This is a genomic window from Mesorhizobium sp. 131-2-1 (assembly GCF_016756535.1).
GTDB lineage: Bacteria > Pseudomonadota > Alphaproteobacteria > Rhizobiales > Rhizobiaceae > Mesorhizobium.
Genome location: NZ_AP023247.1, coordinates 4,494,765 through 4,548,610 on the forward strand (window position 1 = coordinate 4,494,765; position 53,846 = coordinate 4,548,610).

The 53,846-nt window shown below is 64.2% G+C and carries 58 protein-coding genes (2 of these 58 cut by a window edge); 30 read left to right on the plus strand and 28 right to left on the minus strand.

Annotated elements, in window-relative coordinates; all coding sequences use genetic code 11:
• Both JG743_RS21850 and JG743_RS21855 read right to left on the minus strand, forming a co-directional pair.
• Positions 1 to 11: the start of a lipocalin-like domain-containing protein gene (locus JG743_RS21850; protein WP_202292821.1), read on the minus strand. Its footprint begins 382 nt before the window's first position; the window shows 11 of its 393 coding nt (coding positions 1-11); the start codon lies at positions 9 to 11; its stop codon lies off the left edge, out of view.
• 218 nt (positions 12 to 229) lie between these two features.
• A complete protein-coding gene (locus JG743_RS21855; RefSeq protein WP_202292822.1) occupies positions 230 to 850 on the minus strand; it encodes a hypothetical protein in 621 nt (206 codons plus the stop codon).
• Between the two features lie 156 nt (positions 851 to 1,006).
• Here JG743_RS21855 and JG743_RS21860 point away from each other — a divergent pair, with 156 nt between their 5' ends.
• From JG743_RS21860 to JG743_RS21880, 5 genes are all read left to right on the plus strand, one after another.
• A complete protein-coding gene (locus tag JG743_RS21860) occupies positions 1,007 to 1,210 on the plus strand; it encodes a hypothetical protein (protein WP_202292823.1) in 204 nt (67 codons plus the stop codon).
• A 111-nt stretch (positions 1,211 to 1,321) separates the two neighbouring features.
• On the plus strand, positions 1,322 to 2,053 hold the full coding sequence (locus tag JG743_RS21865; RefSeq protein ID WP_244672854.1) for a DUF2270 domain-containing protein: 732 nt from the start codon (positions 1,322 to 1,324) through the stop codon (positions 2,051 to 2,053).
• Positions 2,054 to 2,251: 198 nt separating this feature from the next.
• Positions 2,252 to 4,471 carry a sensor domain-containing diguanylate cyclase gene (locus JG743_RS21870; RefSeq protein WP_202292824.1) on the plus strand — a complete coding sequence of 740 codons (2,220 nt, stop codon included), beginning with the start codon at positions 2,252 to 2,254 and terminating at the stop codon, positions 4,469 to 4,471.
• Between the two features lie 59 nt (positions 4,472 to 4,530).
• Positions 4,531 to 5,175, plus strand: a complete 645-nt coding sequence (locus JG743_RS21875; RefSeq protein ID WP_202292825.1) for a cation transporter — start codon at positions 4,531 to 4,533, stop codon at positions 5,173 to 5,175.
• Positions 5,176 to 5,311: 136 nt separating this feature from the next.
• Positions 5,312 to 5,500, plus strand: a complete 189-nt coding sequence (locus JG743_RS21880) for a DUF1059 domain-containing protein (protein WP_202292826.1) — start codon at positions 5,312 to 5,314, stop codon at positions 5,498 to 5,500.
• Here JG743_RS21880 and JG743_RS21885 read toward each other — a convergent pair.
• Positions 5,497 to 6,747, minus strand: a complete 1,251-nt coding sequence (locus JG743_RS21885; protein WP_202292827.1) for an MFS transporter — start codon at positions 6,745 to 6,747, stop codon at positions 5,497 to 5,499. The genes JG743_RS21880 and JG743_RS21885 overlap by 4 nt on opposite strands.
• Before the next feature lie 3 nt (positions 6,748 to 6,750).
• Complete coding sequence (locus JG743_RS21890; protein WP_202292828.1) at positions 6,751 to 7,491, minus strand: MBL fold metallo-hydrolase; 741 nt, start codon at positions 7,489 to 7,491, stop codon at positions 6,751 to 6,753.
• Between the two features lie 71 nt (positions 7,492 to 7,562).
• On the opposite strand from JG743_RS21890, the gene JG743_RS21895 reads away from it, so the two are divergent.
• The 3 genes from JG743_RS21895 (at position 7,563) to JG743_RS21900 (ending at position 9,087) form a co-directional block, all read left to right on the plus strand.
• Positions 7,563 to 8,231, plus strand: a complete 669-nt coding sequence (locus JG743_RS21895) for an ArsR/SmtB family transcription factor (RefSeq protein ID WP_202292829.1) — start codon at positions 7,563 to 7,565, stop codon at positions 8,229 to 8,231.
• A 24-nt stretch (positions 8,232 to 8,255) separates the two neighbouring features.
• Positions 8,256 to 8,471, plus strand: coding sequence for a GDCCVxC domain-containing (seleno)protein (locus tag JG743_RS34185; protein WP_244672855.1), 216 nt, complete (start codon positions 8,256 to 8,258; stop codon positions 8,469 to 8,471).
• Between the two features lie 193 nt (positions 8,472 to 8,664).
• Entirely contained in the window at positions 8,665 to 9,087 is a 423-nt protein-coding gene (locus JG743_RS21900; RefSeq protein WP_202292830.1) for a hypothetical protein, read from the plus strand.
• A 33-nt stretch (positions 9,088 to 9,120) separates the two neighbouring features.
• Here the strand turns inward: JG743_RS21900 and JG743_RS21905 are convergent, their stop codons facing one another.
• The 8 genes from JG743_RS21905 to JG743_RS21940 form a co-directional block, all read right to left on the minus strand.
• Positions 9,121 to 9,729 carry an ATP-dependent DNA ligase gene (locus JG743_RS21905; protein ID WP_202292831.1) on the minus strand — a complete coding sequence of 203 codons (609 nt, stop codon included), beginning with the start codon at positions 9,727 to 9,729 and terminating at the stop codon, positions 9,121 to 9,123.
• Between the two features lie 344 nt (positions 9,730 to 10,073).
• Positions 10,074 to 10,412, minus strand: a complete 339-nt coding sequence (locus JG743_RS21910; RefSeq protein WP_202292832.1) for a slr1659 superfamily regulator — start codon at positions 10,410 to 10,412, stop codon at positions 10,074 to 10,076.
• Positions 10,413 to 10,430: 18 nt separating this feature from the next.
• Complete coding sequence (locus JG743_RS21915) at positions 10,431 to 10,991, minus strand: slr1658 superfamily regulator (protein ID WP_202292833.1); 561 nt, start codon at positions 10,989 to 10,991, stop codon at positions 10,431 to 10,433.
• A gap of 3 nt (positions 10,992 to 10,994) precedes the next feature.
• The gene (locus JG743_RS21920; RefSeq protein WP_202302820.1) at positions 10,995 to 13,361 is read right to left on the minus strand and encodes a SpoIIE family protein phosphatase; all 2,367 of its coding nucleotides are present in this window, start codon (positions 13,359 to 13,361) and stop codon (positions 10,995 to 10,997) included.
• Complete coding sequence (locus tag JG743_RS21925) at positions 13,358 to 14,536, minus strand: class I SAM-dependent methyltransferase (RefSeq protein WP_202292834.1); 1,179 nt, start codon at positions 14,534 to 14,536, stop codon at positions 13,358 to 13,360. Before JG743_RS21925 ends, JG743_RS21920 begins: the two co-directional genes overlap by 4 nt.
• Complete coding sequence (locus JG743_RS21930) at positions 14,533 to 15,054, minus strand: ubiquinone biosynthesis methyltransferase UbiE (RefSeq protein ID WP_202292835.1); 522 nt, start codon at positions 15,052 to 15,054, stop codon at positions 14,533 to 14,535. Before JG743_RS21930 ends, JG743_RS21925 begins: the two co-directional genes overlap by 4 nt.
• A 160-nt stretch (positions 15,055 to 15,214) precedes the next feature.
• Positions 15,215 to 16,930 carry a putative bifunctional diguanylate cyclase/phosphodiesterase gene (locus tag JG743_RS21935; RefSeq protein WP_244672856.1) on the minus strand — a complete coding sequence of 572 codons (1,716 nt, stop codon included), beginning with the start codon at positions 16,928 to 16,930 and terminating at the stop codon, positions 15,215 to 15,217.
• A gap of 396 nt (positions 16,931 to 17,326) precedes the next feature.
• On the minus strand, positions 17,327 to 18,469 hold the full coding sequence (locus JG743_RS21940; RefSeq protein WP_202292836.1) for a helix-turn-helix domain-containing protein: 1,143 nt from the start codon (positions 18,467 to 18,469) through the stop codon (positions 17,327 to 17,329).
• Positions 18,470 to 18,704: 235 nt separating this feature from the next.
• On the opposite strand from JG743_RS21940, the gene JG743_RS21945 reads away from it, so the two are divergent.
• Both JG743_RS21945 and JG743_RS21950 read left to right on the plus strand, forming a co-directional pair.
• On the plus strand, positions 18,705 to 19,007 hold the full coding sequence (locus tag JG743_RS21945) for a hypothetical protein (RefSeq protein ID WP_127391386.1): 303 nt from the start codon (positions 18,705 to 18,707) through the stop codon (positions 19,005 to 19,007).
• 113 nt (positions 19,008 to 19,120) lie between these two features.
• Complete coding sequence (locus JG743_RS21950) at positions 19,121 to 19,351, plus strand: hypothetical protein (protein WP_202292837.1); 231 nt, start codon at positions 19,121 to 19,123, stop codon at positions 19,349 to 19,351.
• Between the two features lie 78 nt (positions 19,352 to 19,429).
• Here JG743_RS21950 and JG743_RS21955 read toward each other — a convergent pair whose 3' ends face one another.
• Both JG743_RS21955 and JG743_RS21960 read right to left on the minus strand, forming a co-directional pair.
• On the minus strand, positions 19,430 to 20,032 hold the full coding sequence (locus JG743_RS21955; RefSeq protein WP_202292838.1) for a sulfotransferase family protein: 603 nt from the start codon (positions 20,030 to 20,032) through the stop codon (positions 19,430 to 19,432).
• 31 nt (positions 20,033 to 20,063) lie between these two features.
• Positions 20,064 to 20,963, minus strand: a complete 900-nt coding sequence (locus JG743_RS21960) for a VOC family protein (protein WP_202292839.1) — start codon at positions 20,961 to 20,963, stop codon at positions 20,064 to 20,066.
• A gap of 277 nt (positions 20,964 to 21,240) precedes the next feature.
• Between JG743_RS21960 and JG743_RS21965 the strand changes: the two genes are divergently transcribed.
• Positions 21,241 to 21,534 carry a hypothetical protein gene (locus JG743_RS21965; protein WP_202292840.1) on the plus strand — a complete coding sequence of 98 codons (294 nt, stop codon included), beginning with the start codon at positions 21,241 to 21,243 and terminating at the stop codon, positions 21,532 to 21,534.
• Positions 21,535 to 21,574: 40 nt separating this feature from the next.
• Here the strand turns inward: JG743_RS21965 and JG743_RS21970 are convergent, their stop codons facing one another.
• From JG743_RS21970 to JG743_RS21990, 5 genes are all read right to left on the minus strand, one after another.
• Positions 21,575 to 21,889: a MocE family 2Fe-2S type ferredoxin gene (locus JG743_RS21970; protein ID WP_202292841.1), complete on the minus strand. Its 315-nt coding sequence runs from the start codon at positions 21,887 to 21,889 to the stop codon at positions 21,575 to 21,577.
• 74 nt (positions 21,890 to 21,963) lie between these two features.
• Positions 21,964 to 22,911 (minus strand): substrate-binding domain-containing protein, encoded by a 948-nt coding sequence (locus JG743_RS21975; RefSeq protein ID WP_202292842.1) that lies wholly within the window; start codon positions 22,909 to 22,911, stop codon positions 21,964 to 21,966.
• 115 nt (positions 22,912 to 23,026) lie between these two features.
• Positions 23,027 to 24,034, minus strand: a complete 1,008-nt coding sequence (locus JG743_RS21980) for a sterol desaturase family protein (protein WP_202292843.1) — start codon at positions 24,032 to 24,034, stop codon at positions 23,027 to 23,029.
• A gap of 8 nt (positions 24,035 to 24,042) precedes the next feature.
• A complete protein-coding gene (locus JG743_RS21985) occupies positions 24,043 to 24,822 on the minus strand; it encodes a 3-methyl-2-oxobutanoate hydroxymethyltransferase (protein ID WP_244672857.1) in 780 nt (259 codons plus the stop codon).
• Between the two features lie 85 nt (positions 24,823 to 24,907).
• Complete coding sequence (locus tag JG743_RS21990) at positions 24,908 to 25,912, minus strand: LacI family DNA-binding transcriptional regulator (protein ID WP_202302824.1); 1,005 nt, start codon at positions 25,910 to 25,912, stop codon at positions 24,908 to 24,910.
• A gap of 182 nt (positions 25,913 to 26,094) precedes the next feature.
• Between JG743_RS21990 and JG743_RS21995 the strand changes: the two genes are divergently transcribed.
• The 3 genes from JG743_RS21995 (at position 26,095) to JG743_RS22005 (ending at position 27,702) form a co-directional block, all read left to right on the plus strand.
• The gene (locus JG743_RS21995; protein WP_202292845.1) at positions 26,095 to 26,367 is read left to right on the plus strand and encodes a hypothetical protein; all 273 of its coding nucleotides are present in this window, start codon (positions 26,095 to 26,097) and stop codon (positions 26,365 to 26,367) included.
• Positions 26,368 to 26,535: 168 nt separating this feature from the next.
• Entirely contained in the window at positions 26,536 to 27,348 is an 813-nt protein-coding gene (locus JG743_RS22000) for a class I SAM-dependent methyltransferase (RefSeq protein WP_202292846.1), read from the plus strand.
• A gap of 144 nt (positions 27,349 to 27,492) precedes the next feature.
• Positions 27,493 to 27,702 (plus strand): hypothetical protein, encoded by a 210-nt coding sequence (locus JG743_RS22005; protein WP_202292847.1) that lies wholly within the window; start codon positions 27,493 to 27,495, stop codon positions 27,700 to 27,702.
• 20 nt (positions 27,703 to 27,722) lie between these two features.
• Here JG743_RS22005 and JG743_RS22010 read toward each other — a convergent pair whose 3' ends face one another.
• Entirely contained in the window at positions 27,723 to 28,358 is a 636-nt protein-coding gene (locus tag JG743_RS22010; RefSeq protein ID WP_202302826.1) for a TetR/AcrR family transcriptional regulator, read from the minus strand.
• A gap of 269 nt (positions 28,359 to 28,627) precedes the next feature.
• Between JG743_RS22010 and JG743_RS22015 the strand changes: the two genes are divergently transcribed.
• Genes JG743_RS22015 through JG743_RS22025 form a run of 3 tightly spaced genes read left to right on the plus strand, consistent with a single transcriptional unit; the run spans position 28,628 to position 32,399 of the window.
• A complete protein-coding gene (locus tag JG743_RS22015; RefSeq protein WP_202292848.1) occupies positions 28,628 to 29,128 on the plus strand; it encodes a (2Fe-2S)-binding protein in 501 nt (166 codons plus the stop codon).
• Entirely contained in the window at positions 29,125 to 30,108 is a 984-nt protein-coding gene (locus JG743_RS22020; protein ID WP_202292849.1) for an FAD binding domain-containing protein, read from the plus strand. The genes JG743_RS22015 and JG743_RS22020 overlap by 4 nt, the downstream gene beginning before the upstream one ends.
• Positions 30,105 to 32,399, plus strand: a complete 2,295-nt coding sequence (locus JG743_RS22025; protein ID WP_202292850.1) for a xanthine dehydrogenase family protein molybdopterin-binding subunit — start codon at positions 30,105 to 30,107, stop codon at positions 32,397 to 32,399. The genes JG743_RS22020 and JG743_RS22025 overlap by 4 nt, the downstream gene beginning before the upstream one ends.
• Positions 32,400 to 32,489: 90 nt before the next feature.
• Here JG743_RS22025 and JG743_RS22030 read toward each other — a convergent pair whose 3' ends face one another.
• The gene (locus tag JG743_RS22030; RefSeq protein WP_244672858.1) at positions 32,490 to 32,978 is read right to left on the minus strand and encodes a YybH family protein; all 489 of its coding nucleotides are present in this window, start codon (positions 32,976 to 32,978) and stop codon (positions 32,490 to 32,492) included.
• A 186-nt stretch (positions 32,979 to 33,164) separates the two neighbouring features.
• On the opposite strand from JG743_RS22030, the gene JG743_RS22035 reads away from it, so the two are divergent.
• Positions 33,165 to 33,854 carry a gamma-glutamylcyclotransferase gene (locus JG743_RS22035; protein WP_244672859.1) on the plus strand — a complete coding sequence of 230 codons (690 nt, stop codon included), beginning with the start codon at positions 33,165 to 33,167 and terminating at the stop codon, positions 33,852 to 33,854.
• A 109-nt stretch (positions 33,855 to 33,963) separates the two neighbouring features.
• Here the strand turns inward: JG743_RS22035 and JG743_RS22040 are convergent, their stop codons facing one another.
• Positions 33,964 to 34,974: a zinc-dependent alcohol dehydrogenase family protein gene (locus JG743_RS22040; RefSeq protein WP_202292852.1), complete on the minus strand. Its 1,011-nt coding sequence runs from the start codon at positions 34,972 to 34,974 to the stop codon at positions 33,964 to 33,966.
• Between the two features lie 97 nt (positions 34,975 to 35,071).
• Here JG743_RS22040 and JG743_RS22045 point away from each other — a divergent pair, with 97 nt between their 5' ends.
• Entirely contained in the window at positions 35,072 to 36,001 is a 930-nt protein-coding gene (locus JG743_RS22045) for a LysR family transcriptional regulator (RefSeq protein WP_202292853.1), read from the plus strand.
• Positions 36,002 to 36,061: 60 nt separating this feature from the next.
• Here the strand turns inward: JG743_RS22045 and JG743_RS22050 are convergent, their stop codons facing one another.
• Positions 36,062 to 37,189, minus strand: a complete 1,128-nt coding sequence (locus tag JG743_RS22050; protein WP_202292854.1) for a hypothetical protein — start codon at positions 37,187 to 37,189, stop codon at positions 36,062 to 36,064.
• A 399-nt stretch (positions 37,190 to 37,588) separates the two neighbouring features.
• Between JG743_RS22050 and JG743_RS22055 the strand changes: the two genes are divergently transcribed.
• Complete coding sequence (locus tag JG743_RS22055; protein ID WP_244672860.1) at positions 37,589 to 38,278, plus strand: gamma-glutamylcyclotransferase; 690 nt, start codon at positions 37,589 to 37,591, stop codon at positions 38,276 to 38,278.
• Positions 38,279 to 38,465: 187 nt separating this feature from the next.
• On the opposite strand, the gene JG743_RS22060 is transcribed toward JG743_RS22055, so the two are convergent.
• Positions 38,466 to 39,224 (minus strand): slipin family protein, encoded by a 759-nt coding sequence (locus tag JG743_RS22060; RefSeq protein WP_202292856.1) that lies wholly within the window; start codon positions 39,222 to 39,224, stop codon positions 38,466 to 38,468.
• Positions 39,221 to 40,597 (minus strand): NfeD family protein, encoded by a 1,377-nt coding sequence (locus JG743_RS22065; protein ID WP_202292857.1) that lies wholly within the window; start codon positions 40,595 to 40,597, stop codon positions 39,221 to 39,223. Before JG743_RS22065 ends, JG743_RS22060 begins: the two co-directional genes overlap by 4 nt.
• A 196-nt stretch (positions 40,598 to 40,793) precedes the next feature.
• Here JG743_RS22065 and JG743_RS22070 point away from each other — a divergent pair, with 196 nt between their 5' ends.
• From JG743_RS22070 to JG743_RS22095, 6 genes are all read left to right on the plus strand, one after another.
• Entirely contained in the window at positions 40,794 to 41,030 is a 237-nt protein-coding gene (locus JG743_RS22070; protein WP_202292858.1) for a hypothetical protein, read from the plus strand.
• Positions 41,031 to 41,299: 269 nt separating this feature from the next.
• Positions 41,300 to 41,878 carry an OsmC family protein gene (locus tag JG743_RS22075; RefSeq protein WP_244672861.1) on the plus strand — a complete coding sequence of 193 codons (579 nt, stop codon included), beginning with the start codon at positions 41,300 to 41,302 and terminating at the stop codon, positions 41,876 to 41,878.
• A 74-nt stretch (positions 41,879 to 41,952) separates the two neighbouring features.
• Positions 41,953 to 43,182, plus strand: a complete 1,230-nt coding sequence (locus tag JG743_RS22080) for a flavin-containing monooxygenase (protein WP_202292860.1) — start codon at positions 41,953 to 41,955, stop codon at positions 43,180 to 43,182.
• 9 nt (positions 43,183 to 43,191) lie between these two features.
• Positions 43,192 to 44,481, plus strand: coding sequence for an NAD(P)/FAD-dependent oxidoreductase (locus JG743_RS22085; protein ID WP_202292861.1), 1,290 nt, complete (start codon positions 43,192 to 43,194; stop codon positions 44,479 to 44,481).
• A gap of 2 nt (positions 44,482 to 44,483) precedes the next feature.
• Entirely contained in the window at positions 44,484 to 44,951 is a 468-nt protein-coding gene (locus JG743_RS22090) for a MaoC family dehydratase (protein ID WP_244672862.1), read from the plus strand.
• Positions 44,948 to 46,192, plus strand: a complete 1,245-nt coding sequence (locus tag JG743_RS22095) for an MFS transporter (RefSeq protein WP_202292862.1) — start codon at positions 44,948 to 44,950, stop codon at positions 46,190 to 46,192. Before JG743_RS22090 ends, JG743_RS22095 begins: the two co-directional genes overlap by 4 nt.
• Before the next feature lie 44 nt (positions 46,193 to 46,236).
• Here JG743_RS22095 and JG743_RS34190 read toward each other — a convergent pair whose 3' ends face one another.
• A complete protein-coding gene (locus JG743_RS34190; RefSeq protein ID WP_244672863.1) occupies positions 46,237 to 47,802 on the minus strand; it encodes an alpha/beta hydrolase in 1,566 nt (521 codons plus the stop codon).
• A gap of 287 nt (positions 47,803 to 48,089) precedes the next feature.
• On the opposite strand from JG743_RS34190, the gene JG743_RS22105 reads away from it, so the two are divergent.
• Positions 48,090 to 48,575, plus strand: a complete 486-nt coding sequence (locus JG743_RS22105) for a hypothetical protein (RefSeq protein ID WP_244672864.1) — start codon at positions 48,090 to 48,092, stop codon at positions 48,573 to 48,575.
• 248 nt (positions 48,576 to 48,823) lie between these two features.
• Entirely contained in the window at positions 48,824 to 49,117 is a 294-nt protein-coding gene (locus JG743_RS22110) for a hypothetical protein (protein WP_202292863.1), read from the plus strand.
• A 43-nt stretch (positions 49,118 to 49,160) separates the two neighbouring features.
• Here the strand turns inward: JG743_RS22110 and JG743_RS22115 are convergent, their stop codons facing one another.
• Both JG743_RS22115 and JG743_RS22120 read right to left on the minus strand, forming a co-directional pair.
• Positions 49,161 to 50,699 (minus strand): winged helix-turn-helix domain-containing tetratricopeptide repeat protein, encoded by a 1,539-nt coding sequence (locus JG743_RS22115; RefSeq protein WP_202292864.1) that lies wholly within the window; start codon positions 50,697 to 50,699, stop codon positions 49,161 to 49,163.
• A gap of 101 nt (positions 50,700 to 50,800) precedes the next feature.
• Entirely contained in the window at positions 50,801 to 51,538 is a 738-nt protein-coding gene (locus JG743_RS22120) for a class I SAM-dependent methyltransferase (protein WP_202292865.1), read from the minus strand.
• 1,073 nt (positions 51,539 to 52,611) lie between these two features.
• On the opposite strand from JG743_RS22120, the gene JG743_RS22125 reads away from it, so the two are divergent.
• Together JG743_RS22125 and JG743_RS22130 are read left to right on the plus strand one after the other, a co-directional pair.
• Complete coding sequence (locus tag JG743_RS22125; RefSeq protein ID WP_202292866.1) at positions 52,612 to 53,217, plus strand: CDP-alcohol phosphatidyltransferase family protein; 606 nt, start codon at positions 52,612 to 52,614, stop codon at positions 53,215 to 53,217.
• Positions 53,214 to 53,846, plus strand: the 5' end (the start) of a protein-coding gene (locus tag JG743_RS22130; RefSeq protein ID WP_202292867.1) for a bifunctional alpha/beta hydrolase/class I SAM-dependent methyltransferase. It continues 1,179 nt past the right edge of the window; only the first 633 of its 1,812 coding nucleotides appear in the window; the start codon lies at positions 53,214 to 53,216; its stop codon lies off the right edge, out of view. The genes JG743_RS22125 and JG743_RS22130 overlap by 4 nt, the downstream gene beginning before the upstream one ends.

Consider the following 53,846-nt stretch of genomic DNA (forward strand, 5'->3'; position numbering starts at 1 on the left):
TCTCTCGTCATCCAGGACGTCATCCTCCAGCTTCCAAGAAGCAGATCGCGGTCAAGCGGTCTGACTGGCGTATCTTGAGCCAACGTCTACCCTCCCCTGTTTCCTGGCAGCGCTCCTTATGCAGCCCGCGTGGCCCTGGCTTCGGCGCGGCTGCGCCCATTTTGTCGCAAGGGCCATCCATTGCCCAGAGGGTTTGCGACACGCCAGCGGCCATTGCAGGGCGTCATTTTCAGTGACTGCGCGAAGCGGTGGTCCCCAAGCCTTCAGGCGCCGGCGCCACTATCCTGTCGACCACCCAGCGGTGCCTGCCGATCTGGCGGGCGCGGCGAAAACCCTGCTTTTCGAACATCGCCAGCGTGCCATTGTGCAGGAAGGCGCCGGCGACCTTCCGGCCCTCGGCATCCTCGGGATAGCTTTCCACCGTCCCGCCGCCAAGGCGGGCGATTTCGCCGAGCGCACCCGCGAGCGCGGCGGCGGCGACCCCTTCGCCGCGACGCGCCTTGTCGATGAAGAAGCAGGTGATGCGCCAGTCCGGAAGGGTCGTCAGCCCGTCTTCATAGGCGCGCCGGTGCTTGATGCGCGGCAGTTCGCCGGTCGGCCCGAACTGGCACCAGCCGACACAGGCCGCGCCGTCGAAGACGAGCGCGGCATGCGTGCTGCCTTCCCGAACCCGCGCCTCTTTGGCCGCGCGATTGCCGCCGGCGCCGCTGCCCTTGGCATGGAAGGCCATGCACCAACAGCCGCCCCAGACGCCATTGTGGCGCTCGACCAGCGCGGCGAAATCCGGCCAGGTGGTTTCGTCCAGGGGTTTTGCGATGAAGCCCATCGTCACCTCGTCGGCGGCGAACATAACCGATTTGAAGCGAGGCGTCACAACCGCCAATTGCCCCTTGCGGGAAGATCGCCGTTTCCGCGACAATTCGATTCAAATGCGGCTGTGGATGTTTGCTTTCGGGTAAAGCGACTCGAGCATCTTCGCGGCACGGCGGGCAATAAGGAGAAGCTAATGAAAAGCGACTTTGCCGCCGCTCGCCTGCACCTCGAGCGGGCCGGCCACTATCTGCGCGGCGATGACGAAACCAGCCAAACGACGATTACGGCGCTCGATCTCTTGATAGAGGCAATCGCGGTGGCCCAGTACAGCCGACATTCGGCGGATGTGGTGGAGTTCCCGATGCCCACCAGGAGAAAGATCTCCTATCAGGCCTGAATACGGGCTTTTCGACACAGAGGCGCGGGAACGTTTCGGTCCGCCGCGCATTGTTGTCATCGGGGTGATGGCCGGCCGTTTCGGCCGGCCATTGCATTTGGATGGCAGGGGATGTCCAAGGTCGAGACCGTGAAGCCCGTCGAGGCGGCGGCAGCGCCGCGGGCCTCCGATGCGTTCGCGTTGAAGCTCACCTCCTCCGAACTCGCAACGACCATGTCGCATTTCCACCGTGCCGAGATCGCGCGCATGGCCGGCTGGCGCGACCGGCTCGACCGGACCAGCAACTGGGCGATCACCGTCGCCGCCGCGATGCTTTCGGTCTCGCTGTCGACGCCGAGTTCGCATCATGGCGTGCTGCTGTTTGCCATGCTTTTGATCACGCTGCTCTTGTGGATCGAGGCGCGGCGCTACCGCTTCTTCGACGTTTACCGGGCGCGGGTGCGCCAGTTCGAGCGCTATTATTTCGCGCAGATCTTCTCGCCGCAGCCCGACTTCGCGTCCAACTGGCTGGCGATCGTCGGCGAAGGACTGCGCTCGCCGCGCTTCCTTATCTCGCAGCGCGCGGCGCTGGTCCGCCGGCTGCGCCGCAACTACATCTTCATGTACACGATCCTGATGCTGGCCTGGGTGCTCAAGATCACGACGCCCAGCCTGCAGCGCGAAGGCTCGCCGATCGGCTTCGGCGCCTCGTTCCTCGACGCGATGCGCGTGGCCGCGCTAGGCCCGGTGCCCGGCATCGTCGTCGCGTCCATTGTGGCGCTGTTCTATGTCGGCCTGCTCGCCGCCGCCTTCCTGGTCAGCAGCGAGGAAGGCGAGCTTTCGCATGGCACCGTGCATGTCTGAACGGGCGCAGGCCGCAATTTGATGGAAATTCAGCCGCTGCTTTCGAAGAAAGCAGAAACCCGTCCGTTGCCCCGGCGGGACAACCTCCGGGCGGGCCACCGTTAGCACGTTGATAAGCTATTGGTAATAAAAGGTCATGGATGAGAGACTGGCCTCAATCCGCGAACAGACTAGCGCCATCGCCGGCGAGGTCCTTCCATGCGCATTAGGAGCCTGATCATCGTCAGCATGGTCGGCGCCGCGGCGCTGATCGGACTGGTTGGTGGCGTCGCGGTCTTCACGCAGATGGCGGCGACCAAATATCTGGGGCTGACCGAAGCGACCAATGTCGCGCGCGAGCTCGCCGACACCATCGTCTTCAAACCATCCGCGGGGGCGCCTTCGCTGCTCGAGCAGACCGAGTCGCTCAAGCAGTTCCTGGAACTGCAGTACCGGCGCTCGCAGCGGGATTTCATCGTCGTCGACCGCAACAAGCTTGTCGTTGCCCATGCCGCCGACGAGGAGCACAAGGCCGGCGAAAAATTCGACCACGACCCCGGCAACGAGGTCGGCCAGACCCTGGAGGACGGCGTCCCGCGCAGGTTCGTCGACCCTGGGGAAGCGAACGCCATCCTGGCCGTTCCGATCGAGCAGGGCGAGGACACGATCGTCGGCGCCGTGCTGCTGGAATATGATCCGGTGCTGAACGCCGCCGCACTGCGGACCAATGGCCTGCTCTGGCTGGTTGGTCTCAGCGCGGCGGCCGCCATGCTGGTGGCGGCGGGTTTCGCCTGGCTGCTGCTCAGCCGTTTCGGCTCCGGCCTCAGGGATATGATGCGCGGCATGCAGGCGCTGGCGCAGGGCGACGCCATGATGCGTATCCGCCACGACCGCAAGGACGAGTTCGGACGACTGGCCGACGGCTTCAACACGATGGCCGACCAGCTCGCCTCGGCGCGGGCGCATATCGAAGATATCGTCGAGACGGTGGCAGAGGGCATCGCGGTGCTCGACGGCGACGGCCGCATCGCCAGCGTCAATCCCGCCGCGACGACAATGATCGGCCGGCGGGCCGACAAGATCGTCGGGCTGCAATGGGACGCTGCGCTGAAGCTCCATGACCCGAGAGGCGGCGATTTCGCCGGCGGCACGTCGCCCGTCGAGATGGCCCTGGCCACCGGCCGCCAGCACCAGGGCGAAGTGCGCCTGACCAGACCGGACGGCTCGCAAATGCCTGTCATCGCCAGCTGCAGCCCGCTGAGCCGCTCCGAGGGCGGCCTGGTGCTGACGCTCAACGACATCAGCGAGCTGCGCCGCGCCGAAGGGGTCGTCAACGAGCGCGCCGACCAGCTGGCGGTCCTCAATCGCGAGCTGCACGAGAAGTCGGAGACCACGACGCGGTTGGTCAGGCTCGGCGAATTGCTGCAGGCCTGCGTGACGTTCCCCGAGGCCTTCTCGGTGGTCGGCACAGCGATGACCGAGTTCCTCGGCGGCTTGAGCGGCAGCGTGCATCTGACCAGCGCCTCGCGCAACCTGGTGGAGGAGATGGCGCATTGGGGCGATGTCCGCTCGAGCGTCAACCAGTTCGCGCCAGAGGACTGCTGGGCGCTGCGGCGCGGCCAGGAGCATGTCGCCGGCCCGGGCATGCTGACGCCGCGCTGCGCGCACATCACCGAGAACGGCAAGAAGGGCTATGTCTGCATGCCGCTGGCGGCGCAGGGCGAGACGCTGGGCATCCTGCATCTGTGCGAGCCGAATGCGGCCGAGAAGCCGCAATGGCTGGCCGAGCGGCAGCAGATCCTGCGCGGCGTCGTCGACACGCTGGCGCTGGCGCTGGCCAATCTGCGCCTGCGCGAGACACTGCGGCAGCAATCGATCCGCGATCCGAACACCGGCCTGTTCAACCGCCGCTATCTGGAGGAAACCAGCAGCCGCGAGCTCAGGCGCATGGAGCGCTCGAGCCAGCCGCTGGCGATCATCATGCTCGACGTCGACCACTTCAAGCAGTTCAACGACACGTTCGGCCACGAAGCCGGCGACCTGGTGCTGAAGCAGGTCGCCGCGACCCTGATCGAGCATGCGCGCGACAGCGATGTCGTGTCTCGCTATGGCGGCGAGGAATTCGCCCTGGTCATGCCGGGCTGCTCGCTCGAGGAGGGAGCCGCCCGCGCTGAAACGCTGCGCCAGGCGATCAAGCAGCTGCATCTGGCGCATCGCGGCCGAACGCTCGGCACCGTGACCGCCTCATTCGGCGTCGCCGCCTACCCCGAGCATGGCGCGGGCTGGGCCGAGCTCACCAACGCCGCCGACCACGCGCAATACGATGCCAAGGCGGAAGGGCGCGACCGCGTCGTCGTCGCCAGGAACAATCCGCCGGGCGAGCGTCCGGCGATCCAGTTGGTGCCGGTCACGAAAGCAGGTGCGGAGGCCAAGGGTTAATATGCTTTCACACATCGGCCGACCACCTGTATGCTTAGCGGAAAGCATGGGAGATGGTGATGGGCGCACAATGCTGCGGGGCCGATCACGATAGGCACCCGACCAAGCGGGAAGACGCATCATACAGGCGTGTTCTTTGGGCAGTTCTGGGTATCAACTCAGCAATGTTTGCGGTCGAGATCGGCGCTGGCGTTGCGTCTGGCTCTGCCTCGTTGCAGGCCGATGCCCTCGATTTCCTTGGTGACGCCGGCAACTACGCGATCAGTCTCTTTGTGGTCGGCATGGCGCTTCGCTATCGCGCTCTCGCAGCGCTCGTCAAGGGCGCGACCATGGGACTGTTCGCAGCCTGGGTCATCGGGATAGCGGTTTGGAACACGGTTTACGGGACGCTGCCGGGAGCCTTTACAATTGGTGCAGTCGGCTTTGCGGCCCTGCTTTCGAACGCTGCTTCATTTGGTCTGTTGTGGGCCTACAGGAGCGGCGACGCGAATATGCGCTCTACGTGGATTTGCACCCGCAACGACGTACTCGGCAACCTTGCTGTCCTGGTTGCCGCCGCCGGCGTCTTTGGAACCGGCTCCGGCTGGCCTGACGCAGCTGTCGCTGGCATCATGGCAGCGCTGGCTATTCAAGGTGCAGTCGTTGTCACCAGCCAGTCGCTCGCCGAGTTGAGCAGCCCTCGCCCTATGTCGCCAGCTGAATAGGAACGCTAGCCGAACTTAACGGCCAGACGCGCGGCTGAGATCGTGCGCGCGGCACTTCCTGCCATTCGAAAACTGTGAGTTGACAAGCGCGCCGCTTCCCTTGCCTGCTTACTGGGCAAACTAGGGAGGTGCAGATATGGCCTACTCATATCGGTGCAAGGATTACCCTGGAATGGAAGCCTGTCCAGGATCGTTTACGGCTGAGACTGAGACCGAACTGTGGAAACACATCGAGCTTCACGCCACCATAGCTCATCAGGAGAAGCCTGAGCAGTGGTCGCCGGAAGACCGGCAACAGGTGAAAAAGATCATTCAGGCTGGCTAGCCCTTGGCGGTCTCCTGCATCACGATGGCGACTATCGCGCCGGAGAGAAACGTCAACGCAGCGATCGACGTGATCGCCCATGAGAGCCCGAACCGGTCGGCGATGAGGCCCGCGGAGAGCGCGCCGATTGCGTAGCCGAGGTCGCGCCAGAACCGATAAACGCTGAGCGAGCGGGCGCGCCAGCTTGGATGCGAGGCGTCGGAAACCGCCGCGATCAGACTTGGATAAACCATCGCTGTTCCAAGCCCTAGCAGAAGACTGCCGACGAGCCACCATTCGAACCGGCTTGTGGCCGCGGTGAGAAACAAGCCGCAGGCCTGGATCCACATTCCGGCGACGATCAGGCCTTTGCGGCCCCAACGATCGCTCAACGGGCCGGTGACGATCTGCAGGATTCCCCAGGTCGCGGGATAGATCGCCTTCAGGATGCCGATGCGCTCGATACCAAGTCCGAAGGACGCGAAGAACAGTGGGAAAATACCCCAGCTCATGCCGTCGTTGAGGTTGTTGACGAGGCCGGCTTGCGATGCCGCGAACAGATTGCGATCCTTAAACGAGGTCAGCGCAAAAACCTCGCGGAAGCTGATCGGCGCGGACTGCTGTGCGTGGGCGACTGTTTCCAGCCGAAGGTGGTCGCGCGTGTCGCGGACGAGCAGCACCGACAACACCGTGCCGAAGACGGCATAGCCGATCCCGAGATAGATCGGCACCGGCCGCAATCCGTATTGAGAAGCAAAATAGCCGGTGAGGAACGCCGTCGCGCCGACGGCGAGGTAGCCGGCAAATTCATTGAGGCCGACGGCGAGGCCGCGCGATTTCGGGCCGACGAGATCGACCTTCATGATGACCGTCATCGACCAGGCGAGCCCCTGATTGATGCCGAGCAGCGCATTGGCAGCAATCACCCATCCCCAGCTCGGGGCCCAGATGATCATGAACGGAACCGGCAAGCCGATGAGCCAGCCGAGGACGAGAACGCGCTTGCGCCCCCAGCTGTCCGCCAGTTGGCCCGAGACCAGATTGGCAAGCGCCTTGACCACGCCGAAGCTGACGATGAAGGAGACGACGAGTGTCGTCGAGGTGATGCCGAACTCTTCCGATCCGATGAGCGGCACGACCGTTCGTTCGACCCCGACCATGCCGCCGACAAAGGCATTCACCAGCATGAGCAGGGCAAACTGGCGCCAGTTTTCCTTGAGTCCAAGCCTGACAGTCGAGCCTGCCGAAACTGATGCCCCTTCGTTCATTGCTCAGGCCGCGGCGGCGGCCAGACCGGCATTGGCGGCGCGGTTGCGCGCCGCATCCGGCGGCGGCGGCGGTATGTCTGCTATCATCGTGGCGACGAAAGTGTCCTCGTCATCGATGCGGAACGCCTTGTTGAAGCGCTTCTCGAAGCCAATCGTCGATGTCGGCTTGCCGCTGAGCGAGCGCCCGCAGACCGAGCCGGAGTAGGCGCCGGGCAGCACTTCGACGTGGTCCGGCAGCTGCTTGAGGCGGCGCACGCTCGAAAACAGTGTCCGCGCGCCGTCCTCGGCGCTGGTTGCCAGTTCGGTTCGTCCGAGATCGCCAACCATGAGAGTGTGGCCCGTCAGCACGAACCATGGCTCGGCCGCGCGGGTCCTGTCCGTGACCAGGAGCGAGATGTGCTCCGGCGTATGCCCGGGCGTGTGCATGACGGCCATGGTCACGTTGCCGAGCTCGAGCACGTCGCCGTCCTTGGCGCGCCGAAACGGGAAACCGGCTTCCGCGCCTTCGAAGAGCACGTATTCCGCGCCGGAAGCTGCGGCGAGCGTCCGCCCGGCGGAGATGTGGTCGGCGTGGATGTGCGTATCGACCACGTAGAGGATGCGCATGCCGGTCGCCTCGGCAACGCCAAGATAGGGTGCTATGTCGCCGACCGGATCGACGACGGCGGCGGCCGACTTGCCACCGCATCCGAACAGGTAGGATGCGGCAACGGGATCGGAATGGAGGAATTGGCGGAGGATCATGACTTGCACTCCCTGCCTCGCTCGCGATAACATTCAATCATTCTGCTGAATGTTCTGCCGAGAAAAATCGCATGTCAAGCGTCGGACCGAAACAGGCGATTTTCGCCAGCCTTGCCGAAGTAGCTCAAGCTCTCGGGCATGCGCACAGGCTGGAATTGCTGGAGCACCTCGCCCAGGGTGAACGGAGCGTCGAGGGACTTGCAGCACGGGCGGGCCTCAACTTTGCCAACGCCTCGCGCCACCTTCAGATCCTCCGACGCGCGCGACTTGTCGAGGCGCGGCGGCGCGGCAAGCATGTGCTTTATCGTCTTGCCGGGGATGCCCAGGTGGTTGAATTGATGAAGGCCCTGGGACGCGTCGGCGAGCGGAACGTCGCCGAGGTCAATCGCGTCATGGCCGACTACTTCCACGCACGCGACGCGCTGGAGGCTGTGACGCGCGAAGACCTCGTCTCGAGACTGCATGACGGCCTTGTCACGGTTCTCGACGTCCGGTCGGAGGAAGAGTTTGTGCTCGGACATCTTCCGGGCGCGCTCAACATCCCGCTCGCTGAACTCGAACGCCGGCTGGCGGAGCTTCCCGCCAACAGGGAGGTCATCGCTTATTGCCGTGGTCCGTATTGCGTTCTGTCCTTCGAGGCCGTCGCGTCACTGCGGGCGCGAGGGTATGTCGTTCACCGGCTCGAGGACGGCTACCCGGAATGGAAGGCTGCAGGGCTGCCAATTGAAACGGCAACCTGAATTGACACAGCTGGTGCGATCCCAATGACCCAACTCACAACCACACTTACCTGTCCCCATTGCGGGCATCGGGCTACCGAAACGATGCCGGTCGATGTCTGCCAGTTCTTCTATGAGTGCAAGGGCTGCGGGACCATGCTTCGGCCGAAGGCGGGGGACTGCTGCGTCTTCTGCTCCTATGGCGATGTGCCGTGTCCGCCGGTCCAGGAGGCGGGTGGACGGGCCGGCTCCCTGCGGTAGTGGGGATTGTCACTGGTGACGAAATCGCGCCAGACCAAGCCAAACGGCCTCGCGGCTGCGCTTTGAAGAGCGAAACAGACCGTTGTCGCGGCGCCGGCTTGCGCTTCCGGAATCCCCTGCAGTCTATTTGCGGTTGTGCTAATATACGCTGATCACGCACGTTCGTGCGTGGCCAACATATTGGGAGGATGCGATGAAAACCATGAATCGCAGGTCTGCAATTGCTCTCGGTGTGACGGCCGCCGCGGTATCGCCTTTGTTCACCCTGGCGGCATCTGCAAAGACCAAGAAATACGGCCCGAAGGAAGGCAAGGAGATTGCGCCCGGCGTCAGAGTGGTTGAGGTCGGTACAGGCAATTCCGACATTCCCGCCTACAAGAGCATTTCGATTGTCGACGTGGTCTTTCAGCCTGGAGCACACGCGCCTCAGACCATGATGGACAACGACATGGTATGCACGATTACGTCCGGCGCATTCACCATCAAAAAAGCGGACAAGGAATTCAAGCTCAAGGTGGGCGACATGTACACCTGCTCCAAGGGCAAGACAGACGAGGCGACCAACACCAGCAAGGAGGTCGGTGTGCATCGCATCGCCGTCCTGGTACCTGCCTAGGAAACTGATTGGCACAGGCCTCCTCCGGAACGGCTACGCCGAGACGGGCGCGGAATATTTGGCCTTCAGCCATGTGTTCGACGGTCCGCTGCTGTAGCGGCTGTCGGCGCGCTTCGAGATGATGCCTTCGAGCCCCATCTTGTCGATGGCGCGGATGATTGCTGGCGCGCTGCCTTCGAAATGCTCGCTGTACTTAATCTTGCCGAGGCCGGGCTCGACCAGCTGCCACAGCGCCTGCTTGCGCTGCAGCAGGGGCAAGGAGGCCAGATTGCGACCGTCGAGATGGAGGATGTCGAAAGCGACGAACACCAGCCGGCTCGGCTCGTTCCAGATCGCGGCTTCCAGCGCAGGGCAATCGGGAGCGCCCTGCTCGCCTGGCACAATGACCTCGCCGTCGATAATGGCAGCCCGGCATGGCAGCTCGACTTCCAGCGCGATTGGCCAGTATTTCGTGGTCCAGTCACGACCGTTCTTGCTGTAAAGGCGCACGCCGCCCTTATCTACGATGATCTGCGTCCGGTAGCCGTCGAGATTGACCTCGTGAACCCATCCCTCATCGTCAGGCGGCTGCTCGACCCGAGTCGGGATCTGCGGCGGAATGAACTCCAGCCGGCCGCTGTTGACCTTGGCTCGCTTACTCAATGACGCCACCTTTGACCGCCAAGCGGCGGCTGATCGGCACAGGCAGCCGGACATCCCCCCAACTGGAACGCCTTGCCGCCTGTGCCGAGCCCCCGCTGAGCCACTGTGGCCGAGCCCCCGCTAAGCCATCTCGAACATCTACGAACGGGGCCGGGTTGTCGTTACCTTGGCATCCTAATACTTATCCTGGCGTACATATCTTGCTCGGGTGCAGCGCTCCCGCGCCGTCCCGACTGGCCTGTGCCATCTGGGATTGCCGCTGGCCCAGGCAGTCCCTCGGCTAGTTTCGGGCGACCTGGTTAAGGTGTGCTGGTCTTCCGGTGATGCCGGCCTGACCTGAAGACCTAGTCCATTAAAAGCACCAGGGCCGGATGCAGCTTCTTCAGGTTCGGCAATGATTTCGATTGCCAGGGTATGTCGGGCGTTCCACGCACGACGAGTCGAACATCGGGATGCTTGCGCACCTCGATGGTAAATTTCGCCAGCAGGTTGATGCCGGAAGAGTTGAGGAAGTGAAGGTCCTTCAAATTGAGCGTGATGGAAGCGGGATTTGCGGCAAGGACACTGGTCGCCAAAGCCGTGATGGGCGCACCGGCCTCGGAACTGGCAAGCCGCATTGAACCGTCGAAAAAAATATCGCTTCCTTCAATCCACACGCGGTAGTCGTCGGTCTTGATTTCCATAGCCTGGCTTCGTTTCATCTAGTTGTGAGTCTGCGAGATCGGTATGGAGGCATATGTCTCCAGGCAAATCCGATCGCTTTCGTCGGCGGCGCTGAATATCCAGGCCAGGCGTGCGCCATAATCGCTCATCAACGTCAGCAATCCGAGCCCGGAGCCGCCCACATCGGGGTTCGCAGCATTCGCTTCAATCCGCTGTATCAGCAGGTCTTTGGGGTCGCCAACCGTAATGTCCGCCAGTAGGCTTTGGAACTCGGACACGTTTTGGCCATCGACGTCATTCGACACCTTGAGCTTGAAGCATTCCGAATCCATCGACGCCTCGATCACGATCTCACCAGGTGCGCGGAACTTGACAGCATTTTCGATGAGCTCGTTGACCAGATATCCGATGCTATGGCGCACTTCCATGTAGTCATTGCGAGACGACTGAAAGCGCAAAGCGAAAAGATCAGCGATGAAATCCGATGTCGTAGCGCAATGACGCCAACTCAGGTCGAGAGGTCCGTCGAACAGCCGCACACGACTGACATTCTCCCTCATCCCGATTGCAATGTCAGGAGTACCGAACAGCGCTGTCATTTCCTAGGTGTGCCTTATGATCACGAGGGTGATGTCGTCGTGGATCTTCTGGATTCCGATATGGGCCATCAGATCGTCGATGATGCCGGTCTTGATTTCCTCGGCGCTGCTGCCGTGACGTCTTTGCACGCTCTGGGAGAGGCGCTCGAACCCGAAAAGTCTTTTGTTTTGGTCTTCCGCCTCGGTCACACCGTCGGTGTGCAGCACGATCACGTCGCCGCTCCCGAACCGGATGTCACGCGTGTCTATGAACTGCGAGATGTCACTCTCCAGACCAACCGGCAGACCCAGATCAAGCGTATCGATACGTTCGACTTCCCCATCCGCGCGCACGACGAGAACGTCCTCGTGCTGGCCGGATAGCGTTACCCGCTCATCCTCAAAGTCAAGAAAGGCCAGCGACAGATGCTTGTCGGTGTTCGTCCGCTCGATGTTCTTGTAGATCGCTCTGTTCAGCCGATTCAAAAACTGGTGCGGATCCGCTTCGTTGGTCTCCTGCAGCGCGCGTGCAACGGATTGGACCATCAGCATCAGTACGCCGCTTTCGAGACCATGGCCGGTCACGTCGCCGATGCCGATCTTGACCCGCGATCCGTTGCGCAGGACGTCGTAATAGTCTCCGCCGACCTCGTCGGCCGGCCGCATGTAGGCTGCGATCTCCAGCCCCGGAATCGCTTCGAGTTCGAACGGTTTCGGCAAGACCATCATCTGGATATGCCTGGCAACCGCGAGCTCGGCACCGAGGCGGACGTTCTCGTCCCGCAGCTTTTCGTTGAGTGCGGAAATCTCCAGATTTGCGTCGCCGAGCTCCCTGGTTCGTTCGTCGACGAGTTGCTCGAGGTTTTCCGTGTGGAAGCTGATCTCCTCAGCCATGCGGTTGAAGGCAACCCCGGCCGCTCCAACCTCGTCGCGCGTTGGGATGCTCACGCGCACTGAATAGTCCTTGGACTGGAGCCGCTGGGCGGCGCTGGCAAGCGACCTGAGGCCGGCGGTGATCCGCTTCGAAATCCCCAGCACGGCAGCAAAGACAATCAGAAGCGAAACGACGATCGCGGCGACCTGGAAGAGCAGGATACGATTGGTTGCGCGCGAAATACTCTGTTGCGCAGCGACGAGGGACGCATAGATCTCGCGTTCGGGAACGACGATCCCGACCGACATCGTTTCGGACTTGATCGGTCCCGAACTCCACAGATTGGTCGGCTTCAATCTTTTGAGGACGACAATATAGGGGACGCGTTCGCCCTTGTTGTCGAGCATGATGTGCTGGATGACACCGTCATTGTTCTGGTCGAGAGGCAGCGACGCGATGGCGGGCTGCGTGCTGCCGCGCAGCGACCTCTCCAGGCCGGTGACGCCCTGCGTGCCCGCATCGCTTGATGAAGTCAGGCCGATGATCGCCTGGCCCGACGGATTGATCGCCACCACGTTGCCGGTCGACATTGTGAGGAAGCCGAACCCGGTTTCGGCGATCTTCACACGTTCGACGACTTCCGCGAGCTGATCGAGCGTGATGTCCGCCCCCGCGGTGCCGGCGATACCGGTGCGATCGTGAGTCCACAGCGGGTGGAAAAAGCTGACGATCAGCTTTCCCGTGATTGCATCGGTGTAAGGCGCGGTCTGGGTGATGTCGTCGGGGACCGGACGTGAGGCTGGATCCGTGGCCCATTGCTGCCATGACCCATAGATACCCGGAAAGAAGAACTCCCAGAACTCCGCCTTGTTGTGGCCTGGATAGAGCTTGTCGAAGGTCTGTGCCTGGTCGGTATAGGGCACCGTCCTGAAGATCGGCCGTTCCTTTGGACCAATATAGTACATCTGCAGTTTGGACGCCCCGCTGGCCATGAGGGTCGGCGCGACGAGATCGATCACGGTACTGTCTTCTATTTCCTTCTGGACGCCCGGCAGCGGACTGTGGTCGGCGCCCAATAGGTAGCCCCAGACGCTTACCACGGATGGCGAGCCTGGCAGATTCTGCGCCCAATCGCCCTTAGTGTCGTAGACGATCTTCACGGAGCCCGGCGCCTGATGCGACAGCGTCGCTCCGACCTGCTGCTGCCTCGTCGGGTCGTCGATCTGGGCCTGCAGCACGCCGGCCAGCGCTTTGACGTCCCCATGAACGCGATCGAGCAGCAGGTCGACACTCAACGCCGTCGACTCGGCATAGGAGCGAATGTATTCCTGGTTTGCGGTGGTCAGGCCCTCACCGACTTCCGATGTGGCATCGCGCGACAGCTTTTGAACGTTCCAAAGCGCCAGGCCACCGCTCATCAGGAGGTCGAACAGCACCGCGCCGCCAACGACCAATACGAATTTCGCTCGAAAGGAGCGCAGACCGAAGCGCGGTGTAGGTTCAGCGTCGGCCTTCATTGCGGTCGCCGCCCCGATGCGACCCAGATCGGCCAACCCGCATAACCCTTGGGGTGCAACGCCGCGAAAATGTGGTCCTGGAAGCCCTGCCGGAACCGTGCAACGAACTCCGGTCCGTCGCCGCGCCTGGTCGCCATCTCGCCTGCATAGACATCCGCCCAGGCTACAATGACATCGGCGAAGTCCTGTGGATCGCCGTCCAGGTTGGTGACCATGAAGGTCTCGACACGGATGTCTTCGAATCCGGTTTCGATCAGGTATCGCCTACTTTTGGGCCCAAGCTCGACATCCATCTCGAAATGCCCGAACAGCTTCGCCACCTCGTTGTAGGTCCAACGGATGCTTTCGGCGCGTGGCTCGCCGAGGCAATGCGAATTCTTCTCGTTGGTAATGTAGACCCGCCCGCCTGGCTTGCAAATGCGGTAGAGCTCCTTGAGGATAAGTTCAGGTCGATTGAAGATTTGAAGGGAATGTCGGCAGGTGACCAGGTCGAACTGCGCTTCGTCGAGCAGCATTTCCGACGCATCGCCATAGGTATATTCGATGCCCCGGATATCGAATTCCTGCATCACTTGCCGGGCATAGTTCAGGCTTGATATGGAGTGGTCGAGGGCGACGATCCGCGATGGCTGGAACTCCTTCTGCACGAGCACAGCGAAATCACCGATCCCGCAACAGATGTCGGCCATGACGATCCCGGGCCTCATGCCGTGTCGCGGCAAGATTGCGCGCTCGTGGCGCCAGGTCATCTTTGTCTGTGTGCGCAGGATTGGAACAAACCCGCCTTCCTCAAGGAAGCCCTGCCCCGGATAGAATTGGCTGTCATACTCCTCGACCGTGATGTTCGGTTCGATTTTGCTCAAGCGGCCGAATTTTCGCGAGGTCCATCCGACGACGCTTGACGTGACGACGACGAATTTGAGATCGGGTCGAGCGCGGCAGGCGTCAATGATGATCCTCGCAAAGGCGTAAAATGCAGCGTTGTTCATCTGCGTCAGGCGTCTGACATTGACATAGAAAACGCCGCGCACGCGACCGATCGCATCACGAAGCATTGCCAAGCTCGGCCCAAGCTCATCGATCGCCTGAGGCCGGACCACCCCCGATATGGAGAACTCCTGGTTGTTGGCGTCGTATTGCGCCTTGAAGCGCGGGAGAAGGTTGTAAGGGCTCAATGTTGCAGGCCCTCAAGCGGAAGATCCACGATAAGTGTGATCGCATCGCCGTCGGCTTCCTCGACCCTGAGTGTCGCGTTGTAGTCGACAGCCAATTCCAGCAGGACCACCTCCCGGCTGGGCGCGAGATCCCCAGAAACCGAATTGAGGTATCGCTCCCTGGCCTCGAAGCCAGCGACTTGCGACACCGCTTCCTCGTAGAATTGGCGTTCCTCTGGCACGCAGGGAAATGTCAGCTCGATCCTGTCCGTCGCGCCATGGCGAGACACCCTGCACGCCAGTTCGCCGTCGGCATGGCGCGTACGAAAGGCGATTTCCAGCAATTCGTTGAAGGCTGAGGAAAAGAGATTTGAATGGCGGACCGAGTCTGATCGATTCTGACTGATCATGCGGGCCATATATGTCGAGACGTAGTCGCAGTGTCTCCAGGCGGAGACAAATGTTCTGATTTCCATATCGATCTGGATCATCGGCTCAAAACTCGGCTCGCCAGCCAAGTCATGATGAACAGGTCCCATCGGCGTCCTCCTTATTCCATCCGTATTTGAGCCCTGGTGGCGCGATGACCTCCGAGACGAAATTGACCGCCGCGAGATCAGCCAGTCCCGCATGACGAGAATTGCGCGGTATCTGCCTCGATCGTTTTACCACTCTCAACTTTACAAAGGGTGCAAGGCGCTACACCGCCCGATTTGATCCCTCCATCGCCCGTATCCCCTTCGGCGGAGACCGCCTGATGAAATCGCTGGTTGCCTCGGCACCGAGCGGCCGGCCGAGCAAATTGCCCTGCAGGCAATCGCAATTCTCCTTGATCAACCACCGCGCCTGTGCCGACGTCTCGACCCCCTCGGCGGTGACGCTTATTCCCAGGCCGTGCGCCAGATTGATGATCGATCGCACGATCGTCTGGCCTTTGAGGTCGGTCTCCAGATCCGCAATGAAGTATTGGTCTATTTTCAAAGTGTCGAATGGAAAATTCTTAAGGTAGCTCAATGATGAATAGTACGTTCCAAAATCATCGAGAGAGATTCGTATTCCCAAGACGTTTAGAGTGTTTAGCGTGTCGATATTGTCGATCGTCTTCTCAAGAAGAACCGTCTCGGTTATCTCAAGTTCGAGTCTGTCGGCTCGGATACCAACTTCGTCGATGACCTGAGCGACCGTATCTGTCAGCGAACCGCTAAGGAACTGAGCCGGCGACAGGTTGACTGCGACCGTCAGCGAGGACGGCCAGGTCAATGCCTGGCGACAGGCTTGCTCGAGCACCCATCGTCCAATCTCGTCCATCAGGCCGTCGGCTTCGGCGATCGGTATGAACACGCCGGGCGGAATGATCCCGATCTCGGGGTGCCGCCACCGCAGCAGCGCTTCGAAACCGATCACCGACGAAGGAGGTCGAATGAGCGGCTGATACTCGAGATAAAGCTCGTTCCGCTCCAGCGCGGTTCGAAGGCTGCGCCTCAGGTTTTCGCGTTGCTCGAGCAGGAGCAGCATCGAGCGGTTGAACGTTCGAGCGCAGCCGCGCCCATCTGTCTTGGCTGCATAAAGAGCAATGTCGGCGGCTTTCATCAGCTGCTCGCCGTCGGTCCCGTGCTCCGGCCCGAGAGCAATTCCGATACTCGAGCCGACGAAGACAGGAATGCCGTTGATGACGAACGGCTCCTTGAACGCGTTGACCAGCGATCCGGCGAGGCGCTCGGCTTCCGCGGGCTGCTCCTTGCCCAATTGGATGACAGCGAACTCATCACCGGCATACCGGTAGGCGGATTCGCCGTCCTGCAGCGCGTCACGGATTCGACCTGCCGCGAGTTGAAGAAGCGCGTCACCTGCTCCATGGCCGAGCGTGTCGTTGACCGCTTTGAAATCATCGAGGTCGATTTGCAGCAGGGCGACCTTCGGCTTTGATCCGCCGATGGCCGTCAGTGCTTGCTGCAGCCGTTCGCCGAATCGCCGCCGGTTCTGCAGTCCGGTCAGCACGTCGTGCGTCGCCTGATGGAGCAGAATTACATGCTCCTGCTCATCCGCTGCGCTCCGCCCGCCGCGCTCCCTTGATTCGATGATTCCCGCACCATCTGCAGTGCCGAAGACGAAAACGGACCGGGGCGCCTCGCCCGCCGATCGCGGCAAGTCGATGCTTGCCGGAGAACCACCCTGGAATACCCGAAGAAATTCGTCGCGACAGCTCGCATCGAGGAAGCTCGGGTAGATCTCCCAAATGGCGGCGCCCAGCGCCACCGCGCTTCCGTATATGCCTTTGAGGCTGGCTGCGTAGTGCGTCAGGCGGAAGTCGCGATCATAGAACGACAAGAGTTCGGTCGTGTTCGCCAAAAGGTCAGGGAGAACCGCATCGCCAGCGCGTGGAACATCGCTCGAGGACGGCCCCTCGCTCTCCATACCGACGCCTGATGCCTCTGGCCGCAAGAGCCACCTCCATAGGCGGTGAAATGTCTGCGTCCCCCAGTTTAGAAATAGCATAACCGTCAAGCTTGGCAAAACTTTCAGCTCGTTGTCTTAACAAGCGCCGCATACGGCGCAATTGCGATGCATGCTGCGCTGGGATTGGCGGCAAGTTATCGATAACGATGAACAGTCACGATTCGTTAATAAACGGAAATCGGCGGGAATTTAGCTATGTGACTGACGGCGCGATGGTGGCGATTCGAAATATTGTGCGCCATGAGGCGAAGCAGCCTCCCCGCCCCGGCAAGCCCGTTTTGGGCGACATGCGCCAGTTTTATGCATGTCGTTCTCCCAAAACCGCTGCGCACTTTTGGGCGACATGCATTGGACTCAGCTTCCGAGCGCTTTGAGCCAGCCTTCAAAGGACGGGGCCTTGTCGTGTTCAGCAAGCGAGACAGACTGGGCGAGGCGCGGCAACGCCACGGAACTTCGGACTTCGCGGGGGCTGTAACCGAATTCCTTGCTGAATGCCCGGCTGAAATTGGCCGCCGAGCTAAACCCGACAGCTTCCGCAATATCAACAATGCGCCGGCTGTCCGCCGGATCGCCAAGCGCAGCATGGGCTGCCAGAAGTCGGCGACTTTGTATGTAGTGGAGGACACCACCGCTCGGTTCGAACAACTGATAGAGACGGGAGCGCGAGACACCGAGCGCCCGGCACATTGAATCCGGCGTCAGATGAGCCGCATCCAGATTGTTGTGGACGTATCGACGCGCTCGCTCCATCAGCGCGACACTCACCAATTGTTCGGTGGCTGCTGCATGTTCCGCTTGGGGCGAGAGGCAGGCAATGATCATGCTGCGTGTTGCGTGCACGATACGAGGCAGATCGTCAGCCGTGAGACTGGGCAGTCTTGCCTCTATGCTGTTGAGGTAGTCGAGCAAGAGGTTGGCAAAGTTGCCGGACAGAATTGAATTGTTCTTTGCGTCCAGGGTTCCCGTCGCATCGGCGAACAAATCGCGCGGCAAATAGAGAAAGAGGCTTTCGGATTCCGTTGTCCTGCCGCGAAACGGGTAGCCAAGCGATCTGATCTCCAATTTGCCCGGCTGGTTTTCCGCAACGCGGCGATCGACCTCCGTCCACGACCGGCCAGTACGTGGCGAAGCGATATACCAATGATCGATCGAGCTGGACCGAAGCTTAGCGGCGGAGCGCACATAGCTATGCGCCGGTGCGCGCTGTTGAACGATCAGCATGCCGCCGAAGTTCCAAGCCGTATGGTCGGCGGGAAAGCCGTCGTCGAGCGATTTGTCATCCGGCAACCTGACCTCGACAAGCGGTGCCACATGCGCCTGCCAGGCGGTGAATTGGTCCTTCGGCGCCAGTTCGCGCGTTGAAAATGGCAAAGGTTCGAGCGCCGGCGCAAGTGAAGTGACAACCTCATTTTGAGGTTGCGCTTCGCGCGGCCAACGACGTCGATCGCGCTCCGGCACCTGCCTCGCGCTCGCCTCGTCCTGCTTCTTCGCATCCATCGCAGGGTACCTATCCGAATCCGGTATACCCATGCGCCCACGTCAATCATGTGGTGTACCACAGGCACTTGGCAAGACTGGCGGAACCCAAGTCCACAGAAGCGGCCATCATCACGCAGGATTACGGTAAGAAATGCATTCCGAGACAAGTTTATGGATGTGACGATAACGACACTCTTCAACCTGGTGCGTATAGAATCCGGCATCGTGAAAGCGTAGTTGAGGAGGCTATGAGATGAACGCGAAGCTCAAAGCGGAAGCTCGCCGCAAGATCATTCTTGACGGGTACTTTAACAACGAACCCTTGAAAGATATCGCGGCCAGGATCGGGTGCTCTCTGGCGAGTTTAAAGGTCAGCGCCAGTAAGCTCGGCTGCACCAGGACCCCGAAGGAGGCGGCCGCATTTCGACGCGGCTTTCGCGTCCCCGAAGAAAAGCGGCGAGATTACTATCAGTTGATGATTGCCGGGCAGTACAAGGCTCGCGAGTGCGCGCAGATCTTGGGGTTATTGACAATGCAGCTGCCGGGGCCCGAGTAGTCGTATGACAATACTGTTGCCGATATTGTTACTCGGGCATTTCATCGCCTCGGCGATTCCCCAGTAAAAGCCCGCCGCGAGCACGGGCGGCGGGCCCTCAAAGGTTCGCTCAAATGCCGCGTCGGCACTTCAATCACACCTGCTTCAGCCCGCACGATCTGGCTATTTGCGAACGCGTCTTCGATCAGGTCTGCGCGGATGAACATCTCGACCCTTTGGGGCCGGACACGGAAATTCTGGCGGAGATGGTTGTGGCCATCTTTCGAAATGTCCACACCACCGAGCGTGAACTGCTGGAGGTGGTCAGGTCCCGATGGCAAAAGGTCGCTGGAACCGCGCACTAGTGCAATTCCAGGAAAAGTGCGCAGCGGCTTTCCGTCCGGAATTGCGTCAATCTCGCTATCGCCTGAAGAGCTTGATGCTTATTTCAGCGAAAACGCCGCGCGGAATTCCTTCGTGTTGTTTCGGTTGGGATAGGCCTCGTCGGGCACGGGAACGCCGAGATGGGCGCAGAGCGGCTCCCAGCCGTCGCCCAGCCGGTGGACCAGCAGGCGCTCGCGCGGCACGGTCGCCATGACGGCGGCGACATTGGCTTCATAGACGGCAATCGCATGTGCGCGGTCATGCGGCTGGCCGGCGAACACCTGGCTGGCGATCAGGGTAAGGCCGAGCGCATCCTGGTCCTCGATCTGGCCGATGCCGGCCAGGATGGTTTTCTCGAAACTCTCCCACCAGCTTTCCGGCGAGCGCCAGGTGAGGATGACGCGGGCGTCCGGATAGGCCTTGATCAGCTCGGGCCAATAGTGCGCCGACGGCCAGTCCATGCAGGAATTGTACCCCGAGAACAGCGCGTTCCAGTCGGGCGCGGCCCCTTTCGCCAGCGCGCGCCACAGTCGCTTCTGCTCCTCCTTGGCCATGACTTCGGACATGTGGTGGCAGGGGCCGAAGCCGAGGATCGTCAGCGCCTCGCGCATCGAATCCGTTCCCGTCCGGCCAAAGCCCGTGCCGATGACCCTGATCGACATTTTCGCCCCTCCCCGTTCAGACCAAAGCGTGTCAGGTGCCGGCGGTCATCATCAGCAACCGGTTGCCCTCCGGATCGGCGCAGGCCAGCGTGCCGCCCGCCTCGGCGAAGGGCACGCCCGCCTGGCCGAGCCGCCCCGCCACCGCGGCCAGCTCGTCGGCGCCTGCGAGCACGACCGTAAAGCGCTCCAACCCGCCAGCGCCGGGTGGCGGTTCCCGCAATTCGTCGCGCGCCCAGATGTTGAAGGCGACCATGTGCGGGCGCCGGTCGGTGCCGCAGTCGAACAGGCCGAAGGATCTCGACTGGATGTGCGGCCGAAAGCCAAGCACATCGACATAGAACGTCATCAGCGTTTCGGGAGAACGGGCGCGCATATGGATATGGCCGATGAAAGCGTTCGCCGGCAGCCGTGGCTCGACATGGCCGGAATTGCCGAGATCGCGCAGCAAGGCGCCCACATCCAGCGGCTCAAGCCCGGAATGCGCGCTGCCGTCCGTGGCGATCAGCGAGACGCGACCGTCCGCCGTCTCCACCCTGCTGGCGAGGCGTTCGGGCGTGTCGAAGCAGAGCTCGATGCCGTTGCCCGACGGATCGGAGACGTAAAGCGATTCCGAGATCAAATGGTCCTGGGCGCTGTATCTGAGGCCGGAGGCCTTGAGCCTCGCGGCGGCGTGGGCGAGGTCGCGGCGCGTCACGACATGGATGGCGACATGGAAGAGATCGCGCGCCTTCTGCGGCAGCACGAACTGAGCGCCCTCATGCAGCACGATCAGCGCCTTGCCGTCGACGCCAAGCCCGGCCACCGCGTCATCCTCGCCAAGCAGCGCGAGCCCGACCGCATCGCGCCAGACGGGCAAGGCAGCCGCGATGTTGACCACCCTCAGGTGAACCGGCCCGAGATGCGTGGCGCCCGCCAGCAGTCCTTCGTTCATGGGGAAATATTAGCTGTGAATGATATGGCTGTCTTGGGGAAAGGCAGTAGGGCAGTAGGAGAATCAGGGATCAAGGAGACAGGCTGCGCCACGTGATGCCGAGGCGTGGCCGCTGCCCTACTGCCGCCGATGTACCGTCACAAAGGACAGGATGCGGTAAGCGACCGAAAGTTCGGCGGTCCATTCGATCTTGGGTGGCCTTCCGGCGGAAAACGAACAAGAATGGAAGCCGCCGCCGCGCCGCACGATGGCGGGCAGAATGCAGGAGGAGATGCGAATGGACGAGCCCGATCGCTGGCGTCACATGTCGAGCGCGCCGAGGGATGGCAGCCGGATCCTGGTCACCGTGCGGCCGACCGAGCAGGGACCGGCCGAGGTCGACATGGCTTATTGGTCGCGCGCCGACCAGCATGGCGAAGAAGGCTGGCGCTCCTCCGATTCCCAGCCGGGCCGCGTGGTCGAATATGCCGAGCCGGAACTGAAATGCTGGATGCCGCTGCCCACCGCCGGCCGCGGCTCGCTGCCGAGCCCGTGGGAGGGCGACGAGGTGCTGGACGGATCGGGGATTTAGCGGCGACCGACCCTTCTCCCCTTGTGGGAAAGGGGGAGCCCTACCCCACCTCCACTAGCACCTCACCCGCCTCGACCTTGGCCGGATAGGTGCGCAGGTTGATGCACGGCGGCAGGCGCTTGGCCGCCCCCGTACGGTAGTCGAAGGCGCCAGCGTGCTTCGGGCATTCGACCTCGTAGTCCATCACCAGCCCGTCGGCGATGTGGACCGCCTCGTGCGTGCAGAGTCCGTCGGTGCAGAACACCTCGTCGTCGGGCGAGCGGAAAACGGCGTAGGTCCTGCCGCCATGGTCGAAACGGCGGGCGCCTTCTTGTTCGATGTCGTCGAGGCCGCAGGCCCTGATCCAGCTGGTCATTTTCTCCCCTGTAAAATTCGATCGCGGCGGGCCTCCGGGACGGCCGGATTGCCGCCCCGGGGCCAGTCCTGGGATCAGTTCTTGTTCATGTACTCGGCAGCGTTCGCCGGCGTGACCAGCTCGAACGGCACGTAGACGACGCGGTCGACCTTGTCGCCCTTGGCGAGCGCGAGCGCGGCATCGACGCCGCCGCCGCCTTGCCCGTTGGCGTTCTGGAACACCGTTACCGCAAGGTCACCCGCCTTCATCGCCTGCAGCCCGTCCTGCGTGGCGTCGATGCCGCCGACGACGACATTCTTCATGTCGATGCCGTTGGCCTTCAGCGCCAGGATGGCGCCGATGGCGGATTCGTCATTGTTGGCGATGACGGCATCCGGCGCCTGGCCGGCGGTCAGCCAGTTGGTCATCAGGTTCTGCGCATTGTCGCGCGACCATTCCGACGACTGCTTGTCGATCACCTTGATGAAGTTGCACATGTCGGTGGAAAAGATCTGCTCGACGTCCTTGGTGCGCTGGAGCGCGGCCTGGTGCACCAGGCTGCCCATGACGATGTAGGCGTTGGCGCCTGCCGACTTGCCCTTGGCGCGCAGCATCTTGCAGACCTCGAAGGCTTCCAGCGTGCCGGACTCGACCTCGTTCGAGCCGACATAGACCTGCTTCTCGGGCAGCTTGGCCATGTCGGTCGGCTCGAGGTTGACGAAGACCAGCGGGATGCCGGCCTTGGCGGCCTCTTCGCTCAGCGTCTTGGAGGCATTGGTGTCGACCAGTGTGACGATGATGGCGTCGACGCCGCTGGCGATGAAGTTCTTCACCTGGTCGAGCTGCTTGGCGACGTCGTTCTGCGCATCCTCGACCTGGATGTCGGCGCCCATTTCCTTGGCGCGGGCCTGCATGCCGTTCCTCAGCAGAGTCTGGAAATTGTTGTCGAAATTGACGATCGAGACGCCGATCTTGGCGGCGAAGGCGTTTGCCGGCATCGCGATCAGTGCGGCGAGCGCCGTCGAGAGCAGAAGTTTCTTCACGGGTTTCCTCCCTTTGCGGATGGAGTGCCGGCTCACCCCTCTTCTGTTCTTCCGGCCCTTGCGGGATGGCTTGGGTGGATGGCCAAAGGCCATCTCACCTGGCATTCACCGGGCATCATTTGGCGGCAGCGTTGGCGCGCGCCTTCTTCTTCTCGTAGCGGGCCTGCATGCGGGCCTCGCCGTCCTTGCTGCCGTCGTGGAAGGTGCCGAGCCAGCGGTCGAACGGGATCAGGCCGTCGCCGTAGTTCACCTCGAAATACTTGTGGTGCAGATAGTGGATGTAGGCGTGGCTATCGACGCTCGTGTTCTCGCCAAGCTCGACCTTGTCGAAGCCGACATGGCCAGGGATAGCGCCGAAGCCGGCGTAGTGGAGCTGGTAGAGCGCAAGCAGCGGATTCGACGGGATGACCAGGTGCCAGAGCGCGACGCCGAGATAGCCGAACTGCTCCACCGGATGCATTGACAGCGACGACCAGGGCGACGGGTTCACCGAATTGTGGTGCACCGAATGCACCCATTTGTAGAGCAGCGGCCAATGGATCGCCCGGTGCAGCAGGTAGAAGTGCGTCTCGTGGATGATCGGCACCAGCAATGCCAGGCAGAACAGGTAGACCGGGTGTTCGGCAACGGTCAGCCACGGCACATAACCGTTGGCGTAGGAGTAGAGGATCGCGACCTCGATCGTGGTCCAGATCGGCATGCCGGTGCCGAAGGTGCGCAGCATGTTGTCGAGGTTCTGGTTCTCGAAGAAGAAGGCCTTGCTCTTCTGTTCCGATGGCCATTTGCCGTTGTATTTGAAGCGGTTGCCCTGGGCTCTCAAAATGTAGAGTCGAAGCTCGAAGACGCCGAAGAAGACGAGCAGCGCCGCGCAGTTGACGATGAACAGACGCAGGATCCAGCCGACGGAGAGCGTCTTCATCACCACGGCGTCGGGCAGCACGAAATGCCACCACGCCACGGCCGAGAGCGCGAATAGAACATTGTAGGGCAGGAAATAGCTCGGCAGCCATTTCAGTAAGGCGAGCGGGCGCGGCGGGAAGACGAAGAGCGGCGCGGTCCCGGCCGGTTCGTTCGGAGCCCAGTCGCCCCTTTTGTTGCGCGTGCCGTATTGCAGGTCGTCCATGGCTGATCTCACAGGGATTGAGAGAGAGTGAGGAAGCGGTCGTAGGCGGCATCGTCCATGTCCACCTGGTGCTTCGCTTCCGGGTAGGCGCCTCCGGCAACGTCGCGGCCGAAGGCGCGGAAGGCGGCGATGCGCTTTTCCTGCAGCTCGGCCTCCAGCGTGACGAAGTCGGCATAGCGCTTGGCGTGGCGCGGATAGTGACCGGCATGGGTGCCGAGCACATCGCAGGAGAACAGGTACTGCGTGTCGCATGCGCTGCCGCAGCCCATGCCCATGGTGATCAGCGGGGTCGAGCGGGTGATGTGCTCGGCGAGCCTGACCGGCACCACTTCGACCTCAATGCAGGCGGCCCCGGCATTCTCGATGTCCTTTGCCGCGCGCAGGACCTTGAAGGCCTCTTCCGCCGTGCGGCCGACGGCGCGGAAATTCGTCCAGGTGGCGCGGTTCGGCACCAGGCCGACATGGCCGGTGACCGGGATGCCCTCCTCAGCCATAGCCTCGATGAAGCGCGGCGAATGCGAGCAATAGACCGCATCGGCGCCGCGCTTCATCATGGTAAAGCCGAGCCGCACCGCCTCATCCGGCGAGGCGACCGCGCCATGCGGCATGCCGACGGAGAGGAAGGCGAAGGGTGCCGCCTGGCGGATCAATTCCAGATTGTGGTCGGGTTCGCAGGAGAGGATGACGATGTCGCAGGCCACCGCGGCGGAAGCCTCGGCCGGCGTGTCGACATGCAGCTGCAGCCATTTCCGGCTGCCCTTGGCGCTCTGCAAATCGTAGGCCGTCAATCTTCTCGCCACGTGATGTCCTCCCGTTTGTGTCGGGATAACACCGCGACCGGCGGAGCGCCGCTCGTTCCTTGATCAAATCAGATCAAAGGTTCTCGGCGGTGAAGGTGACGAAGCGGATCGGCGGGTTGTCGACCGGCAGGTCGTGCAGGTTCAGCGCCGCCAGCACAAGGTCGATGGCGCGCCTGGCCTGCGCCTCCGGCGCCTGGTCGAGCACGACGTCCATCGTGCCGTCGCGCAAGGCGCGCGTGCTGCGTTCGGTTAGTTCGTGGCCGACGAAGAAGATTTCGCGGCCGCGCGGGTGGCGCCGCAGCACCTCGTTCAGCGCCGTGTTGGCGCCGCCGGCATTGTAGAGGCCGGCAAGGTCCGGCCAGCGCTTCAGCGACTCGTGCAGTTGCTCGGCGTTGCGGTCGCCGTCGTCGAAACCGAACAGCGCCGCCACCGGCTCGAACTCGCCGCCGGCCTCGATGAGATAGTCGAAGAAGCCGCGAACCCGGTCGCGGTGGACGCGGTAGATATGGCTGTGGCAGACGGCGGCCACCTTGCCCGGCTGCCGCTGCATGCGCGCCATCAGCAGGCCGGCCATGCGGCCGGCGGCGTAGTTGTCGATGCCGACATAGGTGCTCCTGGTGCCGGAGATCTGGGTGACGATCTGCACGGTCGGGATGTTTTCCGCCTCGAGCTTGCGCAAGGCGGCGCTCACCAGCGGATGGTCGGGCACTGCGAGGATGAGGGCTGCTCGGCGCATCTCCGGATCGAGGATGCGCGCGGCGATCGCCGCCGGGTTCGATTCGTCGAGGAAGGTGCGGTGGACGGCAATGGTTCGGTCGAGCGTCGCGGCGATGCGCTCGAAGGCGCGCGACAGCCGCGCGAAGAAGGTGGCGTCCGGCCTGACCAGGATCACCTCGATGCGGATGACGCCGCGATGCGCCTCGGGCAGGCGGCGCGGATAGTCGAGTGAGCGTGCCGCCGCGACCACCTTCTCGACGGTCGCCGGGCGCACCCCGCCCCTGCCGTTCAGCACGCGCTCGACGGTCGCGGTGCCGACGCCGGCGCGGCGGGCGATCTCGAGGAAGGTGGGTTTTGGAATAGGCAGGCTCCCGGCAGCAGCGACGCGCAGCCTAATCCTTCTGCCTTTGCGGGAGAAGGTGCCGTCCCATCAGCAAATGCTAATTGACAGCCCATTGGAAACGGCGCTGATTGGCGCTCGCAGAAATTGCGCCAGACGGGCGATTTCGACCCCGTCGGGCATCACCCTCGGGAGGGCCTGAAATGCCAACGGTCATCGGCCATCACAACATCACGAAAGGCGCCAAGCACTGGCTGACATCGCCGAAGCGTAAGGAGATTTTCGCCCCGCTCGGGATCACCAACATCCGCACATTCGTCGATCCGCAGAACCCGAACAGGGTGGCTGTGATGATGGACGTCCCCGACATGGACAAGCTTGCGGCGCTGATGCAGAGTAAAGCAGCCGCCGATGCCATGGAGTTTGACGGTGTCGTACCGGAATCGCTGGTGATCCTGGTAGAAGAAAAGGGATAGCCGGGGCGCTGGCTTCGGGCGGCGCGCTCAACGAAGCAAGCTGGATCAGGCGAGATAGGTCCGGCATAGCCGCATATGGCGTCGGATGCCTTTCGGTCGAAAATCGAGCCGAAACAAAGAATTATATGCTAGCCTCGCGAGCAATCGAATGCACCGCGAGGGACGGCAATGCTGGAAACGGACAAAGTGTTTGCCGGCTCTGTTCCGGAAAACTACGACCGCCATATGGTGCCACTGATCTTCGAGCCCTACGCAGCGGACCTAGCAGGGCGGGCAGCGTCCCTGTCGCCCGGCGCGGTTCTGGAAACCGCCGCGGGAACCGGGGTTGTCACCCGCGCACTGGCGCCAAAACTGTCTCCCGCCACCACCTATGTCGTGACCGACCTCAACCAGCCGATGCTCGACCACGCCGCCTCGCGGCAAGCTCCCGACAGCCGCATCACATGGCGCCAGGCGGATGCGCTGGGGCTGCCGTTTGAAGATGCCGCCTTCGATCTCGTCTGCTGCCAGTTCGGCGCGATGTTCTTTCCCGACCGCACGGCCGGCTACCGCGAAGCCAGGCGGGTCCTGAAACCCGGAGGGCGTTTCCTGTTCAACGTCTGGGATCGCATTGAGGAGAATGTCTTTGCCGATGATGTGACCAATGCCCTGGCAATGATTTTCCCGGACGACCCACCGCGATTCCTGGCGCGCACGCCGCACGGCTACCACGACAAGGCGCTGATCCGTCGAGAGCTGGAGGACGCGGGTTTCTCGCACGTGGTGATCGAGACGAGGGCCGAGCAAAGCCGTGCAGCCTCGCCGCGCCTTCCGGCCGTCGCCTATTGCCAGGGAACGCTGCTTCGCAATGAGATCGTGGCCAGGGACGCGGGGAAACTGCAGGCCGCGACCGACTACGCCGAAGCCATGATCAAGGACAAGCACGGCAGCGGCGCGGTTGCCGCCAAGATCCAGGCGCATGTGATTGTGGCTGTGGCGTAGGGGGAAGCGCCCTCCTTCTCCATGCGGCCCTTTTCGACCGCACTGGAACTTTTTGCATGGCTAATGTTTTCTTAACCGCGCGCTCGCAGTCTCGACGGGGGCGCGTTGCAATGGCCTTGCGAAAACGTCTGCTTGGGAGGCGTCATGCCAATTCGTCGAAAAGCTCAGGACGCGGGTATTTTCGATCCATCCGAACTGGCTTTGCTGGCAAGGGTCTTCGAACGGCTGAAGCTTGAAAGCGATTCGCCTGACCGCCTCGAGGGCCTGGCGTCCCGCATCCTTGCCAACTACATGGCCGGCATCAGCGACGAGGAAGAACTTCTCTCGCTGTCGAAGCAACCGCTGGGACGATAGGCCTGTCGAGGCGCGCCCGGCTATCGGGGCATCTTCTCCCGCGCCCCGAACCGCAACCCATCCATCAACAGCTTGACCAGCCGCCCCGAGCGATCGCGCCAGTCGGGCGTGTTGGGCGCGGAGTAGATGCCGCCGAGCGCATGCAGCACATCGGAGGCATCGACGTCGGCGCGGATCGTTCCCGCAGCAACCGCCGCCTCGACCAGGCCACGCAGCGCCTGCGAGACACGCCCGGACGTATCGGAGAACAGCGTCGAGTTGGTGGTGAGCAGGAGGCGCAGGCTGGTCGCCAGGCCGCGCTTGGTGGCGATGTAATCGACGAAGCGCTGCATCCAGAGCTCCAGCGCGACATCGGGCAGATGCAGGCCTGCAAGCTCGTCGGCGGCCTGGCAGAGCCCCTCCACTTCGCGGCGGTAGACCACCTCGACCAGATGTTCGCGGGTCGGGAAATGCCGGTAGAGCGTGCCGATGCCGACCCCTGCCCGTTTCGCGATCTCCTCAAGCGAGGCATCGACACCGGCCTCGGCGAAAGCCTGCGCCGCGACCTCGACCAGCCTGTCGCGGTTGCGCTGGGCGTCGGCGCGCAACGGCTTTGGCGCCGGCGCGGCGGGCTTTTCGGCGGTCGTTGACGGCTGGTCGGACAGTTTTTTCTCCACACTCACAATATGGGGCTTGAACCCGGCCGGGTCAGCCCCCACGTTAATAAACGGAGGTGCCTCCGCTTTAGTGGAGCAGCTTTATCATATAATCAGGGGAAGCGGTATGTCACGTGTTCGAGAACGGCAAAGTTCCGTTGGCCGGTGGAGACACGGCGCCGTTCGCCCGAAAGCAAAGGCCGCCCTCCCGCAACCCTCATCCCTTGCCCCTGTCCTCCCAAGCCCCATTTCCATCCGCCTAGCGTCCAGCAATTGGAGCCCGACGCCCCATGAATGACCAATCAACCACCAGTTCCACCACCCTCTCCCTCCATCTGACCATCAACGGCGAGACCCATGCGCTCGACGTCGAGCCGCGCGTGACGTTGCTCGACGCGCTGCGTGACCGGCTCCACCTCACCGGCACCAAGAAGGGTTGCGACCAAGGCCAGTGCGGCGCCTGCACCGTGCATGTCGACGGCGAGCGCGTGCTTGCCTGCCTGACCTTGGCGGCGCAGGTCGAGGGACGCAACATCACCACCATCGAGGGGCTGGCGGCTGAAGACGGCACGCTCGGCGCTGTCCAGGCCGCCTTCCTCGAGCAGGACGCCTTCCAGTGCGGCTATTGCACGCCCGGCCAGATCATGTCGGCGGTGGCCTGCATCCGCGAGGGCCATGCGGGGTCCGACGAGGAGATCCGCGAATACATGGCCGGCAATCTCTGTCGCTGCGGTGCCTATCCGCACATCGTCGCCGCCGTCCGCCAGGCAGCACAGGAGCTCCGGTCATGAGGGACTTTTCCTACGTCCGCGCCGATAGTATCGAGGCCGCGCGCAATGCTTCCGCCCTTCCCGGCGCCATGCTGCTTGCCGGCGGCACGACGCTGGTCGACCTTGCCAAATGCGGCGTCGCCGAGCCGGCGACCGTCATCGACATCAGCCATATTGAGGGGCTCAACGCCATCGACGTCACCGCCAGCCGCGCCGTGATCGGCGCGCTGGCGAAGATGAGCCATGTCGCCGACCATACCGAGATCAAGAGCCGCTTCCCGGCCGTGTCGGAAGCGCTCTGGCAGGCGGCCTCGGCGCAACTCCGCAACATGGCGACCATCGGCGGCAACCTGATGCAGCGCACGCGCTGCCCCTATTTCCGCGACCCCGCCAACTTCCCGGCCTGCAACAAGCGCGAGCCGGGCAGCGGCTGCTCGGCGATCGGCGGGGTGACGCGCGGCCATGCCGTTCTCGGCACCAGCGAGGCCTGCATCGCCACCTATCCGGGCGACCTCGCGATCGCGCTTGTCGCCTTCGACGCCGAGGTCCATCTCGGCGAGCACAAGCTCAAGGTCGAGGACTTCTTCCTCGCTCCCGGCGCGACCGCCGAGCGTGAGCATGACATCCGCCCCGGCGAGGTGATCACGGCGATCGAGATCCCGGGCTCCGCCACCGCGCGGCGCTCGACTTATCTCAAGGTGCGCGACCGGCAGTCCTATGAATTCGCGGCGGCCAGTGCTGCGGTCGGGCTCGAGCTCGAGAGCGACGGCCGCACCGTCCGCGACATTCGTGTCGCGCTCGGCGGCGTCGCGACGAAGCCGTGGCGGGCGCGGGCAGTCGAGGAGGCGCTGAAGGGCAAGCTGCTCGACGAGGCCACCGTTCGTAGGGCGAGCGAACTCGCCATGGAGGGCGCCGTCGACCACGGCGCCAACCACTACAAGATCGAGCTCGCGCCGCGCGTCGCAGCTAGAGCCATCCTCAAATTGGGAGAGACGGCATGACCGTTCATGACATGAAGCATGCAGCCTCGGACGGCGCCCGCCTCGAAGCGATCGGCGGGCGGCTGTCGCGCGTCGACGGCCCGGCCAAGATCACCGGCGCCGCGCACTACGCGGTCGAGCAGCAGCTCGAAGGACTGGCGCACGCGGTGATGGTGGGAAGCACCATCGCCGCCGGCACGGTCGTTGCGATCGACACTCGGGCGGCCGAAACCGCGCCCGGCGTGCTGCTAGTGCTGACGCCCGACACCATCATGGAGCTGAAAGGCGCGTCGGACTGGCTGGGCAACCCGCCAACGCAGAAGACATACGCACCGCTTGCCCGCACGGTCACCTATTCCGGCCAGCATATAGCTGCCGTGGTGGCCGAGACCTTCGAACAGGCGGTGGCGGCGGCCGCCCTCGTCAAGGTGACCTATGACGAGACGCCGGCGATCGTCGACCTCAGCGACCCCAAGGCCGGCGACGGCATCCCGATCGACGCCATGACCAAGGAGTGGGGCGACGCGCAGGCCGTGTTCGCCGCCTCGCCCGTGCGCATCTGCGCCGCCTACAACACGCCGCGCGAATTCCAGACGGCGATGGAGCCGCATGGGTTGATCGCGCGCTGGCAGGGTGAGGAACTGACCATCTGGGAGCCCAGCCAGTGGCTGGACGGCATGGCGCGCACCTATGCCGAATGGTTCGCGATCCCGTTCGAGGATGTGCGGCTGGTCTCGCCGTATATTGGCGGCGGCTTCGGCTCGAAGGCGCTGGCCCTGGCGCACAGCGCGGTGGCGGCGGCCTCGGCAAAAATGCTGGGACGGCCGGTCAAGCTGGTGCTGACCCGGCCGCAGAATTTCACCTCCTATGGCGGCCGCGCCGCGACCCGCCAGACGGTGGCGATCGGCGCCGACCGCGACGGCAAGATTCAGTCGATCGTGCATCGCGGCGTCAACGAGACCGCCGTCGACGGCATGTGGGTCGAGCCGCTCGGCTCCGTCACCTCGATCATGTACGCCACGCCCAACTTCTCCTCGAAGCAGAATGTGGTGCGTGTGAACACCGTGGTGCCGGGCGCCAAGCGCGCGCCGGGCGAGAACCCCAGCGCCTTCGGCATCGAATGCGCCATCGACGAGCTCGCCTATGAGGTCGGCATCGATCCGCTGGAAATCCGGCTGCGGAACTATGCCGAACAGGATCCGCACGCCAGGAAGGCGTGGTCGACGCGCCAGCTCCGCGAGGCCTTCGCCGCCGGCGCCGAGGCGTTCGGCTGGGCGAAGCGCCCGCCAAAGCCGCGCTCGATGCGCGACGGCCATCATCTGATCGGCTGGGGCGTGGCGGCCGGCACCTATCCGGTGCGGCGCGCCCATGGCGAGGCGGTGGTGAATATCCTGGCCGACGGTTCGGTCGAGGTCGAAAGCTCCTCCATCGACATGGGTCAGGGCACCTACACGATCCTGGCGCAGACGGCGGCCGAGACGCTCGGCGTGCCGGTGGAGCATGTGTCGGTGAAGCTCGGCGACTCGCACTTCGCCCGCGCCGGCGTCGCCGGCGGCTCGCGCCTTGCCGGCGTCATGACCGGCGCGGTCTACAAGGCGGCGAGCCAGGCGCTGGACGAGCTGATCGGGCTGGCGATCGCCGATCCGCGCTCGCCCTTCCATGCCCTGCAGGCGAACACGCTGGTGGTCAGAGACGGTCGCATCGCCTCGCCGCGCGGCGACGGTCCCGAGATCCCTATCGCCGAACTTCTGTCCGCCGTCGGTCGTGAACGGATCGAGGCCAAGGGCGATACCTTGCCGGCGAACGCTACGGTTGAGGAGCGCTACAAGAACTACACCACCATCGCCGTGTCGATCCCGCACACCGAGGGCGACTATTCGCGCCACTCCTGGTGCGCGCATTTCGTCGAGGTCAGGGTCGACGAGGATTTCGGCGCTGTGCGGGTCTCGCGCGTCGTGTCGGCGCTGGATTCCGGCCGGCTCTACAATCCGAAGCTGGCGGAAAGCCAGTGGAAGGGCGGCATCATCATGGGCATCGGCCAGGCGCTTCTCGAGGAAGGCATGGTCGACCGCCGCCACGGCCGCATCGTCAACGGCAACCTCGCCGACTACATGATCCCGACCAATGCCGACATCCCGGACATCGAGACGATCTCGGTCGGCATCCCCGACCCGCATTCCTCGGCGCTCGGCGGCAAGGGCGTCGGCGAGCTCGGCATCGTCGGCGTCGCGCCGGCGATCGCCAACGCGGTGTTCCATGCCACGGGCAAGAGGATCAGGGATCTGCCGATTACCTTGGAGAAGGTGATCTGAAGTTGTCGCGAGACACCCCCCCCTGGCCGGCAAGCCAGCGGGGGTGCTGTCCTGCCGGCGTCTCAGCAAATCACACCTCACTTGGGGAGATCAGACGCTCGCCAGCAAGTTCGCATCCCGTGCCAACCGCCAGCGCCCATCGCCTTCCTTGCGCAGCAGCGTGAGCGTGTAGCCGGACCGCCGCACCGGCCCGCCGCCCGCCGGCGTTGCCGTCAGGTCGATGCGGTTGCGGATATAGGCCCAGTCGCCGAGCAGCTTGAGTTCGACGATCTCGCTCGAGCTATCGATCTTCGTCTCGCCCATGGCCCTTGAGGCGGCGGCGAAGGCCTCCTTGCCGAACGGTTCCTTGCCGGGAACCATGAAGACCACGTCGTCGGTCATCAGCGAGAGCACGGTCTCCAGATCGCCCTTCCGGCTCGCCGCCATCCAGGCATCGACCACCTGCCGGATCGCGCTTTCGTCTTCGGTCATTGGTTTGCCTCCCTGCAATCGCGTGGCGGGCGGATCATCGATGAAATAGGTGGGGCAAACGTCGCCGCTGGCAATATGCGCCTGCGGATGCGCCGACGGCTGGGTCACGGATTGGCTTGGGAGCCGTGACGGGCCGACTGCCAGTCAGCTTTGCCCAAGAGTGGTTGGCCGCGGTGGCTCGCGACGACTCGCCAAAGAGTGGTTTTCCAACATCGGCAGCAGCAGTAGTATTGCTGCACGGGTTTGTTGAACTTCACGTGGGGTTCGAGAGGTATGCCGCGAGCGCGACGCCAGATGGCGCTGACTGCTGATTTGGTCGCGCGTACAATTCGCGCGATTGAGAATACCGGTCCGCCCCCGGATCTGGTTCGCAATCCCGAAACCGAGTGGAACGCCATCATTCGGGAAATGTTGGCAACGCGTCCTGATGGACGGGATGTGTGGATTTTCGCCTATGGCTCACTTCTCTGGAACCCCGCCGTGGAGCACGTGGAGGAACGTGCGGGCGTAGTGCCGGGGTGGCACCGTTCGTTCTGTATTCGCATGCGAGATTGGCGCGGAACTGTCGACCAGCCAGGCCTGATGATGGGGCTCGACCGGGGAGGCCAGTGCAGGGGGATGGCCCTACGGCTGGCGGAGGACACGGTTGAGGCCCAACTCGGAAAACTTGTCCGGCGCGAAATGCCGGTGAGGCCGTCCAGCAAGCCGTTCACCCACGGCTACCGCTGGCTGCAGGTTCAGACATCTCAAGGGCTCGTTCGAGCCATTGCCTTCGTCGTCAACCGAAAGGGAGGCAACTATATGGGAGGCCTTACCCTGGATGAGACGGCCGGCATTTTGGCAAGAGCCTGTGGCCACGCAGGGTCGTGCGCAGAATATCTTCACAACACAATCTCGCAATTGGAGGCCTTGGGCATTCGGGATCGCAACTTGTGGCGCTTGCAGTCGCTTGTTGCAGACAAGCTTACTTCGTCGCATCCGTGACCGGGTGCGGCATCCCGCGCGCCGAGGTAGCGGGAGCGCAAATTGGGTGCTGTCCCGACGGCGTCTCTCAAAAGAATCCCGCCCCGGTTCGCCAATCTCCAGCAGCCGCCTACCACTCCAGTCCGAAGACCAGCTTGCCGAAATGCCGGCCGCCGGCGGCCATGTGGGCGTAGGCTTCGGCCGCTTCGTTCTGTGAAAACACCTTGTCGACGACCGGCTCGATACCGGCGGCGCCGATGGCGCGGGTGGCGTCCTTGAGGTCGGACACCGACCCGGTGTTGTTGCCGATCACCTTGAGCGCCTTGATGATGATCGGCAGCAGATTGACCGTTGCCTCGGCGCCGGTGACGAAGCCGATGGTGAACAGCGTGCCGCCGGGCGCGGTGGCGTTGACGGCGCGGGCGAAGGTGGCGGTGCCGCCGGTCTCGACGACGAGGTCGGCGCCGAGGCCGTCGGTCAGTTCCAGCACCTTGCCGTCCCAGTCTGGCGTCGCGCGGTAGTTGATCAGGTGATCGGCGCCGAGCGCCTTCGCCCGCTCCAGCTTCTCGTCCGACGACGAGGTGATGATGACGGTGGCGCCGGCGGCCTTGGCAAGTTGGAGGGTGAAGATCGAGACGCCGCCGGTGCCGAGCAGCACGACCACCGAGCCCGGCCCGATATCGGCGACGCGGATGGCGTTCCAGGCCGTGGTGCCGGCGATCGGCAGCGTCGAGGCCGCCTCGAAGGACAGATGCGCCGGGATCGCCACAACCGAATTGGCCGGCAGCGCGACATATTCGGCCAGCGATCCGGGCAGCGAGATGCCGCGCATCTGCGTCATCTCGTAAGGCCGCGGCCGGCCGCCGATCCAGCGCGGCTTGGCATGGGCGACGACGCGGTCGCCAATAGCGAACCGGGTGACGCCCTCGCCGAGCGCGACGATCTCGCCGGCGCCGTCGGCGACGGGAATGAGCGGGAAGCTCGGGCCGGGATAGTTGCCGCTCGCCACCGCGACATCGACGAAGTTGAGGCTCGCCGCACGCTGGCGGATCAGCACCTCGCCACGCTGTGGTTCGGGCGTGGCCACGGTGGCGGCGCGGAAGGCGTCGAGCCTCGGCTGGCTCAGTTCGATGGCTTTCATGGGTTCACTCCGGTGTGACGATTGATCGGTTGAGTGAAGCTAGTTGCTGCGTTATTTCTGGATAATCCTTGGCTTCTACATTTGAGTATTGCGAGATATGCAGCAATCCCATGAACCGGCGACCCTTGCCGAAATGGCCGCCTTCGCGGCCATCGCCGAGGCGCACTCCTTCACCAGGGCAGCGGCGCGTGTCGGGCGCGACGCCACCATCCTGTCGCGGCGCCTGCAATCGCTGGAGGAGCGGCTGGGGGTCCGGCTGCTCTCCCGCACGACGCGCAGCGTGTCGCTGACCGAAGCAGGCGCCGAGTTCCTGGTGCGCGTGCGCGCCATCCTCGCCTCTGTCGACGAGGCCGAGGCCGCCGCTTCCGCCCATGCCGGCGGCGGCCCGCGAGGCCTGCTCAGGCTGTCGCTGCCCGGCACGTTCGGGCGCATGTGGATCGCGCCGCTGCTGCCTCAATTCCTCGCCGAATTTCCCGATGTCCGCATCGAGGCCGAATTCTCCAACCGGTTCGCCGACCTCGTCGCCGAGAATTTCGACGTGGCGGTGCGGCTCGGCGCGCTGGAGGATTCACGCCTGGTGGCGCGCAAGGTGGCGACACGGCGCCGGCTGCTCTGCGCCGCCCCCTCCTACCTCGCCAGAATGGGCAGGCCGGAAACACCGCAGGCGCTGCTCGAACATGCCTGCCTCGGCTTCTCCGGCTTCCAGACCTTTCCGGCCTGGGAGATGACCGACCGCGAAGGCCGGCGCGCGCGCGTCGAGGTGTCGGGGCCGCTCGTCACCGACGATGCCGAGGTGCTGGTCGACGCAGCCGTACAAGGCGTCGGCCTGATGATGAGCACCGACTGGCTGGTCGGCCGCGAGCTCGCCGACGGACGGCTGGTGCCGATCCTGGAGGACTGGACGCTGGCCGACGAAGGCGCGGTCTATGTCGTCATGCCGTCAGCCAAGGGCCAGGCCGCCAAGACCCGCGCCTTCGCCGACTGGATCGGCAAGCGCTTCGCGCCGGAGCCGCCCTGGCGGCGGTGAGGCTGCTGAATTCCGTCTTCGCGGGAAGATGGCCGCCAACCGCTTTCGCCGGTTTCCGGCCTATCCCGGAATGTCCCAGTTCGATCGTGTCAGAACATCACAGGGCGGAAGGATCTCTTCGGGTTTGAGGTCACGGCGCTGGATCTCATCGGCGACAAATTCCTCGCGCGGCCCCCACGCCCCGCCGATGCCGATTTCCAACGGGATCTTGTCCGGCGTCAGACATTGCGAATGGTTGACATCAAACGTGCGTGGCGCCATGTCGAACCACTCGCATGGCTCGCCGAGAATGCTATCCGTGCGACCCAAGCTCTCTGGGATGATGGCATGGCCAGGGATAATAGGCATTACATCTCCGGACGCGCATTTCTGGCAAAGGGAGAGGCCCTCGAACGCGCCGCCCTTGGCTGCATTGAAGAATAGGCCCTGTCCCGTTCGGGTGTTCCGGATGCTCAGTCTTCGTCGTCCATCCGGATAGGATATTTGATCGTAGATCCACGGATCGTGCCGGCGCATGACCCTGACCGCACCTTTCCATTGCATGCGCATGGCAAAATCCGGCGGCCGCTTAACGGCAGCCGCAGCCGGCTGGTCGTCGAAGTGCAGCCATTGGGCGACGTCGAGCAGCTTGGCAGGCAGCGCGACCTCCTCGGCGGACACAGGCCGGCGTTTGAGTTTGACAAGCGTTGTCTGACGAAACGGCGAACCGTTCACAAACACCTTGGTGGCAATCTCGATACCATCGGCTGTCACGCAACTCAGCCATTTCAGCCCGGGTTCTGACCTGTCTGGATCGCGCCGCTGGACTTCCCGTACATCGCATCGCTCGCCACCGTGCGTCTCGGTCTGTCCGGTTTCGATGACCCTGCGAATTCGCTCGTAGGATGTCGATGTCTCACGACTTATCGAAACAGGCGAATAGCCTGTCTGGGAGTCTCCGCCGAAAGTGACTGATATCTGCCTTGCCGGATTTCCATAGGTTGTGGCTTGCATTTCCTCCACACGGACCCAGCCGCCATGATGCGTGACGATCCTCGTATGGGCTGCGGTCGGTCCTACCAATGGTTGGACCGTTATGGTCGCGACATAGTCGGGGACGTCAGCGGAGGGCGAATAGGGGATGTTGTCGCCCGCCCGCGCCATGGAGCTTGCGAGCGCAAGACCCACCATTATCGAAAATCTCATCATGACTCTCCCCCGGGGCCACGCTGTTGGAGCCGGTAGGATTTCCGGCAACAGCGGCTATTTTGCGACGGCCAGACGGCAATCGGAGAAGGTGATCTGAGGTTAGCGCGAGGCACCCCCTCTGCCCTGCCGGGCATCTCCCCCTCAGGGGGCCTTTGCATAATTCAGCCTGTCGCATTTGGCCTTCGAATTCGATCCGAGCACGAGGAAACGAGTTTCGAGCAAAGGCGCCCGGTGAGAAGACCTTGCGCGGCTTCTTGGAAAAGCATTTCGCGCCTGCTGTAGCTCGCGACGACTCGCCAAAGAGTGGTTTTCCAACATCGGCAGCGGCAGTAATATTGCTGCACGGGTTTGTTGAACTTCACGTGGGATTCGAGAGGTATGCCGCGAGCGCGACGCCAGATGGCACTAACAGCTGATTTGGTCGCGCGTACAATTCGCGCGATTGAGAATACCGGTCCGCCCCCGGATCTGGTTCGCAATACCGAAACCGAGTGGAACGCCATCGTTCGGGAAATGCTGGCAACGCGTCCTGATGGACGGGATGTGTGGATTTTCGCCTATGGCTCACTTCTCTGGAACCCGGCCGTGGAGCACGTGGAGGAACGTGCGGGCGTAGTGCCGGGGTGGCACCGTTCGTTCTGTATTCGCATGCGAGATTGGCGCGGAACTGTCGACCAGCCAGGCCTGATGATGGGGCTCGACCGGGGAGGCCAGTGCAGGGGGATGGCCCTACGGCTGGCGGAGGACACGGTTGAGGCCCAACTCGGAAAACTTGTCCGGCGCGAAATGCCGGTGAGGCCGTCCAGCAAGCCGTTCACCCACGGCTACCGCTGGCTGCAGGTTCAGACATCTCAAGGGCTCGTTCGAGCCATTGCCTTCGTCGTCAACCGAAAGGGAGGCAACTATATGGGAGGCCTTACCCTGGATGAGACGGCCGGCATTTTGGCAAGAGCCTGTGGCCACGCAGGGTCGTGCGCAGAATATCTTCACAACACAATCTCGCAATTGGAGGCCTTGGGCATTCGGGATCGCAACTTGTGGCGCTTGCAGTCGCTTGTTGCAGACAAGCTTACTTCGTCGCATCCGTGACCGAGCCGGGCGATGCGGCGGGAGCTACGCTTCCCCTCCTCCCCTTGTGGGAGAAGGTGTCGCCGAAGGCGACGGATGAGGGGTGCTCCAGCTTGGCAAGGACGGCGATCCGTCCAACACCCCTCATCCGTCTCGGCGCGCGCGCCGATCCACCTTCTCCCACAAGGGGAGAAGGTAGAGCCGCGCATCACTTCCCCTGCCCCTTCAAAAACTGCCCGAGCAGATCCACCGGCAGCGGGAACACCACCGTCGACGAGCGCTCGCCGGCGATGTCGTGCAGGGCCTCGAAATAGCGCAATTGCATGGCCTGCGGCTCGGCCGCCAGCATGCGGCCGGCCTCGACCAGCTTGGCCGCTGCCTGCTGCTCGCCATCGGCGTTGATCACCTTGGCGCGGCGCAGGCGTTCGGCCTCGGCCTGCTTGGCGATGGCGCGGATCATGCTCTCGTTGAGATCGACATGCTTGATCTCGACATTGGAGACCTTGATGCCCCAGGCATCGGTGCGCTGGTCGAGGATCTCCTGGATGTCGTTGTTGAGCTTGTCGCGCTCGGCCAGCATCTCGTCGAGCTCATGCTTGCCGAGCACCGAGCGCAGCGTGGTCTGCGCCAGCTGGTTGGTGGCGGCCATGAAATCCTCGACCTGGATGATCGCCCGCTCGGCATCGACGATGCGGAAATAGAGCACGGCGTTGACCTTCACCGAGACATTGTCGCGCGAGATCACGTCCTGCGGCGGCACGTCCTGCACCACGACGCGCAGGTCCACCCGCACCATCTGCTGGACGAAGGGGATGAGGATGATGAGGCCGGGACCCTTGACCGCGGTGAAGCGGCCGAGCGTGAAGACCACGCCGCGCTCATACTCCCTCAGGATGCGGATGGCCACCGACAGGAATATGATCACGGCCACCGCAAGGACCAGATAGGCGACGTAACCGACCATCATTTGATTGCTCCGTTGTTGTTCGCGCCGCGACGCCTGACTGTCAGCACGAGATCGCCGACCTCGGTCACCTCGACGCTGTCGCCGGGCGCGACGGGCCCGTCGGCCCTCGCCCGCCAGCGCTCGCCCAAGGCCAGCACATGGCCCTCGCCGCCCTGCCAGTCGAGGATCTCGACGGGCAGGCCGCGCATCGCCTCGCCGCCGACACGCGGCGGGTTCTTGCGCGCCGCCCAGACATAGGTTCCGGTAAGCAGCGCCAGCCCCAGGGTCAGCGCGGCGGCGGGGCCGATGACTGCCCACGACATGGCAAAGCCCGGACCCTCGACCTTGAGCAGCATGGCCGAGCCAAGCAGGAAGGCGGCGACGCCGCCCAGCCCCAGCACCACGGTGGGATTGAAGGCCTCGATGATCAGGAAAGCGACGCCGAGTAGCATCAGCGCAAGGCCGGTATAGTTGATCGGCAACAGGTTGAGCGCATAGAGGCCGAGCACGAGGCAGATGGTGCCGATGACGCCGGGCGCCACCGCGCCGGGGCTGGTGAATTCGAACACGAGACCGTAGACGCCGACCAGCATCAGGATGACGGCGATGTTCGGATCGGTGATCACGGAAAGCAGCCGGATGAACCAGCCGGGCTCCAGCGTCTCGACGGCGAGGCCTTTCGTCGCCAGGACCTGCTTCTTGCCGGCCACGTCGATGGTGCGCCCGTCGGCCAATTGCAAAAGCTCGGTGGTGTCGCGGGCGACGAAGTCGATGACATGTTCCTGCAATGCGGCATTGGCCGACAGGCTCGCCGCCTCGCGCACCGCCTTTTCGCCCCAGTCGCCATTGCGCCCGCGCAGTTCGGCAAGCGAGCGGATGAGCGCCACCGCGTCATTGGTGACCTTGGCCATCATCGCGTCGCCCTCCGGCCGTCCGCTGGCGTCCTTCTGGTCCTTGTCCTTCTCACCACCGGGAAGCGACGGCAGCCCGCCTATCTCGACCGGTGTCGCCGCGCCCAGGTTGGTGCCCGGCGCCATCGCCGCGACATGCGTGGCGTAGAGGATGTAGGTGCCGGCGCTGGCCGCATGGCCGCCAGCCGGCGCGACATAGCCGATGACGGGCACCGGCGAGGCCAGGATGTCGGCGATCATCTCGCGCATCGAGGTAACCAGGCCGCCCGGCGTGTCGAGTTGAAGGATGAGGACCGCGGCGTTGCGTTTGGCGGCGGTGTCGAGCGCCTCCTCGAGCTGCCTGGTGCTCGCCGGCCCGATGGCGCCGTCAATGGCGACGCTCAGCGCGACCTTCCCGCCCACCGCCCCGGTTGAAGGAAAGGAAAAAAGGACCGCGGCGGCCACGCAGGCCGCGACGAGAAGGACCAACCGCGCGAGTCTCACGCTCAAAGCTCCTTGGATTCAATATGGGGTTGTGCCCGCGCGAAGTCCAATAAGGGCCGAGGAGCTCGGGCGCGTTGGCCTCAATTACGATTCCACGGCAATTTCGACGCGGGCTCCAACGTTGGCTCCCTCGCCCATTCCGCATTGTCTCCGCCGACGGCGCGAACGAACGCGCCTGCAACCGATGGAGACGACTATGACGACTTTGGATCGAACCACCTGCGAAACCGGCCGGGCGGGCTTCGGCCTACCCGGCTTCGCCGGCCGCGCTCTCGGCCTGGCCTATCGCGCCATGAAAATGCGTAGCGAACGCGCCGCGATGCAGGCCATGCCGGACTTTCTGCTCAAGGACATGGGCATCAACCGCTGGCAGATCGAGCACTACACCTCGGTGCGCCATACGCGGTCAGACCCGGATGGCATGCACCGCTGAAGGCCGCTTCGGCGGCGCGGAAGCGGCCGTAACGCGGAACGAGAAGCCCCGGCATCGCCGGGGTTTTCCGTTTCGGTGCGCCGCCGGGCGAGCGCACCTGACAACTGGATGCTTTTGATCGGGCCCCGTCAAAAATGAAACGGCGATGCAATTTCCACGGTGGGCGTATCAAAAATTCCACGCTCGCACCCACTCTCGTTCAAACGCTCGACCGCCAAATGAAGGCGTCACGGCAACCAAGCCGCAAAAGCAACCTTTGGAGTAGTCACATGCAACCCGAGACCAAACCTGTACGCGTTCCGCTCAATGGCGTCGACACGCCGAACCTGCTCGCGACGATCAATTTCGTGGCCGGCCAGCCGGAACTGGCGAAGTTCCAGTTCCGCGCCCACAACGAATGGATCGAGGGCACGCACAGCAAGAGCGTCATGCATGGCTTCCACGGCGCCGGGCAGGAGCAGAAGCACGAAAAGCCGTTCTATGCCGACAGCGATCATCCTGCGATCCTGTGCGGCGCCGACAACGCGCCGACCCCGGTCGAATGGCTGCTGCATGGGCTGGCGAGCTGTCTGATGGCGGGGTTGGCCAACATCGCAGCCGCGCGCGGCATCAAGCTCACCCGTGTCAAGTGCTCGGTCGACGGCGACATCGACCTGCGCGGCATCCTCGGCATCTCCGACGAAGTGCGCAATGGCTTCCAGAACATCCAGGTGTCGTTCGAGGTTGAAGGCGACGCGCCGGCCGAGAAGCTTAACCAGCTGGTCGAACAGGCTCGCGCACGCTCGGCCGTCTTCGACGTCCTGACCAAGGGCGTGCCGGTCACGGTCGGGATCAAGACCATCCAGTAATCCCGAGCCGCTGATGATCCGCCGGGGAAGACGGTCCGGACCGGACCGTCTCCTCCCTGCCAATGGAAAGAACCATGAAACGGGCTGACGTCATCATCGTTGGCGCGGGCCAGGCCGGCCTTGCGCTCAGCCATTGCCTCGGCCGGATCGGCATCGAGCATGCCGTGCTGGAGCGCGGCCGCATCGGCGAACGCTGGCGCTCGCAGAGCTGGCACTCGCTGCGGCTGTTGACGCCCAACTGGCTGAACGCGCTGCCGGGCTCGCCCTATCAGGGCGACGATCCCGACGGCTTCATGGGCAAATTCGCCTTCGTGTATAGGCTGGAGGCCTACGCCCGGCGTTGGCAGGCGCCGGTCGAATGCGGCGTCGAGGTTCTTTCCTGCAGGCGGACCGGCAACGGCTTTGTGCTCGAAACAAGTGCCGGCGACTGGTTGGCAAAGGCTGTCGTGGTCGCCACCGGCCATTGCGACCAGCCGATCATCCCTTTCGCGCTCGATGCCGTGGGCGGGCCGCTCAGCATCCACGCTTCGCGCTATCGCTCTGCTGGCGAACTGCCGCCCGGCGGCGTGCTGATTGTCGGCGCTTCCTCCTCCGGCGTGCAGATCGCCGATGAGCTCGCCCGCGCCGGGCGGCGCGTCCTGCTCTCGGTCGGCAAGCACACGCGCCTGCCGAGGCGCTGGCGCGACAGGGACATCTTCTTCTGGCTCCGCGAGATGGGTTTCATGACACAGCGCCCGGACGACCTCGCCAACCCCGACAGCGCCAGGCGCCAGCCTTCGCTGCAGCTCGCCGGCCGGCCCGACCGGGCGGACGTCGACCTCGCCACCTTGCAAGCGCTTGGCGTCGAGCTAACCGGCCGCGTGCGTGGGATTGCCAGCGGCGGGATCGCCTTCGCCGATGATCTCGCGGCGCAAGTGGCGTCGGCGGAGGCGAAGCAGACGCGCCTGCTCGGCGAGATCGACCGCTTCGCCGGCGATGCACGACCAGGCCGGCGCGAGCCGGTGATCGTGCCTTCGACCTATGCGCGACGGCTTTCGCTGACCGACGGATCGATCGGTACGATCGTCTGGGCGACCGGCTACGCCCGCTCCTTCAAATGGCTCGAGCCGCTTACGCTGGGCGCCGACGGCGAGTTGGCGCACCACGGGGGCGTCACCAGCGTTCCCGGTCTTTATGCGCTCGGCTTCCGCTTCCTGCGCAAACGCGATTCCAATTTCATCGGCGGCGTCGGCACGGATGCGCGGGCGATCGCCGCCGAGGTCTCGCTTTATCTCGATCGCAACGGCCGCCAAGCCGCCGCCTGAGGACTCACTATGCCGATAACCACGATCCGTTCCCTTCCACCCACGCCCAAGCGCACCCATTACGACGCCGTCATCGTCGGCGCGCGCTGCGCCGGCGCCTCGACGGCTCTGCTGCTCGCCCGCGCCGGCCTCAAGGTGCTTTCGATCGACCGCAGACCGTACGGCTCAGACACGCTGTCGACGCATGCGCTGATGCGGCCGGCCGTCTTGCAGCTTTCGCGCTGGGGCCTGCTCGAGCCGCTGCTCAGGGCCGGCACGCCGCTGATCGAGGCGACGACCTTCCATTACGGCGACGAGGAGATCACCATCCCGCTCAAAGCCGGGCCCGACCTTCCCGGCCTGATCGCGCCGCGGCGCACCGTGCTCGACCGCATCCTGGTCGACGCCGCGCGCAAGGCCGGCGCGGAGTTCCTGCATGATATGGCGGTCGCCGATCTGTTTGCCGATGTGCGCGGGCGCGTGCGCGGCGTCGAGATCCGCGCTGCCGGCCGCGACGTCTTGCAGCTGAGCGCCGACATTGTGATCGGCGCCGACGGCATCGGCTCGCTGGTGGCCAAACGCAGCAACGCGCGGGCACTGCGACAGGGGACCGTGTCGGCCGCCCATGTCTACGGCTACGCGCCCGTCGAGCCAGGCGCGGACTACCACTGGTATTTTCGCGACGGCATCGCCGGCTCGCTCATCCCGACCAATGACGGGCTCGCCTGCATCGTCGCCTCGGTGCCAACACGGCTGTTCGACGAGCACTTCCGCCGAGATCATGGCCGCGCGCGCATGGAGGTGCTGGGAGCGCTCTCGCCTGCGCTTGCCGAACAGGCGGGCCGGGCGCCGAAGGATGTTCGGCTGCAGGCGTTCCGTGGCGTGCCGGGTTACCTGCGCCAGGCGCACGGTCCTGGCTGGGCGCTGGTCGGCGATGCCGGCTTCTTCCGCGACCCAATCACCTCGCACGGCATTTCCGATGCGCTGCGCGATGCCGAGAGCCTGGCACGCGCCATCATCGACGGCTCGCCCTTGGCGTTCGAGGCGTATCGGCAGGAGCGCAACCTCTTCGCCAACCAGATCCTCGATACCACAGACGCCATCGCCGGCTTCGACTGGACGCTTGCCAAACTCGGCGAGCGGCATCGTCGCTTCAGCGCGGTGCTGAAGGCCGAGGTCCAGATGCTCGCCGGACAGGCGCTGCCTGCCCGCCGCGGGGCGCCCCCGTCGCAAGCGGCGACCTATCGGGCACCGGCAAACCAGGACAAGGCACCGGCCACGGCCGGCTCGAGCCTCTATCGCAACCGAACGGGAGCATGACCATGACCGCACATATGATGAAGGACGGCTGGATCGGCATCGTAAACGGCCGGCCGCAGGTGGGCGCTTTCGCCGAGCGCTCGCGGCGCACCGGTTTTGAGGACGTCGAGGCGTTCACCGACATGACCGGCGACCGCAACCCGCTGCATTACGACAAGGAGCTTGCCGAGGCATCGGTGTTCGGCAAGCTGATCGTTCAGGGCGGCGTCACTTCGGGCATCCTCAACGCGCTGGTGGCGGAAGATCTCCCCGGCCCGGGCTCGGTGTTCCTCGAAGTCGCATGGAAATTCGTCAAGGCCGTCGGCGTCGGCGAACTGATCACCGGCCGCGTCGAGGTCAAGGAGGTGCGCGCCGACAAGCCGATCACAAAGCTGGAGACGTCGGTGCGCAACGAGGCGGGCGACATCTGCCTGACCGGCACCGCGACGGTATTCACCGTGCCGCTGGCCAAAGCTGACCCATCGCAATGACGCTCTGGCGCTCCGAGCTCGCATCGGCCGACCTTCCCGAGGAAATGCGCCGCTGGGGGATGCTCGGGCTGTTGTGCCTGGCCGTCGTGCTCTCGCTGACCACCTGGTTCTCGGCAACGGCGATCACGGCCGAGCTCAAGGCGGCATGGCGCCTGTCCGGGCCGATCGACATCTGGCTGACCAATGGCGTGCAGATCGGCTTCGTCGCCGGCGCACTGGCCGCCAGCCTGCTCAACCTGCCCGACATCGTCAGGCTCAACCGGCTGATGGCGATCTCGGCGCTCGTGGCGGCGGCGGCCAATGCCTCGCTTCTGCTGCAGCCGGCGCCTGCCAGCGTCGTTGCCGCGCGCATCTTGACCGGCGTCGCGCTGGCCGGCGTCTATCCGCCGGCCCTGAAGCTTGTGTCCACATGGTTCGCGCGCGGCCGGGGGCTGGCGCTCGGCGCCCTGATCGGCGCGCTGACGCTTGGATCCTCGCTGCCGCATCTGTTCCGGGCGCTGGCCGGCTCGTTCGACTGGCACTTTGTGGTGCTGGGCGCGAGCTCGGCCGCGCTCGTCGGTTCGATGCTGTTCTGGTTCGCAAGCGAGGGGCCGCATCCTTTCGGCAAGGCTGTCTTCGAACCGCGCCGGATCGGCGCCATCTTCCGCGACCGGGCGCTGATGCTGGTCAATATCGGCTACCTCGGCCACATGTGGGAGCTCTATGCGATGTGGGCCTGGCTGATCGCCTATGTGCGCGCCGCGCTCGAGGCGCAGCACCATCCCTCTCCTGCGCTCGCCTCGCTGCTGACGTTCCTCGCCATCGCCGCCGGCGCCGGGGGCTGCCTGCTCGGCGGCGTGCTTTCAGACCGCTTCGGCCGCAGCCTCACCAATGCCGGCATGATGATGGTGTCCGGCCTCTGCGCGCTGGCGGTCGGTTTCGTCTTCGACGGGCCGCTTTGGCTGTTGGGGCTGGTGATCGTCGTCTGGGGTATTTCGGTGATCGGCGATTCCGCACAGTTCTCGGCGGCGGTCACCGAGCTTGCCGACCGCCGTTTCGTCGGCACGGCGCTCTCGGTACAGCTTGGATCGGGCTTCGGGCTGACGGTGCTGGCGATCTGGCTGCTGCCGCATGTGGCGGACTGGCTCGGCTGGCGCTGGGCTTTCCTCATGCTGGTACCTGGCCCGTTTGCCGGCGTGGCCGCGATGCTGGCGCTTCGGCGCTTGGCCGATGCGGCGAAGATGGCAGGCGGCAAGCGATGAACATGGTTCGTATCGGCGGTGAAATTTCGCGATCGTGAAAGCGCCTACGATCCAGCCGTCTCGGCGACGAACGCCCGGACATGGGCGATAAACTCGTCAAAGGCCGGCTCTCCCTCGAGCAGGATGTGGTTGCGGCTTTCCAGCTCGAAGAAGCGCGCGCCGGGAATGCCCGCGGCCATGGTGCGCCCGGATTCGACCGGGGCGACGTTGTCTTCGCGCGCGTGCAACACCAGCGTCGGCACCCGCACCTGTTCGAGGAGAGCACTGACGTCGATCACGGAGAAGGCGCTTTGCAGGCGAAACGCGTCCTCCGGCGATATGGTGCGCTGCATCAGATCGTCCATCCAGCCAAAATGCTCATGGGTGGCGCCGGGGATGAACATGGAGCAGAACACCTGGCGGAACATCGGGTTCGCCTTGCCCCAGCCTTCGCGCATCAGCGTTGCGATCGCCTCGCGGGTCGCGATCTCACCCGCATCGCCGCGCGCCCGCCAGCCTTTGACATAGCCGCCATAGAGGATCATGCCCGAGACCTTCTCGGGATTGCGTATGGCGTAGGCGATCGACACCGCGCAGCTCTGCGAGAGGCCAAGAAGCGTAAAGCGGTCGAGCCCGGCTGCCTCGACCACGCATTCGAGGTCCGACACCATGGTGTCGAACGAGACATCGAGGACGTGGCGTTGCGAGAGCCCGTTGCAGCGCTCGTCGTAGCGCACCAGCTGGTTCTCGCGCGAAAGTTCCGACATCCAGTGCCGCCAGATCGGGCTGTCCCAGTCGAAGGTGAGATGCGACATCCAATGGGCCGCGCGAAGGATCGTTGGGCCGGTGCCGGTCTTGGCATAGGCCAGCCTCGTGCCGTCGAGGCCACGGCAGAAATGGACGGCGCGGCCCGGGTCCTGCGCGGCCGTCAGGCTCTTTGCCGGCGCTGGCGATCGGGCCGCGACGCTTGCGCCGGGTTGCGGCGAGCGTCCCGTCGGCTGGGCGGCCGCCACTCGGACCTTCTCCTCCAGCGCCTCGATCTCGGCAGCCAGGCCTACATCCTCCGGTACCAGGCGGTGCAAGCGCTGGGCCAGCGGCAGCGCCCGCCTCGGCTCCTCGGCAAGGCGCTCGACCAGTTCGCGCAATATGCCGATTTCAACGATCTCGACCTCGCTGGCGATCGACTTGCGCCAGGCTTCGTATCCGGAGCTGCGCTCGAGCGAGAGATCGGCGAGGAAATCGCCACGGATCGAACCGACCACGGCCTCGAGCTCCTGCGTCGGCCGGGATGACAGATCGGCCTTCACCAGCGACCGCAGCCGGGCATAGTCCGTCTCGACCTTGAGCGCGACGGCGTTGCGGTCGGCGAGCAGGACGGATTCGTCGCTACCCAGCACCTGGCGGATCTTGGACAGGCTCCAGCGCAGGGCACCGCGCGGATCGTCAGGAATGTCCCAGAAGATCTCGCAAAGCCGCTCGCGCTGGTGCGGCCGGCTGGTGGCGGCGAGGTAGGCGAGGAGGGCTCGGGTCTTCCGTGACGGCGGCAGGTCGAGCAGCACGCCATCGCGGACCACCTGGAAATCGCCGAGCATGCGCAGTTCCAGCAGCCCGGCTTGCGGACTGTCGGTCATGCGGCCGGACATCCTTCAACTGCCATTTGCCCCAGGCTCCTCATCGACGCGGCGAGAGAAGACCGCACCGCAATATCAAAATCGGCTAATTTACGGAAGCCGATACGACAAGAAGCGCGCGCGGAATGTGCGATGGGTTACATTGGTGGGGCGACGGCATTGAAGCTACCGATCCTTCGTTGCGAGGGAGATGGCCGTCACCACCGCTTTCGTCAATCTCGGTGCTGCCACCCAATCAATTGCCCTGTATGATCCCGCCGCCACGAATGTCTCGATGGGGGGAAATCATGCGAAGCGTATTGGCGATAGTCATCGTCTTGGGCGCCCTGGCAGCCGCCCTGCCGGCCCATGCCGCCTCCTGCGGCTGGAGCGCCAAGATGGAGGAGGACGAGGGCGGCAGCGTGCTGACGGCGTCGGTGTGCGGCGGACCGACTGGCGGCGCGCATCTGATGCTGACTTGCTTCGGCAAGCCGACGCTGAGCTACGATCTCGGCGAAGCCGGCCCGCAGCTTGAGCCCGGCATCAACGCTGCGTTCGCGTTCAAGGCCGGCGGCAAGACGGTGGCGAAGACGCTCGAACTCGAGGCGATGTACAACTATTTCACAACGCAGTTCAGCAGCGCCGACCCGCTGCTCGCCTTGCTGCGCGGCAAGGGCGAGGTCACCGTCACGTCCGACAAATATGGCGAGAACAGTTTTTCGCTTACCGGCTCGAGCGCGGCGATCGGCAAGGTGCTGGCGGAATGCGGCAAGGCTTCCGAAGGCGCAGACTGAAGGCGGCACCCGGCCGAGAACAAAACTCAGGCGCGCGGCGTTGAAGCTGCCAATCTCCCCCTCCCGAGGGAGATTGCGCTCGCCAAGGATCGCGGCCGTTACCTATCGGTGCGCGCCTCCCCCGAACCGCCCGCGGTTTTCGTCGCAATTTCCCTGAAGTTTCGCCGGAGCATCACGATCTCCAGCCTGGCGCCAACTATCCTCGGCCTTGCTGTCACAGAGGACAGTTCGAGACGGAGATCAAGGCCATGACCACGATCGTTTCCTTCATCGGCGCCACTGCTCACAACCGGCGCCAGGCCGCCCCTTCACAGCCTTACAAGTTGGCGGCCGCTGCCGTATCGGCGCTGTTGTGGCTGCCGCGCTTCTGGAAGGCACGCGGCGAGCTAGCCGCGCTTGCCGCCATGAGCGAATGCGAGCGCCGCGACATCGGCCTGACCGCCTTCGACGTCGAGAACGCGCTGACACTGCCTGTCGACCGCGACCCCACCGGCGTGCTTGCGCAGATAGTAGATGATCGCCGCCATCGCCGCGAATGCTGAGCACCGGCGCAAGCCCCGCACCGGATCTGGTTCCGGATCATGGTCAGTCCGGCAGGCCGGCCTCGCGCAGGCCGGCGGCGATGCGTTCGCTCGTGCCCGCTTCGAAGGGCGAGGCGTCGCCAACCCTGGTAATGGTGAGGCCCGGGTAGGTTTCCATGAGCCTGCGGCAAGCGTGCCGTGCCTCGTCCTTGCGACCGGCATGAACCAGCGCCGTGACCAGCAGGCGCAGTCCCCACCAGGCGCCCGGCTGCTGGCTAAGGCCGCGCTGCGTCAGGGCCACCGCCTCGTCATAGCGCGCGGCGACGAAATGCGCGGCGCCGATGCCGATCTCGGCCATGTAGCCCATCGGGTCGCGCGGGCTCAGCCGTTCGAAATGCTCGAACTTCTCGATCGCCGCCTCGGGCCGCTCGCGATAGACGTCCAGCCAGGCGCTGCGCAGCCAGGCCCAGGCGGAATTCGGATCGAGCGCGCGCGCCCGCGCCAGATGCATGTCGGCGACATCGTAGTCGCGGGCAAAGGAATGCGCCGCGCCGAGCACCGCAAGGACCATCGGGTCGTCGCCGGATAGCGCCGCGCCCTTCTGCGCCAGGCGCAGGCCCTCCTCCCGGGAGGCGGCCGGCGTTTCGGTCCAGCGGTAGCCCGCGCGCTGCAGATGGCACCAGGCCAGTAGCGAAAGCGCCAGCGGATAATCCGGCTCGATCGCAATCGCACGTTCAAGCAGCGTGCCGGCCTCCTCGTTCTGCGCGCGCTCGAGCGACCAGGTGAGCGGAAAGGCGCGCAGCACGTAGTCGTAGGCGGCGAGGCTTTCCGGCCGCTTGCGCCGCGAACGCTCGATCTCGGCCGACAGGATGGACGGCTGGATGGCGCCGACGACGCTTTCAGTGATGCGGTCCTGCAGGTCGAACACATCGGCCATGGTGCCGTCGTAGCGGTCGGCCCAGATGGTCTTGCCGGAAGCGGAGTCGATGAGCTGTCCGGTGAGGCGGATGTGATCGCCGGCCTTGCGCACGCTGCCGGTCAGCACGTAGCGCACGCCGAGTTCGGCTCCGGCCCGTTTCACCCCGTCGGCCTCGCCCTTGTAGGCGAAGCTCGAATTGCGGGCGATGACGAACAGCCAGCGCATGCGCGACAGCGCCGTGGTGATCTCGTCGACCATACCGTCGGCGAAATAGTCCTGCGCCGGGTCGCCGCTGAGGTTCTCGAAGGGCAGCACCGCGATCGACGGCCTGTCGTCGGCCGTCCCCTCCCCGGCCGCGGTGGGAACCCGATCCTCGAGGCGGCGCACGCGCTCCTCGTCGATCACATAGCCGCGCCGCAACACGGTGCGGATCAGGCCATCGGCCTCGGCGCCGAGCACCTTGCGGATGTCCTTCATACATTGGGTGAGCGAATCGTCGGAAACGGCGATGTTCGGCCAGACCGCATTGACAAGCTCGTCCTTGCCGATGACGCGGCCGGCATTTTCCAGCAGGTAGGTAAGCAGCGAGAGCGACTTGGCGCGCAGGTCGACGTCGTGCCCGCCCCTCTGCAGCCTGCCCTTGTGCAGATCGAGCCTGTGGCCGGAGAATTCGAACGTCGTCATGTCGCCCCTCAAGGAGACGTCAAACCAATTCGATCCGCGCGACGGCTAGGAGTCTGTCACGGCCCTCGCATGTTCGAAGACATCACGCCCGCCCCAAGACATCAAGGCTTTCGCCCGCTGAAGATGGCGTGGCCGGCAAACAGCCAGGCGCAGTCGACTTCGCTGAAGCCCGCTTGCGCAAGCCAGGAAAGCTGCTCGGCCAGCGAGGACGGCTTGTCGATCGGCTCGCCGTCCGGATTGCGGAAATAGTTCCAGCCGAGGCGGTTGAACTCGGCGAAGGCCGCGAGATCGCCGTCGATGGCCAGCGCCCGCGCACGCACCGCCTCGTCCCATTGCCGCGCGGCGATGCCGAGCCCGCTTGCGCTCGGCGGGCGCACAATGTCGGCCACCACCAGCACGCCGCCCGGCCTGAGCGCCGCCGCGAGGTCGGCAAACAGCTCCTGCTTCTGGCGGCCGTCGAGATGATGGATGGCGAGCGAGGAGACGATGGCCTGCGGCGGCTCGGAGAAGGTCCGCCAGTCGTGCTGCGCCAGCTCGAAGGCGGCGGTGGTCAGGCGGCCGGCATGGTCGCGGCAGGTGGCCAGAGTCTGCTCCAGCATCTCGGCCGAACCGTCGAGCGCCAGGACGCTGCAGTCAGGAAAGCGCTCCAGCAGCGCGCGGCTGAGCAGCCCTTCGCCTGAACACAGTTCGACCAGCAGGGCGCCCGGCTCGGGTTGCGGGATGAGGTCGGCGATGATCTCGATCTGGCGCTCGCGTTCCGGCACGAAATAGCGCCCGTTGTTGAGGAAGCCGCGGGAATGGTTCTCGTCCCAATGTGCCGTGCCTTGCGCCTGCGCCATGATGTTTCCTTCCCGTTTCCGCTCAGCCTGCCCCGGATCCGGCCGGCCGTCGTGATGCCGGGCTGAAATTCGGCTGAGATTGGCGGGATGGAAGCTGCATGGCGGCCGAAGCACGGCGGCGGCGATACGCAATACCCAAGGCGAGGCGGCAAGCGATGCAAGCCGCCCGGCCATCGCGCCCCCGCGCTTCGGTTCCGTCCTTCTGCACCGGTTGGCGTCGGCGCACCATGAAGCGGTTCACAGAGGGTCCGCGACCGTTGGCGGCTGGCGAAAGCCAAGGTGACGGCCAATCCTCCCCGTGGAGAAGGCGTCCGGCGTTTCAGAGGGCGTAAGGGATCGCAGCTTTGTGATCCGGCTAAAGAAATGGCCAAAAATGAAGCGCGAATCAGGCAACAGACGTGCGAGACAGCGGCCCTTCTGGCCTGCCGGGCATGCCCGCCGCTTGAGGGAGATTGGCGGCTCCGCCGCCGTCGCCAGCCTCCAAACTCCGCTTCCCCAGATACACCCAAAAAAAGTCAGGTTGATAATGCCGGACCGAAAAGCCTCAGCCGGCGAAAGACAAGCCGATTCAAGCGCATAGTTGGAAGCTGCCGTGCCGGCAGCCGCAGTGGCCGAATGGAAAACCGGCTTTTCCGGGCATTCAGGCACAGCAATTGCGTGGTCGCGCAGCCGCCCGGAGGCGGTCCACCGGGGGCAAAACAGGCGCTCGGACGGCCCGGGAGGCGGCGTTGACAGGGCACGCCGCCGATGGATATTCCGAAGCCACTGGTCACGCCATAACCGTAGCTGTTGGGGACGGACGGGGTTTCAACAGCTTGGCGGCGGCGCCGGACGGGCGGGCACGATCCTGTGCACCGCCCGCTCCTGGCCGGGTCCTCTCGAAACGCGGATTTGAGCCGCCTTGCCGCATGGCAAGGAAGACATCGCCCAGCCGTCAGCGCATTTGGCGCTCGCCGCCCTTGCGTCTTGTCCGCCGATTGACCATCCTCATTGCGGTGCCGCGCCTCCAGCCGGAGTAGCGGCCGGGGTATTGGCGCATGGGATCATGCGCGGGCGCGGTTGGGGAATCGCAAATGCTGACGCTTTACGCGTTGAAACCGGCCTTCCAGGCGAGGCTGCGGCCGTTGGCCGATCGCCTGGCCGGGGCCGGCGTCACCGCCAACCAGATCACGCTGCTCGCCGCAGGCCTTTCCGTGGCCACCGGCGTGGTGGCGGCCGCCTTCGCGGCCCATCCCGCGGTGTTCCTGCTGATGCCGGTGGTGCTGTTCACGCGCATGGCGCTCAACGCCATCGACGGAATGCTCGCGCGGGAACATGGGCAAGCTTCAAAACTCGGCATGTATCTCAACGAGCTCTGCGACGTCATCTCGGACCTGGCGCTGATTCTCGCATTCGCCGTACTCTTCCCGGCTTGGGGTGTGGTCGCCTTCGCGGTCATGGCGGTCATCGTCGAATTCGCCGGCGTGCTCGGGATCGCCGCTGGCGCCAAGCGCGATTACGCCGGGCCGTTTGGCAAGAGCGACCGGGCGCTGGCGCTCGGCGTCATCGGCGCGCTCATCGCCTTCGGCCTTTGGCCGGCAGCACTCACGCCCTTTGTGTTTCCGGCGGTCGCAACACTGTCGCTGGCGACCGCCATCAACCGGATACGCAGCGGCCTTAGAGGAGCAGTCGAGCAATGACCGACCTCGGGGGCAACACCATGATCCATCAGCAGAATATCGCCGCTGCGGCGCCGGCGAACCTCGAACGGGTGGCCGAGGAGCGGACCTTCAAGACCCATGACGGCACCGAGATCTTCTACCGCTACTGGCCGGCGGTGGGCGAGAAGCCCAAGGGCGCCATCCTTCTCTTCCATCGCGGCCACGAGCATGGCGGCCGGATGGCGCATCTGGTCGACGAGCTCGCGATGCCCGGCTACGCCTTCTACGCCTGGGACGCGCGCGGCAACGGCCGCTCGGCCGGCGAGCGCGGCTACGCACCGTCCTTCGCCGCGCTGGTGCGCGATATCGACTGTTTCGTCCACGAGATCGCCCGCGACGGTTTTTCCCAGCGCGACGTAGCACTCATCGCGCAGTCCTTCGGCGCAGTGCTCGCCGCGGCCTGGGTGCACGACTACGCACCGGACATCCGCGCGTTGGTGGTGGCGTCGCCGGCCTTTTCGGTCAAGCTCTACGTGCCCTTCGCCAAGGAAGGCATCGCGCTATGGCAGCGGCTCAAGGGGCGCTTCTTCGTCAACTCCTACGTCAAGGCGAAATTCCTGACGCATGATCCGGAGCGCATCGCCTCCTTCGACGCCGACACGCTGATC

What these genes read in the sequence shown, in the direction of transcription:
- JG743_RS21855 (WP_202292822.1), bottom strand. Translation starts at nt 850, where the DNA reads ATGTTCGCCGCCGACGAGGTGACGATGGGCTTCATCGCAAAACCCCTG.
- JG743_RS21860 (WP_202292823.1), top strand. Translation starts at nt 1,007, where the DNA reads ATGAAAAGCGACTTTGCCGCCGCTCGCCTGCACCTCGAGCGGGCCGGC.
- JG743_RS21865 (WP_244672854.1), top strand. Translation starts at nt 1,322, where the DNA reads ATGTCCAAGGTCGAGACCGTGAAGCCCGTCGAGGCGGCGGCAGCGCCG.
- JG743_RS21870 (WP_202292824.1), top strand. Translation starts at nt 2,252, where the DNA reads ATGCGCATTAGGAGCCTGATCATCGTCAGCATGGTCGGCGCCGCGGCG.
- JG743_RS21875 (WP_202292825.1), top strand. Translation starts at nt 4,531, where the DNA reads ATGGGCGCACAATGCTGCGGGGCCGATCACGATAGGCACCCGACCAAG.
- JG743_RS21880 (WP_202292826.1), top strand. Translation starts at nt 5,312, where the DNA reads ATGGCCTACTCATATCGGTGCAAGGATTACCCTGGAATGGAAGCCTGT.
- JG743_RS21885 (WP_202292827.1), bottom strand. Translation starts at nt 6,747, where the DNA reads ATGAACGAAGGGGCATCAGTTTCGGCAGGCTCGACTGTCAGGCTTGGA.
- JG743_RS21890 (WP_202292828.1), bottom strand. Translation starts at nt 7,491, where the DNA reads ATGATCCTCCGCCAATTCCTCCATTCCGATCCCGTTGCCGCATCCTAC.
- JG743_RS21895 (WP_202292829.1), top strand. Translation starts at nt 7,563, where the DNA reads ATGTCAAGCGTCGGACCGAAACAGGCGATTTTCGCCAGCCTTGCCGAA.
- JG743_RS34185 (WP_244672855.1), top strand. Translation starts at nt 8,256, where the DNA reads ATGACCCAACTCACAACCACACTTACCTGTCCCCATTGCGGGCATCGG.
- JG743_RS21900 (WP_202292830.1), top strand. Translation starts at nt 8,665, where the DNA reads ATGAAAACCATGAATCGCAGGTCTGCAATTGCTCTCGGTGTGACGGCC.
- JG743_RS21910 (WP_202292832.1), bottom strand. Translation starts at nt 10,412, where the DNA reads ATGGAAATCAAGACCGACGACTACCGCGTGTGGATTGAAGGAAGCGAT.
- JG743_RS21915 (WP_202292833.1), bottom strand. Translation starts at nt 10,991, where the DNA reads ATGACAGCGCTGTTCGGTACTCCTGACATTGCAATCGGGATGAGGGAG.
- JG743_RS21920 (WP_202302820.1), bottom strand. Translation starts at nt 13,361, where the DNA reads ATGAAGGCCGACGCTGAACCTACACCGCGCTTCGGTCTGCGCTCCTTT.
- JG743_RS21930 (WP_202292835.1), bottom strand. Translation starts at nt 15,054, where the DNA reads ATGGGACCTGTTCATCATGACTTGGCTGGCGAGCCGAGTTTTGAGCCG.
- JG743_RS21935 (WP_244672856.1), bottom strand. Translation starts at nt 16,930, where the DNA reads ATGGAGAGCGAGGGGCCGTCCTCGAGCGATGTTCCACGCGCTGGCGAT.
- JG743_RS21940 (WP_202292836.1), bottom strand. Translation starts at nt 18,469, where the DNA reads ATGGATGCGAAGAAGCAGGACGAGGCGAGCGCGAGGCAGGTGCCGGAG.
- JG743_RS21945 (WP_127391386.1), top strand. Translation starts at nt 18,705, where the DNA reads ATGAACGCGAAGCTCAAAGCGGAAGCTCGCCGCAAGATCATTCTTGAC.
- JG743_RS21950 (WP_202292837.1), top strand. Translation starts at nt 19,121, where the DNA reads ATGCCGCGTCGGCACTTCAATCACACCTGCTTCAGCCCGCACGATCTG.
- JG743_RS21955 (WP_202292838.1), bottom strand. Translation starts at nt 20,032, where the DNA reads ATGTCGATCAGGGTCATCGGCACGGGCTTTGGCCGGACGGGAACGGAT.
- JG743_RS21960 (WP_202292839.1), bottom strand. Translation starts at nt 20,963, where the DNA reads ATGAACGAAGGACTGCTGGCGGGCGCCACGCATCTCGGGCCGGTTCAC.
- JG743_RS21965 (WP_202292840.1), top strand. Translation starts at nt 21,241, where the DNA reads ATGGACGAGCCCGATCGCTGGCGTCACATGTCGAGCGCGCCGAGGGAT.
- JG743_RS21970 (WP_202292841.1), bottom strand. Translation starts at nt 21,889, where the DNA reads ATGACCAGCTGGATCAGGGCCTGCGGCCTCGACGACATCGAACAAGAA.
- JG743_RS21980 (WP_202292843.1), bottom strand. Translation starts at nt 24,034, where the DNA reads ATGGACGACCTGCAATACGGCACGCGCAACAAAAGGGGCGACTGGGCT.
- JG743_RS21995 (WP_202292845.1), top strand. Translation starts at nt 26,095, where the DNA reads ATGCCAACGGTCATCGGCCATCACAACATCACGAAAGGCGCCAAGCAC.
- JG743_RS22000 (WP_202292846.1), top strand. Translation starts at nt 26,536, where the DNA reads ATGCTGGAAACGGACAAAGTGTTTGCCGGCTCTGTTCCGGAAAACTAC.
- JG743_RS22005 (WP_202292847.1), top strand. Translation starts at nt 27,493, where the DNA reads ATGCCAATTCGTCGAAAAGCTCAGGACGCGGGTATTTTCGATCCATCC.
- JG743_RS22015 (WP_202292848.1), top strand. Translation starts at nt 28,628, where the DNA reads ATGAATGACCAATCAACCACCAGTTCCACCACCCTCTCCCTCCATCTG.
- JG743_RS22020 (WP_202292849.1), top strand. Translation starts at nt 29,125, where the DNA reads ATGAGGGACTTTTCCTACGTCCGCGCCGATAGTATCGAGGCCGCGCGC.
- JG743_RS22025 (WP_202292850.1), top strand. Translation starts at nt 30,105, where the DNA reads ATGACCGTTCATGACATGAAGCATGCAGCCTCGGACGGCGCCCGCCTC.
- JG743_RS22035 (WP_244672859.1), top strand. Translation starts at nt 33,165, where the DNA reads ATGGCGCTGACTGCTGATTTGGTCGCGCGTACAATTCGCGCGATTGAG.
- JG743_RS22040 (WP_202292852.1), bottom strand. Translation starts at nt 34,974, where the DNA reads ATGAAAGCCATCGAACTGAGCCAGCCGAGGCTCGACGCCTTCCGCGCC.
- JG743_RS22045 (WP_202292853.1), top strand. Translation starts at nt 35,072, where the DNA reads ATGCAGCAATCCCATGAACCGGCGACCCTTGCCGAAATGGCCGCCTTC.
- JG743_RS22050 (WP_202292854.1), bottom strand. Translation starts at nt 37,189, where the DNA reads ATGATGAGATTTTCGATAATGGTGGGTCTTGCGCTCGCAAGCTCCATG.
- JG743_RS22055 (WP_244672860.1), top strand. Translation starts at nt 37,589, where the DNA reads ATGGCACTAACAGCTGATTTGGTCGCGCGTACAATTCGCGCGATTGAG.
- JG743_RS22060 (WP_202292856.1), bottom strand. Translation starts at nt 39,224, where the DNA reads ATGATGGTCGGTTACGTCGCCTATCTGGTCCTTGCGGTGGCCGTGATC.
- JG743_RS22070 (WP_202292858.1), top strand. Translation starts at nt 40,794, where the DNA reads ATGACGACTTTGGATCGAACCACCTGCGAAACCGGCCGGGCGGGCTTC.
- JG743_RS22075 (WP_244672861.1), top strand. Translation starts at nt 41,300, where the DNA reads ATGCAACCCGAGACCAAACCTGTACGCGTTCCGCTCAATGGCGTCGAC.
- JG743_RS22080 (WP_202292860.1), top strand. Translation starts at nt 41,953, where the DNA reads ATGAAACGGGCTGACGTCATCATCGTTGGCGCGGGCCAGGCCGGCCTT.
- JG743_RS22085 (WP_202292861.1), top strand. Translation starts at nt 43,192, where the DNA reads ATGCCGATAACCACGATCCGTTCCCTTCCACCCACGCCCAAGCGCACC.
- JG743_RS22090 (WP_244672862.1), top strand. Translation starts at nt 44,484, where the DNA reads ATGACCGCACATATGATGAAGGACGGCTGGATCGGCATCGTAAACGGC.
- JG743_RS22095 (WP_202292862.1), top strand. Translation starts at nt 44,948, where the DNA reads ATGACGCTCTGGCGCTCCGAGCTCGCATCGGCCGACCTTCCCGAGGAA.
- JG743_RS34190 (WP_244672863.1), bottom strand. Translation starts at nt 47,802, where the DNA reads ATGACCGACAGTCCGCAAGCCGGGCTGCTGGAACTGCGCATGCTCGGC.
- JG743_RS22105 (WP_244672864.1), top strand. Translation starts at nt 48,090, where the DNA reads ATGCGAAGCGTATTGGCGATAGTCATCGTCTTGGGCGCCCTGGCAGCC.
- JG743_RS22110 (WP_202292863.1), top strand. Translation starts at nt 48,824, where the DNA reads ATGACCACGATCGTTTCCTTCATCGGCGCCACTGCTCACAACCGGCGC.
- JG743_RS22115 (WP_202292864.1), bottom strand. Translation starts at nt 50,699, where the DNA reads ATGACGACGTTCGAATTCTCCGGCCACAGGCTCGATCTGCACAAGGGC.
- JG743_RS22120 (WP_202292865.1), bottom strand. Translation starts at nt 51,538, where the DNA reads ATGGCGCAGGCGCAAGGCACGGCACATTGGGACGAGAACCATTCCCGC.
- JG743_RS22125 (WP_202292866.1), top strand. Translation starts at nt 52,612, where the DNA reads ATGCTGACGCTTTACGCGTTGAAACCGGCCTTCCAGGCGAGGCTGCGG.